51 protein-coding genes, 4 pseudogenes and 1 riboswitch (1 of these 56 cut by a window edge) are annotated in these 55,306 nt (G+C 71.3%); of the genes and pseudogenes, 20 read left to right on the top strand and 35 right to left on the bottom strand.

Annotated elements, in window-relative coordinates; genetic code table 11:
• Positions 1-149: 149 nt before the first annotated feature.
• From argG to ACFZBT_RS03335, 5 genes are all read right to left on the bottom strand, one after another.
• Positions 150-1,604: an argininosuccinate synthase gene (argG, locus tag ACFZBT_RS03315; RefSeq protein WP_391097884.1), complete on the bottom strand. Its 1,455-nt coding sequence runs from the start codon at positions 1,602-1,604 to the stop codon at positions 150-152.
• 117 nt (positions 1,605-1,721) lie between these two features.
• Positions 1,722-2,714, bottom strand: coding sequence for a methylmalonyl Co-A mutase-associated GTPase MeaB (gene meaB, locus ACFZBT_RS03320; protein WP_391097885.1), 993 nt, complete (start codon positions 2,712-2,714; stop codon positions 1,722-1,724).
• Complete coding sequence (scpA, locus tag ACFZBT_RS03325; RefSeq protein WP_391097886.1) at positions 2,711-4,885, bottom strand: methylmalonyl-CoA mutase; 2,175 nt, start codon at positions 4,883-4,885, stop codon at positions 2,711-2,713. The genes meaB and scpA overlap by 4 nt, the downstream gene beginning before the upstream one ends.
• Positions 4,885-6,693 carry a methylmalonyl-CoA mutase family protein gene (locus ACFZBT_RS03330; RefSeq protein WP_391097887.1) on the bottom strand — a complete coding sequence of 603 codons (1,809 nt, stop codon included), beginning with the start codon at positions 6,691-6,693 and terminating at the stop codon, positions 4,885-4,887. The genes scpA and ACFZBT_RS03330 overlap by 1 nt, the downstream gene beginning before the upstream one ends.
• A gap of 103 nt (positions 6,694-6,796) precedes the next feature.
• Entirely contained in the window at positions 6,797-7,906 is a 1,110-nt protein-coding gene (locus tag ACFZBT_RS03335) for an AI-2E family transporter (RefSeq protein WP_391097888.1), read from the bottom strand.
• Positions 7,907-8,051: 145 nt separating this feature from the next.
• Here ACFZBT_RS03335 and ACFZBT_RS03340 point away from each other — a divergent pair, with 145 nt between their 5' ends.
• On the top strand, positions 8,052-9,017 hold the full coding sequence (locus ACFZBT_RS03340) for a YhjD/YihY/BrkB family envelope integrity protein (RefSeq protein WP_391097889.1): 966 nt from the start codon (positions 8,052-8,054) through the stop codon (positions 9,015-9,017).
• A gap of 36 nt (positions 9,018-9,053) precedes the next feature.
• Here the strand turns inward: ACFZBT_RS03340 and ACFZBT_RS03345 are convergent, their stop codons facing one another.
• The gene (locus ACFZBT_RS03345) at positions 9,054-9,479 is read right to left on the bottom strand and encodes a DUF6003 family protein (protein WP_391097890.1); all 426 of its coding nucleotides are present in this window, start codon (positions 9,477-9,479) and stop codon (positions 9,054-9,056) included.
• A gap of 126 nt (positions 9,480-9,605) precedes the next feature.
• On the opposite strand from ACFZBT_RS03345, the gene ACFZBT_RS03350 reads away from it, so the two are divergent.
• Entirely contained in the window at positions 9,606-10,703 is a 1,098-nt protein-coding gene (locus ACFZBT_RS03350; protein WP_391097891.1) for a DNA glycosylase AlkZ-like family protein, read from the top strand.
• Positions 10,704-10,795: 92 nt separating this feature from the next.
• Here ACFZBT_RS03350 and ACFZBT_RS03355 read toward each other — a convergent pair whose 3' ends face one another.
• The 3 genes from ACFZBT_RS03355 to ACFZBT_RS03365 form a co-directional block, all read right to left on the bottom strand.
• Positions 10,796-11,587: a trypsin-like serine protease gene (locus ACFZBT_RS03355; RefSeq protein ID WP_391097892.1), complete on the bottom strand. Its 792-nt coding sequence runs from the start codon at positions 11,585-11,587 to the stop codon at positions 10,796-10,798.
• A 208-nt stretch (positions 11,588-11,795) separates the two neighbouring features.
• Positions 11,796-14,648 carry an AAA family ATPase gene (locus tag ACFZBT_RS03360; protein ID WP_391097893.1) on the bottom strand — a complete coding sequence of 951 codons (2,853 nt, stop codon included), beginning with the start codon at positions 14,646-14,648 and terminating at the stop codon, positions 11,796-11,798.
• Positions 14,649-14,852: 204 nt separating this feature from the next.
• On the bottom strand, positions 14,853-15,698 hold the full coding sequence (locus ACFZBT_RS03365) for a LuxR C-terminal-related transcriptional regulator (protein WP_391097894.1): 846 nt from the start codon (positions 15,696-15,698) through the stop codon (positions 14,853-14,855).
• A gap of 125 nt (positions 15,699-15,823) precedes the next feature.
• On the opposite strand from ACFZBT_RS03365, the gene ACFZBT_RS03370 reads away from it, so the two are divergent.
• On the top strand, positions 15,824-17,494 hold the full coding sequence (locus ACFZBT_RS03370) for an AMP-binding protein (protein ID WP_391097895.1): 1,671 nt from the start codon (positions 15,824-15,826) through the stop codon (positions 17,492-17,494).
• Entirely contained in the window at positions 17,491-19,089 is a 1,599-nt protein-coding gene (locus tag ACFZBT_RS03375; RefSeq protein WP_391097896.1) for an AMP-binding protein, read from the top strand. The genes ACFZBT_RS03370 and ACFZBT_RS03375 overlap by 4 nt, the downstream gene beginning before the upstream one ends.
• On the opposite strand, the gene ACFZBT_RS03380 is transcribed toward ACFZBT_RS03375, so the two are convergent.
• The 3 genes from ACFZBT_RS03380 to ACFZBT_RS03390 all read right to left on the bottom strand — a co-directional run bounded on the left by ACFZBT_RS03380 (position 19,002) and on the right by ACFZBT_RS03390 (position 20,526).
• The gene (locus ACFZBT_RS03380) at positions 19,002-19,514 is read right to left on the bottom strand and encodes a GNAT family N-acetyltransferase (protein WP_391097897.1); all 513 of its coding nucleotides are present in this window, start codon (positions 19,512-19,514) and stop codon (positions 19,002-19,004) included. The genes ACFZBT_RS03375 and ACFZBT_RS03380 overlap by 88 nt on opposite strands.
• A 61-nt stretch (positions 19,515-19,575) precedes the next feature.
• Positions 19,576-20,082, bottom strand: a complete 507-nt coding sequence (locus ACFZBT_RS03385; RefSeq protein ID WP_391098851.1) for a GNAT family N-acetyltransferase — start codon at positions 20,080-20,082, stop codon at positions 19,576-19,578.
• Positions 20,083-20,118: 36 nt separating this feature from the next.
• A complete protein-coding gene (locus tag ACFZBT_RS03390; RefSeq protein ID WP_391097898.1) occupies positions 20,119-20,526 on the bottom strand; it encodes a MerR family transcriptional regulator in 408 nt (135 codons plus the stop codon).
• Between the two features lie 49 nt (positions 20,527-20,575).
• On the opposite strand from ACFZBT_RS03390, the gene ACFZBT_RS03395 reads away from it, so the two are divergent.
• On the top strand, positions 20,576-21,457 hold the full coding sequence (locus tag ACFZBT_RS03395; protein WP_391097899.1) for an NAD(P)-binding domain-containing protein: 882 nt from the start codon (positions 20,576-20,578) through the stop codon (positions 21,455-21,457).
• A gap of 15 nt (positions 21,458-21,472) precedes the next feature.
• On the opposite strand, the gene ACFZBT_RS03400 is transcribed toward ACFZBT_RS03395, so the two are convergent.
• Complete coding sequence (locus ACFZBT_RS03400) at positions 21,473-22,240, bottom strand: hypothetical protein (RefSeq protein ID WP_391097900.1); 768 nt, start codon at positions 22,238-22,240, stop codon at positions 21,473-21,475.
• 209 nt (positions 22,241-22,449) lie between these two features.
• Here ACFZBT_RS03400 and gcl point away from each other — a divergent pair, with 209 nt between their 5' ends.
• Complete coding sequence (gene gcl, locus ACFZBT_RS03405) at positions 22,450-24,234, top strand: glyoxylate carboligase (protein ID WP_391097901.1); 1,785 nt, start codon at positions 22,450-22,452, stop codon at positions 24,232-24,234.
• An 81-nt stretch (positions 24,235-24,315) separates the two neighbouring features.
• Here gcl and ACFZBT_RS03410 read toward each other — a convergent pair whose 3' ends face one another.
• The 5 genes from ACFZBT_RS03410 to ACFZBT_RS03430 form a co-directional block, all read right to left on the bottom strand.
• On the bottom strand, positions 24,316-24,939 hold the full coding sequence (locus ACFZBT_RS03410) for a TIGR04222 domain-containing membrane protein (RefSeq protein ID WP_391097902.1): 624 nt from the start codon (positions 24,937-24,939) through the stop codon (positions 24,316-24,318).
• Positions 24,940-25,097: 158 nt separating this feature from the next.
• The gene (locus ACFZBT_RS03415; RefSeq protein ID WP_391097903.1) at positions 25,098-25,334 is read right to left on the bottom strand and encodes a hypothetical protein; all 237 of its coding nucleotides are present in this window, start codon (positions 25,332-25,334) and stop codon (positions 25,098-25,100) included.
• A gap of 309 nt (positions 25,335-25,643) precedes the next feature.
• Positions 25,644-27,101: a catalase gene (locus tag ACFZBT_RS03420; RefSeq protein WP_391097904.1), complete on the bottom strand. Its 1,458-nt coding sequence runs from the start codon at positions 27,099-27,101 to the stop codon at positions 25,644-25,646.
• 215 nt (positions 27,102-27,316) lie between these two features.
• Positions 27,317-28,234, bottom strand: a complete 918-nt coding sequence (locus ACFZBT_RS03425; RefSeq protein WP_391097905.1) for a 2-hydroxy-3-oxopropionate reductase — start codon at positions 28,232-28,234, stop codon at positions 27,317-27,319.
• 25 nt (positions 28,235-28,259) lie between these two features.
• Positions 28,260-29,081, bottom strand: coding sequence for a TIM barrel protein (locus ACFZBT_RS03430; RefSeq protein ID WP_391097906.1), 822 nt, complete (start codon positions 29,079-29,081; stop codon positions 28,260-28,262).
• A 156-nt stretch (positions 29,082-29,237) separates the two neighbouring features.
• Here ACFZBT_RS03430 and ACFZBT_RS03435 point away from each other — a divergent pair, with 156 nt between their 5' ends.
• The 9 genes from ACFZBT_RS03435 (at position 29,238) to ACFZBT_RS03475 (ending at position 36,396) form a co-directional block, all read left to right on the top strand.
• Positions 29,238-29,489 carry a hypothetical protein gene (locus ACFZBT_RS03435; protein WP_184588829.1) on the top strand — a complete coding sequence of 84 codons (252 nt, stop codon included), beginning with the start codon at positions 29,238-29,240 and terminating at the stop codon, positions 29,487-29,489.
• Positions 29,486-29,851 (top strand): helix-turn-helix domain-containing protein, encoded by a 366-nt coding sequence (locus ACFZBT_RS03440; protein WP_189721355.1) that lies wholly within the window; start codon positions 29,486-29,488, stop codon positions 29,849-29,851. Before ACFZBT_RS03435 ends, ACFZBT_RS03440 begins: the two co-directional genes overlap by 4 nt.
• A 128-nt stretch (positions 29,852-29,979) precedes the next feature.
• Positions 29,980-30,489 (top strand): 2-oxo-4-hydroxy-4-carboxy-5-ureidoimidazoline decarboxylase, encoded by a 510-nt coding sequence (uraD, locus tag ACFZBT_RS03445; RefSeq protein ID WP_391097907.1) that lies wholly within the window; start codon positions 29,980-29,982, stop codon positions 30,487-30,489.
• A 31-nt stretch (positions 30,490-30,520) separates the two neighbouring features.
• A complete protein-coding gene (uraH, locus tag ACFZBT_RS03450; RefSeq protein ID WP_391097908.1) occupies positions 30,521-30,925 on the top strand; it encodes a hydroxyisourate hydrolase in 405 nt (134 codons plus the stop codon).
• Positions 30,926-30,931: 6 nt separating this feature from the next.
• Positions 30,932-31,855, top strand: coding sequence for a factor-independent urate hydroxylase (pucL, locus tag ACFZBT_RS03455; RefSeq protein ID WP_391097909.1), 924 nt, complete (start codon positions 30,932-30,934; stop codon positions 31,853-31,855).
• Positions 31,856-31,963: 108 nt separating this feature from the next.
• On the top strand, positions 31,964-33,343 hold the full coding sequence (locus tag ACFZBT_RS03460; protein ID WP_391097910.1) for an 8-oxoguanine deaminase: 1,380 nt from the start codon (positions 31,964-31,966) through the stop codon (positions 33,341-33,343).
• A 216-nt stretch (positions 33,344-33,559) separates the two neighbouring features.
• Positions 33,560-34,942 carry a solute carrier family 23 protein gene (locus ACFZBT_RS03465; RefSeq protein WP_391097911.1) on the top strand — a complete coding sequence of 461 codons (1,383 nt, stop codon included), beginning with the start codon at positions 33,560-33,562 and terminating at the stop codon, positions 34,940-34,942.
• Positions 34,943-35,183: 241 nt separating this feature from the next.
• Positions 35,184-35,759 carry a hypothetical protein gene (locus tag ACFZBT_RS03470; protein WP_391097912.1) on the top strand — a complete coding sequence of 192 codons (576 nt, stop codon included), beginning with the start codon at positions 35,184-35,186 and terminating at the stop codon, positions 35,757-35,759.
• A gap of 223 nt (positions 35,760-35,982) precedes the next feature.
• A complete protein-coding gene (locus tag ACFZBT_RS03475) occupies positions 35,983-36,396 on the top strand; it encodes a hypothetical protein (RefSeq protein ID WP_391097913.1) in 414 nt (137 codons plus the stop codon).
• On the opposite strand, the gene ACFZBT_RS03480 is transcribed toward ACFZBT_RS03475, so the two are convergent.
• The 9 genes and pseudogenes from ACFZBT_RS03480 to ACFZBT_RS03520 form a co-directional block, all read right to left on the bottom strand.
• Positions 36,384-36,662: a hypothetical protein gene (locus ACFZBT_RS03480; protein WP_391097914.1), complete on the bottom strand. Its 279-nt coding sequence runs from the start codon at positions 36,660-36,662 to the stop codon at positions 36,384-36,386. The two genes, ACFZBT_RS03475 and ACFZBT_RS03480, sit on opposite strands and share 13 nt — an antisense overlap.
• Positions 36,663-36,670: 8 nt before the next feature.
• Complete coding sequence (locus ACFZBT_RS03485; RefSeq protein ID WP_391097915.1) at positions 36,671-36,850, bottom strand: hypothetical protein; 180 nt, start codon at positions 36,848-36,850, stop codon at positions 36,671-36,673.
• 88 nt (positions 36,851-36,938) lie between these two features.
• A complete protein-coding gene (locus tag ACFZBT_RS03490; RefSeq protein ID WP_391097916.1) occupies positions 36,939-37,124 on the bottom strand; it encodes a winged helix-turn-helix domain-containing protein in 186 nt (61 codons plus the stop codon).
• 88 nt (positions 37,125-37,212) lie between these two features.
• Positions 37,213-37,446, bottom strand: a pseudogene (locus ACFZBT_RS03495) (transposase); the annotation flags it as partial.
• Between the two features lie 158 nt (positions 37,447-37,604).
• On the bottom strand, positions 37,605-38,960 hold the full coding sequence (locus ACFZBT_RS03500; protein ID WP_391097917.1) for an MFS transporter: 1,356 nt from the start codon (positions 38,958-38,960) through the stop codon (positions 37,605-37,607).
• A gap of 411 nt (positions 38,961-39,371) precedes the next feature.
• Positions 39,372-40,172: an inositol monophosphatase family protein gene (locus ACFZBT_RS03505; RefSeq protein ID WP_391097918.1), complete on the bottom strand. Its 801-nt coding sequence runs from the start codon at positions 40,170-40,172 to the stop codon at positions 39,372-39,374.
• A 244-nt stretch (positions 40,173-40,416) separates the two neighbouring features.
• The gene (locus tag ACFZBT_RS03510; protein WP_189721349.1) at positions 40,417-40,839 is read right to left on the bottom strand and encodes a thioesterase family protein; all 423 of its coding nucleotides are present in this window, start codon (positions 40,837-40,839) and stop codon (positions 40,417-40,419) included.
• Positions 40,840-40,932: 93 nt separating this feature from the next.
• Entirely contained in the window at positions 40,933-41,571 is a 639-nt protein-coding gene (locus tag ACFZBT_RS03515; RefSeq protein WP_391097919.1) for a hypothetical protein, read from the bottom strand.
• A 156-nt stretch (positions 41,572-41,727) separates the two neighbouring features.
• Positions 41,728-42,984 (bottom strand): MFS transporter, encoded by a 1,257-nt coding sequence (locus ACFZBT_RS03520; protein ID WP_391097920.1) that lies wholly within the window; start codon positions 42,982-42,984, stop codon positions 41,728-41,730.
• Positions 42,985-43,113: 129 nt separating this feature from the next.
• Between ACFZBT_RS03520 and ACFZBT_RS03525 the strand changes: the two genes are divergently transcribed.
• Positions 43,114-43,998, top strand: coding sequence for a winged helix-turn-helix transcriptional regulator (locus tag ACFZBT_RS03525; RefSeq protein ID WP_391097921.1), 885 nt, complete (start codon positions 43,114-43,116; stop codon positions 43,996-43,998).
• An 84-nt stretch (positions 43,999-44,082) separates the two neighbouring features.
• Here ACFZBT_RS03525 and ACFZBT_RS03530 read toward each other — a convergent pair.
• Both ACFZBT_RS03530 and ACFZBT_RS03535 read right to left on the bottom strand, forming a co-directional pair.
• Positions 44,083-44,214, bottom strand: a pseudogene (locus ACFZBT_RS03530) (Scr1 family TA system antitoxin-like transcriptional regulator); the annotation flags it as partial.
• 10 nt (positions 44,215-44,224) lie between these two features.
• The gene (locus ACFZBT_RS03535) at positions 44,225-45,463 is read right to left on the bottom strand and encodes an RNA-guided endonuclease TnpB family protein (protein WP_391097922.1); all 1,239 of its coding nucleotides are present in this window, start codon (positions 45,461-45,463) and stop codon (positions 44,225-44,227) included.
• Positions 45,464-45,716: 253 nt separating this feature from the next.
• Here ACFZBT_RS03535 and ACFZBT_RS03540 point away from each other — a divergent pair, with 253 nt between their 5' ends.
• The gene (locus ACFZBT_RS03540; protein WP_376387104.1) at positions 45,717-45,998 is read left to right on the top strand and encodes an ATP-binding protein; all 282 of its coding nucleotides are present in this window, start codon (positions 45,717-45,719) and stop codon (positions 45,996-45,998) included.
• 32 nt (positions 45,999-46,030) lie between these two features.
• On the opposite strand, the gene ACFZBT_RS03545 is transcribed toward ACFZBT_RS03540, so the two are convergent.
• Positions 46,031-47,239 carry an aminotransferase class I/II-fold pyridoxal phosphate-dependent enzyme gene (locus ACFZBT_RS03545; RefSeq protein ID WP_391097923.1) on the bottom strand — a complete coding sequence of 403 codons (1,209 nt, stop codon included), beginning with the start codon at positions 47,237-47,239 and terminating at the stop codon, positions 46,031-46,033.
• Between the two features lie 89 nt (positions 47,240-47,328).
• On the opposite strand from ACFZBT_RS03545, the gene ACFZBT_RS03550 reads away from it, so the two are divergent.
• A complete protein-coding gene (locus tag ACFZBT_RS03550; protein ID WP_391097924.1) occupies positions 47,329-47,955 on the top strand; it encodes a winged helix-turn-helix transcriptional regulator in 627 nt (208 codons plus the stop codon).
• Between the two features lie 47 nt (positions 47,956-48,002).
• On the opposite strand, the pseudogene ACFZBT_RS03555 reads toward ACFZBT_RS03550, so the two are convergent.
• Positions 48,003-48,107: pseudogene (locus tag ACFZBT_RS03555) on the bottom strand (IS5/IS1182 family transposase); the annotation flags it as partial.
• Between the two features lie 468 nt (positions 48,108-48,575).
• On the opposite strand from ACFZBT_RS03555, the gene ACFZBT_RS03560 reads away from it, so the two are divergent.
• A complete protein-coding gene (locus ACFZBT_RS03560) occupies positions 48,576-48,980 on the top strand; it encodes a RidA family protein (RefSeq protein WP_318216609.1) in 405 nt (134 codons plus the stop codon).
• Positions 48,981-49,013: 33 nt separating this feature from the next.
• Here the strand turns inward: ACFZBT_RS03560 and ACFZBT_RS03565 are convergent.
• The 4 genes and pseudogenes from ACFZBT_RS03565 to ACFZBT_RS03580 form a co-directional block, all read right to left on the bottom strand.
• Positions 49,014-49,803 (bottom strand): annotated as a pseudogene (locus tag ACFZBT_RS03565) (transposase family protein).
• Positions 49,804-49,919: 116 nt separating this feature from the next.
• Positions 49,920-50,723 (bottom strand): hypothetical protein, encoded by an 804-nt coding sequence (locus ACFZBT_RS03570; protein ID WP_391097925.1) that lies wholly within the window; start codon positions 50,721-50,723, stop codon positions 49,920-49,922.
• Positions 50,723-52,003, bottom strand: coding sequence for a VWA domain-containing protein (locus ACFZBT_RS03575; RefSeq protein WP_391097926.1), 1,281 nt, complete (start codon positions 52,001-52,003; stop codon positions 50,723-50,725). Before ACFZBT_RS03575 ends, ACFZBT_RS03570 begins: the two co-directional genes overlap by 1 nt.
• 44 nt (positions 52,004-52,047) lie before the next feature.
• A complete protein-coding gene (locus ACFZBT_RS03580) occupies positions 52,048-53,544 on the bottom strand; it encodes an IucA/IucC family protein (protein WP_391097928.1) in 1,497 nt (498 codons plus the stop codon).
• 156 nt (positions 53,545-53,700) lie between these two features.
• Here ACFZBT_RS03580 and ACFZBT_RS03585 point away from each other — a divergent pair, with 156 nt between their 5' ends.
• A complete protein-coding gene (locus ACFZBT_RS03585; RefSeq protein WP_391098854.1) occupies positions 53,701-55,179 on the top strand; it encodes an IucA/IucC family protein in 1,479 nt (492 codons plus the stop codon).
• A 41-nt stretch (positions 55,180-55,220) separates the two neighbouring features.
• A riboswitch (cobalamin riboswitch) is annotated at positions 55,221-55,306 on the top strand (it continues 41 nt past the right edge of the window).

Raw genomic sequence — 55,306 nt, forward strand, 5'->3', positions numbered from 1 at the left:
CCCCAGCCGGCCGGGCCGGGTTGGGGGCGCCCCCCGGCGCTTGCCCCGGGGCCTCGGCCCCGGGGCCGGCCCCCGCGCCCGGGCCCCCCCCCCCGGCCCCCCCCCCCCCCCCCGGGGGGGGGCCCGGCCCTCTTCGTGCGGGGGAGCGGTCAGTCCGTGCCGGACTCCATCGCCGCGCGGTCCAGCCAGGCGTCCTCCTCGGAGACCTCGCCGCGGGAGGCGATGGCCTCGGCGCCGCCCTCGGGCAGCTCCGGCATGGTGCCGATGAGGCCGGTCGCGGCCGCCTGCGAGGCGCCGATGGTGGGGCTGCCGGTGCCGATCAGGCCGATGCCGGCGTACTGCTCCAGCTTGGCGCGCGAGTCGGCGATGTCGAGGTTGCGCATGGTGAGCTGGCCGATCCGGTCCACCGGGCCGAACGCCGAGTCCTCGGTGCGCTCCATGGACAGCTTGTCCGGGTGGTAGCTGAACGCCGGGCCGGTCGTGTCGAGGATCGAGTAGTCCTCGCCGCGCCGCAGCCGCAGTGTCACCTCGCCGGTGACGGCCGCGCCCACCCAGCGCTGCAGCGACTCGCGGATCATCAGCGCCTGCGGGTCCAGCCAGCGGCCCTCGTACATCAGCCGGCCGAGCCGCCGTCCCTCGGCGTGGTACTGGGCGAGGGTGTCCTCGTTGTGGATCGCGTTGACCAGCCGCTCGTAGGCCGTGTACAGCAGGGCCATGCCGGGCGCCTCGTAGATGCCGCGGCTCTTGGCCTCGATGATCCGGTTCTCGATCTGGTCCGACATGCCGAGGCCGTGCCGGCCGCCGATGGCGTTGGCCTCCATGACCAGGTCGACGGGGGAGGCGAACTCCTTGCCGTTGATCGTCACCGGGCGGCCCTGCTCGAAGCCGATCGTCACGTCCTCGGTGGCGATCTCGACCTCGGGGTCCCAGAACCGGACGCCCATGATGGGCTCGACGGTCTCGACGCCGGTGTCCAGGTGCTCCAGGGTCTTGGCCTCGTGGGTGGCGCCCCAGATGTTGGCGTCGGTGGAGTACGCCTTCTCCGTGCTGTCCCGGTAGGGCAGCCCGTGGGCGAGCAGCCACTCCGACATCTCCTTGCGGCCGCCGAGCTCGGTGACGAACGCCGCGTCCAGCCAGGGCTTGTAGATCCGCAGGTGCGGGTTGGCGAGCAGTCCGTAGCGGTAGAACCGCTCGATGTCGTTGCCCTTGAAGGTCGAGCCGTCGCCCCAGATCTGGACGTTGTCCTCGAGCATCGCCCGGACCAGGAGCGTGCCCGTGACCGCACGGCCGAGGGGCGTGGTGTTGAAGTACGCCCGCCCGCCCGAGCGGATGTGGAACGCGCCGCAGGTCAGCGCGGCGAGGCCCTCCTCGACCAGCGCCGCACGGCAGTCGACCAGGCGCGCGATCTCGGCACCGTAGGTCTTCGCGCGGCCGGGCACCGAGGCGATGTCGGGCTCGTCGTACTGGCCGATGTCGGCGGTGTAGGTGCACGGGACGGCACCCTTGTCGCGCATCCACGCGACCGCGACGGACGTGTCGAGACCGCCCGAGAAGGCGATGCCGACGCGCTCGCCGGCGGGCAGGGAGGTGAGGACCTTGGACATAGGAAGAGTATGTATCATCACGCATAATCATGCAAGTAGCGTGTATGGATTCCGGCCGGGGGGTCGGGGCAGGCCCCGATCCGGCCGGAATCAACTCAGAATCAGCTCAGAGTCAGTTCAGACGAGGTCCTGCTCGGAACCCCCGAGCGCCCCGAGAATCCGCTCGGCGGCCAGGGTCGGGGTCAGCTCCCCGTCCCTGACCCGCTGTTCGAGGGCCGGCGCCAGTGCCCGCACCGCCGGGTCCGCCTTCAGACGGCCGAGGAGTTCGTCGCGGACCATGGTCCAGGTCCAGTCGACCTGCTGGTCACGGCGCTTGGCGGCGAGGCGGCCGGTCGAGTCCAGCAGGGTGCGGTGCTGTTCGAGGCGCTCCCACACCGTGTCCAGGCCGGCCGACTCGCGGGCGCTGCAGCTCAGCACGGGCGGGGTCCAGGCCGCGTCCTTGCCGTGCATCAGGCGCAGGGCGCCCGCCAGCTCACGCGCGGCGGCCCGGGCGTCGCGCTCGTGCGGGCCGTCCGCCTTGTTGACGGCGATCACATCGGCCAGCTCGAGGACGCCCTTCTTGATGCCCTGGAGCTGATCGCCGGTGCGGGCGAGGGTGAGCAGCAGGAAGGAGTCGACCATGTTCGCGACCGCGGTCTCGGACTGGCCGACGCCGACCGTCTCCACCAGGATCACGTCGTAGCCGGCCGCCTCCATCACCACGATCGACTCACGGGTGGCCTTCGCCACTCCGCCCAGCGTGCCCGCCGTGGGGGAGGGGCGGACGAAGGCCGCCGGGTCCACGGCCAGACGCTCCATCCGCGTCTTGTCGCCCAGGATCGAGCCGCCCGTACGGCTGGACGACGGGTCGACGGCCAGGACCGCCACCCGGTGCCCGAGCGAGGTCAGCAGCGTCCCGAACGCGTCGATGAACGTCGACTTGCCCACGCCCGGCACCCCGCTGACGCCGATCCGCCGGGCCCGCCCGCTGTGCGGCAGCAGCTCGGTCAGCAACTCCTGGGCCAGCGCCCGGTGCTGGGGCCGGGTCGACTCGACGAGCGTGATGGCGCGGGCGACGATCGCCCGCTTCCCGTCGAGTACGCCCTTCGCGTACGCGTCGACATCGATCACAGCTCGTGCCCGAGGTCGGTCGCCAGCCCCTTCACCAGGTCGTACGCCGCGTCCGGGATCACCGTCCCGGGCGGGAAGACGGCCGCCGCGCCCATCTCCAGCAGTGTGGGCACGTCCTGCGGCGGGATCACCCCGCCCACCACGACCATGATGTCCTCGCGCCCCTCCTCGGCCAGCGCCTCGCGCAGCGCCGGTACGAGGGTGAGGTGACCGGCCGCCAGCGACGAGACCCCGACGATGTGCACATCCGCCTCGACGGCTTGCCGGGCCACCTCGGCGGGGGTCTGGAACAGCGGGCCGACGTCCACGTCGAAACCGAGGTCGGCGAAGGCGGTGGCGATCACCTTCTGGCCGCGGTCGTGGCCGTCCTGGCCCATCTTGGCGACCAGGATGCGCGGACGGCGCCCCTCGGCCTCCTCGAAGTCGGACACGAGGGTGCGGGTGCGGTCCACGGACGGCGACTCCCCGGCTTCGTTGCGGTACACGCCGGTGATGGTACGGATCTGGCTCGCGTGCCGCCCGTACACCTTCTCCAGGGCGTCGGAGATCTCCCCGACGGTGGCCTTGGCGCGGGCCGCGTTCACCGCCAGCTCCAGCAGGTTGCCCTCGCCTCCGGCGGCCCGGGTCAGCGCGTCCAGCGCGTCCCGGCAGGCGGTCTCGTCCCGCTCCTCGCGCAGCCGCCGCAGCTTCTCGATCTGCTGGGCCCGCACCGAGGAGTTGTCGACCTTGAGGACCTCGATCTGCTCGTCGCTGTCGACCCGGTACTTGTTGACGCCGATGACCGGCTGGCGACCGGAGTCGATCCGGGCCTGGGTGCGGGCCGCGGCCTCCTCGATGCGCAGCTTGGGAATGCCCGCGTCGATGGCCTTGGCCATGCCGCCCGCCGCCTCGACCTCCTGGATGTGCTGCCAGGCGCGCCGCGCGAGGTCGTACGTCAGCTTCTCCACGTACGCGCTGCCGCCCCACGGGTCGATCACGCGGGTCGTGCCGGACTCCTGCTGGAGCAGCAGCTGCGTGTTGCGGGCGATGCGCGCCGAGAAGTCCGTGGGCAGGGCCAGCGCCTCGTCGAGGGCGTTGGTGTGCAGCGACTGCGTGTGCCCCTGGGTCGCCGCCATCGCCTCGACGCAGGTGCGCGTCACGTTGTTGAACACGTCCTGCGCGGTCAGCGACCAGCCCGAGGTCTGCGAATGGGTGCGCAGGGAAAGGGACTTGGCGTTCTGCGGGTCGAACTGCTTCACGAGCTTCGCCCACAGCAGGCGCGCCGCGCGCAGCTTGGCGACCTCCATGAAGAAGTTCATGCCGATCGCCCAGAAGAACGACAGCCGGGGCGCGAACGCGTCCACGTCCAGGCCGGCCTCACGGCCCGCCCGGATGTACTCCACACCGTCCGCGAGCGTGTACGCCAGCTCCAGGTCGGCCGTCGCGCCCGCCTCCTGGATGTGGTAGCCGGAGATGGAGATGGAGTTGTAGCGGGGCATCCGCTGCGAGGTGTACGCGAAGATGTCGGAGATGATCCGCATCGACGGCGACGGCGGATAGATGTAGGTGTTGCGGACCATGAACTCCTTGAGGATGTCGTTCTGGATGGTCCCGGCCAGCTTCTCGGGTGGTACGCCCTGTTCCTCCGCCGCCACGATGTACAGCGCGAGCACCGGAAGCACGGCGCCGTTCATCGTCATCGACACGGTCATCCTGTCCAGCGGGATGCCGTCGAAGAGCTGCCGCATGTCGTAGATGGAGTCGATGGCCACGCCCGCCATGCCGACGTCGCCGGTCACGCGCGGGTGGTCGCTGTCGTAACCGCGGTGGGTGGGCAGGTCGAAGGCGATCGACAGGCCCTTCTGGCCCGCCGCGAGGTTGCGCCGGTAGAAGGCGTTCGACTCCTGGGCCGTGGAGAAACCGGCGTACTGGCGGATCGTCCAGGGCTGGTTGACGTACATGGTCGGGTAGGGGCCGCGCAGATACGGCGCCTGGCCCGGGCGGGTGTCCAGGAAGTCCAGGCCCTCCAGGTCACGGCCGGTGTACAGCGGCTTGACCGCGATGCCCTCCGGGGTCTCCCAGAGCAGGTCGTCCCCGCCCGAGGCGTTCTTGACCGCCGTACGCCACTCGTCGGGGCCGCCGTCGGGGGCCGGGGAGCCCAGCTCGATCCCGGAGAAGTCGGGGATTCCCATCAGGACACTCCCATGCGGTCGAGGGTGGCGGACAGCACGGCGACGGCGTCACAGCCCGCGAAGACGTAACGGTCGACACCGGGGTGGTTCCCCGGCCGCCCGGCGAGGAACACCTGCGCGGCGCCTGCGGCCTTGAGCTGCCCGGCCACCGTCTCCGCCTGCTCCTCGTACAGGGCGTCACTGGAGCACAGCACGGCCTCGCTCGCGCCGCTCTCCTCGAAGGTGCCCTCCGTGACGGGCTCGATGCCGCCCGCCTGGAAGAGGTTCGAGGCGAAGGTCAGGCGTGCGGTGTGGGCCGCGGCCGGGCCGATCGCGGCCAGGAAGATCCGGGGCCGGGACCCGGTCGCCGCGAGGTGGGCGTCGGAGCGGGCGCGCAGGGCCTCGTACGCCTCGTCGCGGCGCACCCGCGGCAGCCCGCCGGACCTCGGCTCGGGAGCTGGCTCGCGGACGACCGGCTTCTCGGCGAGGTGGGGGAACTCGCTGACGCCCGTGATGGGTTCGCGCCGCTTGGCGAGCTTGCCGCTGCGGGCCGCCCAGGTGTCGGCGAGGTCCTGGCCGAGGTCGCCCGACCGCAGGGCGGCCGCCTGGCCGCCGAGGCGTTCGATCCGCCGGAAGAACTCCCAGCCCGCCTGGGCGAGTTCGTCGGTGAGCCGCTCCACGTACCAGGAGCCGCCCGCCGGGTCGATCACCCGGGACAGGTGCGACTCCTCGATGAGGATCGTGGAGGTGTTGCGGGCGATGCGGCGGGCGAACGCGTCGGGCAGGCCGAGTGCGTGGTCGAAGGGCAGCACGGTGACCGAGTCGGCCCCGCCCGCCCCCGCGGCCAGCGTCGCGATCGTCGTGCGCAGCATGTTCACCCACGGGTCGCGGCGCGTCATCATCACCGGCGACGTCACGACGTGCTGGAGCTGGGCGCCCGCACGCGGGGCCCCACAGGCCTCGGCGACCCTCGCCCACAGCCGGCGCGCGGCCCGCAGCTTGGCGATCGTCAGGAACTGGTCGGCGGTCGCCGCGTACCGGAACTCCAGCTGCGCGCAGGCCTGTTCGACGCTCAGACCGGCCTCGGTCAGCTCCCGCAGATACGCCACCGCCGTGGCCAGCGAGCAGCCCAGCTCCTGGGCGGCCGAACCGCCGGCCTCGTGGTACGGCAGCGCGTCCACGGTCAGCGCCCGCAGCCCCGGGTACTCCCCGGCGCACCGCCGCGCGAGATCCGCCACCGGCGCGACGTCGTACCCCTGTCCGGTACGGGCCTCGTGGCCGAGCGGGTCCGCGCCCAGGTTGCCGCGCGCCACGTCCCGCGCGACGCCCCGCTCCTCGTACAGCCGCAGCAGCTCCCGCGCGGCGGGCTCGGTCTCGCGTCCCGCGTCGAGGACGACGGGTGCCAGGTCGAGATAGACGCCGGCGAGGACCGTGCCGAGGGACGGCACCGGGATGCCGTCCTCGCCCACGGTCAGCCAGAGGGAGGTGACGCCGTTCTCCAGGTCCGCGAGCACCGTGGCGCCATCGGCCACCGCGTGCCGCTGCCGTACGTCCCAGCCGCCGACCGTGTTCCCCTCGGCGCGGCCGCCTCGCACAAAGGGCGCGAACCCGGGGAAACCAGGCTCGGGGGCGTTGTCGCGCGCGGTGTAGAGGGGCCGGGTGCGCAACCCGTCCTCCAGGGCGGTGGACAGGGCTTCCTCGGCCTCGGCTCCCTCGACGTCCTTGCCCGACTTGCGCAGCACACCCGCCACAAGGCGCTGCCACTGCTCATGGGGCACATCAGGGAACTCGCCGGCCAGCTCAAGCCCGTCGTCAGGCAGGACCGTCATGCTCGGATGTTAGGCCACGTTAACGAAAGAGCAGGAGTGGGCGCGGCTGTGACCTTGCCCTCTCCCTGACTGTGGCCTCGGTCTCCCTGAGCCGGGGAGGCGTTCACGCCGGTGACGTGACCTGGTCCCCGGACCCGCGCAGCGCCTGGTACACGGACCACACCACGGCCACCAGCGGTACCGCCACCACGGCGCCGATCACCCCCGCCGCGACCGCTCCGCCGACGACCGCCAGGGCCACCACCACCGGGTGCAGCCGGACGGCCCAGCTCATCACGACGGGGTGCAGGACATGGCCCTCGATCTGACCGATGATCACGATCAGGGCCACCACCACCAGCGCGATGAGCGGCCCCTTCGTCGCCAGCGCGACGACGGCCGCGACCGCCAGGGCGATCGGCGAGCCGATCAGGGGGATGAAGGCGGCCAGGAACTCCAGCAGCGCCAGCGGCACGGCGAGCGGCACTCCGAGAGCGAACAGGGCGATGCCCACGAGGACCGCGTTGGTCGCCGCCACCAGCAGGATGCCGTGCGTGTAGCCGGTGAAGGTCCGCCAGGCGGCCCGGCCCGCGACCGTGACGCGCTGCCGCGCCCCGTCGGGGAGTTGCTCGCACATCCACCGCCACTGCCGCTCGCCCGAGTGCGTGAAGAAGACCGCGCAGAACAGCGCCAGCGCCAGCACGGTCAGCACCTCCAGCAGCCGGCTCGCGCCGCTGAGCGCCGTACTGATGAGGGTGGAGCGATGACTCGACAGCAGCTTGCCGATCCGGGTCTGGAGATCGGCGAAGGCGTCCGCCGGAAGCCGGAACGGCGGCTCCTCCAGCTGGCGCTCGATCCGGTCGATCCCCGCCACGAACTCCCGCTCCAGTCCGCTGCGCTGTTCCGCCACGGTCTCGCCCACCAGGGCCAGCGCCCCGAGGACGAGCACGATGCCGCCGACCATCGCGACGGCCACCGCGAGCGGTCTGGGCATGAACCGGGCCAGCAGACCGGCCGCGGGGCGCAGCACGGCGGCGATGACGAGACCGAGGAAGACGGCGACGGCGATCCGGTGGAACTGCCCGAGCACGGAGAAGGCGAAGCGGACGACGACACCGACGGCGATGACCCGCCAGGCGTACGCGCCCGCGGTGCGCAGCCAGTCCGGCACACGCGGCTCCCCACCGCCCGGACGTCCGGACGGCGAGACGGGCGGTTCGACAGACGCGGCCATCTCATGCCCGTACCACCCACCGCCCGCCGGACCGCGCCGCGGCCACGGAATTCCCCCGAAGGCCGGTACCGGCGGGCGCGGCGTCGGGGGAAGAGGACAGGGAATCCGGACAAGGACCAGCCGTCCGACAAGGAGCGTCCACGCCATGGGTACCGCCGTCCACGTCCCCCAGACCCGGGACATGATCGGAGACGAGCTCTCCGGAGACGAGGCGTTCACCGCCCTGCGCCACTACGGAGGGCTGCGGCTGCTGACCGACTCCTTCGCACGGTTCCGCTACGCGGACGGCTTCAGCAACGCGCGGGCCCTCGCCTTCCAGGTGGTGCTCGGACTGGTTCCGTGCACCGTGGCGCTCGTCGGGCTGGCCACGTCGGTGCACACCGAGGGCCTGGGCCGGATCATCGAGCTCACGCTCGGCCGGATCGTGCCGGGGGCCAGCGCCGAGATCGTCGAGGAGGCCTTCCAGGGGACGCGGCGCACCGCTCACGGCGACGTCTGGAGCACGCTCGCCCTGTGGCTCGGCCTGGGATTCGCGCTGCTGAACCTCGCCTCGGCCATGGGCCAGATCGAGCGCGGCGCCAACCGTATCTACGGAATCGAGCGCGACCGTCCCTTCCCGCGCAAGTACGCGCGGGGGATCGTGCTCGCGCTCGCCGCCGGTCTGCCCCTGGTGCTGGGGTTCGTCGTCCTCGTCGCCGGTGAGGCCGTGGGCGACGCGGTGGCGAAGTCCGCGGGCCGTCAGGGCAGCGGACCGCAGTGGTGGGGCGTCCTCGACATCCCCGTGGGGCTCGCGCTGGCCTGGGTGGCCTCCGCCGTGATCTTCCGTTGGTCGCCCCGTCGCGTCCAGCCCGGCTACACCTGGCTGGCCTTCGGCTCGGCGGTGCACCTCCTGCTGTGGGTGTCGGCCACCTGGCTGCTCGCGCTGTACGTCGAGGAGAGCGGTGCCTTCGGCGCCGTGTACGGGCCGCTCACCGCCTTCATCGCCCTGCTGCTGTGGGCCAACCTCACCGCCGTCGCGCTCTTCCTCGGCCTCGCGTTCGCCGCCCAGCTGGAAGCGGCCCGCGCCGGCATCACCTCGGCCGTCCGGCCGGATCCCGGACCGGGCGGGTGACGCTACCGGCACCGCGCCGGGGCGGCCGCCCCGGCGTCAGCCGCTCGTCGCCGCGGTCACCGTCGTGGGATCCACGCCGGTCAGTTCGACGATGCGGTGCGGTGCCACGCCGGCGGCCAGCGCGCGGGCGATCAGGCCGTCCCGGCCTTCCGCGCTGTCGCGGAAGGCGAGGAGTTCCTCCTCGACCCGGGCGAGCGCCTGCGGTGCGTTCAGGTGGCGGACCCGGCTCAGTTCCTCCTCGCCCAGCGGGACGGGCAGCCGCTCCGCTCCCTCGGGGATGGCCGCCGTCTCCTCCGGCGGCAGCAGGCGCAGCTGAGGGGAGGCCGGCGTGCTGCCCTGGGCGTCCAGCCACGCGCGTACCGCGGGAGTCTCCATGCAGGCGAGATCACCGACGGCGGCCGGGGCCACGCCGAGCGGCGAGGACGGGTCGTCAAGCAGGAACAGGTAGGCGTCGTCGGTCATCCTCGACTCCTTCTCGACGGGGGCTGATCGACTTCCTTTACCCCACCGCGCCCGGATTACCACCGGCTCCACGAGTCCCGGTCATCGCGGCCGGAACCTGTCCGCAAGTCCCGCTAACGTGCCCTCATGGCGAACACCCAGCGGAGCGTCCTCGGTCCCCGTGCCCTCAACCGGGCCACCCTCGAGAGGCAACTGCTGCTGCGCCCCGCCCGGATGTCCGCCGTCGCGGCCGTCGGGCATCTGGTCGGTCTCCAGGCGCAGAACGTCAAGCCTCCGTACTACGCGCTCGCCGCCCGCCTCGACGGATTCGAACCCGAGGCGCTGTCGAAGCCGATGGCCGACCGCGCGGTCGTCCGTATCGTCACGATGCGCTCCACCATCCACACCCACACCGCGGACGACTGCCTCACCCTGAGGCCGCTGGTGCAGCCCGCCCGGGACCGGGAGCTGGTCCAGTTCCGCAAGGGACTCGCCGGTGTCGACCTGGACCGGCTCGCGGCTCTCGCCCGGGACCTCGTCGAGGCCGAGCCCCGCACGATGAAGCAGTTGCGCGAGGCCCTGCTCCAGGAGTGGCCCGACGCCGATCCGCAGGCCCTGGCGGTCGCCGCCCGCTGCCGGCTGCCGCTCGTGCAGGTGACCCCGCGCGGCCTGTGGGGCCGCAGCGGGCAGGTCAGCCTCACCACCGCCGAGCACTGGCTGGGCCGCCCGGCCGAGCCCGCCCCCACCCCCGACGCGGTCGTCCTGCGCTACCTCGCCGCCTTCGGCCCGGCTTCCGTGAAGGACATGCAGACCTGGGCCGGACTGACCCGTCTGCGGGACGCCTTCGAACGGCTCCGCCCGCGACTCGTCACCTTCCAGGACGAGGGCGGCGTCGAGCTGTTCGATCTCCCGGACGCCCCCCGCCCCGACCCGGACACCCTGGCCCCGCCGCGCTTCCTGCCCGAGTTCGACAACCTGCTGCTCTCCCACGCGGACCGCACCCGCGTCGTCCCGCCGCAGTACCGGGGCCGCTCCTGGCAGGGCAACATCGCCTACCCCACGCTCCTCGTCGACGGCTTCCTCGCGGGCCTGTGGCGACTGGAGGACCACGCCCTCGTCATCGAGCCCTTCGACCGGCTCACGCGGGACCGGCGGGACGAGGTCACCGCCGAGGGTGAGCGGATGCTGCGCGTGATGCACCCGGGGAGGTCGTACGACATCCGTTTCGGTGTCGTACGGGGCTGACGGCATGGAGAGGGGGCGTTGCGGGCCGCTCGTGGAGGCCCGCAACGCCCCCTGGTCTTTCACCTGAGTGGTACTCAGGAGCTATCGGGGGGTCACGAGTTGACCTGGGTCGTGACCAGGTTGGAGAAGGTGGTCAGCCGGGTGTAGACACCCGGGTAACCGGCCTGGGCGCAGCCCTCGCCCCAGGAGGTGATGCCTGCCAGGACGCCCCCGATGAGCAGGGGACCGCCGCTGTCGCCCTGGCAGGTGTCCACGCCGCCGGAGGTCTTTCCGGCGCACACCATGTCGCTCTGCACGAAGTCCGAGCCGTAGGAGCTCGCGCAACTGGAGTCGGACACGGTCGGAACCGTCGCGGTGCGCAACTGGTTGGAGGAGCTGCCGCCCGCGGACGTGGTGCCCCAGCCCAGGATGCGGGCGGTGGCGCCGGCCGCGTACACCGAGGTCTGGGACGAGGTGACGTACTTCGCCGTGGTGTACGGCATCGACGTCGACAGCGTCAGCACGGCCACGTCGTCGCCGTTGGTGGCGTCCGTGTAGCTCGGGTGGATCCATATCTTGCTGACTCTGCTGACCGTGCCGTTGGTGCCGTTGAGGTAGGTACGGCCACCGACCACCCGCACGCTGCTGGTGGTCTCACCGACCATGCAGTGCGCGGCGGTGACGACCTTGGTGGGCGAGACCAGCGTGCCACCGCAGAACTGGTTCTGCGAGGCGTCCGTGATCTGCATGACGAACGGGTACGCGGTCGTCGTGGTCGTGCTGCCGCCGACGATCGGCTGGGGCGCGGCGACGGCGGCGGGAGCGGTGAGCAGCGCGGTCGCGGCGGCGGCAGCGGTCGCCGCGACGGCGGCGGCGGCCTTCTTGGCACGGTTGAACCCGAACATGGGTCTCCTTGGGGGAGTTGCCGGTGGGGGGTCGCGCGGGTGGTGGTGAAGCACGGGGACCCTGACGCCGTTGTTCGGATCTCCGTGTGCCCGGCGAGCGGCACGCCCCAAAGTTAGAGCCCGGACGAGGGGGCTCCCAATGAGGGAACCCCCTAAGGGAGTTGGGCAGGGAAAACCCTCGGTCGGGTCAAGTAAACCCAGATGGGGCTCAGTTGGTGCGGCGTCCCGCGGCCAGCCGGACGATGTCCACCCGCGAACGGATCCCCAGCTTCCGGTAGACCCGGGTCAGTGTCGCCTCGACGGTCTTGACACTGATGAACAGGCGCGCCGCGATCTCCCGGTTGGTCGCCCCCTCCATCACGAGCGAGGCGACCTGACGCTCCATCGAGGCCAGGCCCTCCAGCGCGTCCAGCGCCACGGGCGGACCCACGGAGTCAGGCTCCACCGCCGCGGACCCGCCCGCGACGGCCGCGTCGACCTGCCGCAGCCAGGGCAGCGCACGGCAGCGGCGGAACAGCCGGGCGGCCTCGTCGTACGACGCCGGCCCCGGCAGGGGAGCACCGCCGGTGCGGGGCAGGGCGGCGACCTGGGCGCGCAGCCGGGCCAGCGCGAAGGCCGCCCGCGCTTCCTCCAGGCCGTAGCCCAGCCTGCCGAGCCGGTCCCGCACGGACGCCAACCGGACGAGGGCGGCCTCGTGTTCGCCGCGTGCCGCCCGCACCAGCGCCTCGGCCCGGTCCAGCACGGCCAGTACGCTCTCCCGGCCCAGCCGCAGCGCGTGCGCGCGGGTCGTGTCGATGACGTCCTGGGCCTCGCCCGGTTCGCCGATGCGGACCAGTGCCTCGGCGAGGTCGCCGTGCCAGCGGCCGCGCGCCGGGTCGTTGATGCCGAGGCCCTGCTCCAGCTCCCGCACCCGGCGCAGCGAACGGACCGCGGCCGCCGGGTCCCCGGCCACCAACTGGGCATAGCCCAGGGCCGCCAGGGCCCGGGACAGATACATCTGGTCGCCGTCGACCTCGGCGTGGTCGGCCGCCTCACGTGCGAGCGCCAGCGCCCGGTCCACGTCCCCGGCGGAGGCCTCCGCGAGGGAGGCGAGCATCGCCGAGGCGCCCTCGCCGATCCCGGCGTCCCGGGCGAGGCGCAGGCTCTCGCGGGCCAGGTCCAGGGCCCGGCCGCAGTGCCCGGTGCGCAGCTCCGTGTCGGCGAGGAAGCGCAGGAAGTGCACCTCGCTCTCGACCATGCCGCGTCGCCGCACCTCACGCAGCAGCGCGGTGATCACCGCCCGCGCCTCGGGCAGCCGGTCACTCATGATCAGCCAGCGGAACCGGGCCGAGCCGGCACCGTTGTGATGACAGGCCACATACGGGTCCTGGGGTTCCCGCAGCGCCCGCTTCACGGTCGCGGGCGCGCCCGGATGGCCCATCAGCGTCTCGGTGGAGGCCTGGAAGGACAGCGCCATCAGCTCGGTGCGCCGGTCCCCGCCCCGGGCGGCCAGCTCCGCCGCGTGCTCGGCCTCCTGCCGGGCCTCGGCGAAGTCGCCCTCCACGACCAGGCCGCGCCAGGCCAGCTGGTAGTGGACCAGGGCGAGCAGCCCGGGGTCGTCGCCCGCGTCGGCCAGGACCTGCGGGAAGACCGCGTCGACCTCGCCGAGCGCCTGCCCGGCCGCCTCGATGACCACCATCCAGGCCCGCACCCGCTCGGCGGGCACGGTGGCACGCGTCAGTACGTCGCGGGCGATGTCCCGGGCGAGATCGGCCTCGCCCGCGGTGATCGCGTCCTCCGCGGCCTGAAGGCGCCGCTCGTCCGGGCCCGGGACGCTGTCCGCCGGGGTGTGCCGGGCCGCGAGCAGCCCGAGCGAGGCGGCCACCGACGGCGCCCCGCGGTCCAGGGCCAGCGCGGCGGCCTCGGCGAGCCGGGCCGCCACCTCCGGGTCGGTGCCGGTGGTCGCCAGGGCCAGGTGCCGGGCCCGCTCGATCGGGTCGGAGGCCGCCGTGGACAGCGCGGCGTGCACGGCCCGCCGCTCCTGCGCCGGGGCCTCCGCGTACAGCGCGGCCGAGATCAGCGGATGCGCGAACCGTACGGCGGGACCCTCCGCCTCGGTCGCCAGCAGCCCGAGCGCCGCCGCCTGGGCCGTCTCGGCCTCGGCGTGCTCCCGGCCCGCCGCGTGCAGCAGCGCCAGCGTGGGCCGCGCACCGGCACTGGCCACCAGGAGGGTGCGGCGCGCCTCGTCCGACAGCATCTCAAGACGGCTCAGCACCAGGGCCCGCAGCGAGGTCGGCACGGGCAGCGGCTCACCGGGCCGGGGCCGGGTGGGGCTCTCGGCCAGGGCGCGGCCCAGTTCCAGCGCGAAGAGCGGGTTGCCGGCGCTGGTGCGGTGGATGTCGCGGACCGTGGAGCGGGACAGCGGGGCGTAGCCGCGGTGGTCGAGCAGCGTCGAGACCTGCGTACGGGACAGCGGGCCCAGCCGGACGGCGAGCGTGTCGGGCGGAGACGCGCGTAGATGGCGGTCGTACTCCTGGCCCTCGGTCCGCACGGCGCACAGCATCTGCACGGGCGTGTCGCCCAGCCGGCGGGCGGCGAAACCGAGCAGCTCGGCACTGGCGGCGTCCAGCCACTGCAGATCGTCGGCGACGACCAGCACCGGGCCCTTCGCGGCGAGGGCACGCAACGCCGACAGCACGGCGAGGCGCAGCGCCAGCCCGTCGCGCTGGAGGGTGGACTCGCCGCGGCCGGTGAGCGCCGACTCCAGGGCGGTGCGCTGGGCGGCGGGCAGCTGTCCCGAGACCTCGTCCAGGACCAGGCCGAACAGGTCGGCCAGCGCCAGGAACGGCAGGTGGGATTCGGACTCGGTGGCCGAGCAGCGCAACACGGTCCGGGCCGAGCCGCCGTAATCCGCGGCCAGCGCCCGCAGGATCGTCGACTTTCCTATTCCGGCCGGGCCGTGGAGCAGCACACTGCCGCCGCGGTTGAGCTGTTCACGCGCCGACGCGAACAGATCCTCCCTGCCGATGACCAGGTCGGGGCGGCTCCTGGGAGGCTCCTGGAAGTCCCGTGGCACGGTCACCGCTCCCCTCCCTGTGTCGTGTCCTGGCCAATATTAGGCAACAGCTCTTTCCATTTCGGACGGACGGCGTGGTGAGCCAAATAACAACCGACACCGCCGGGCGAATTCACCGGACCCTCGAATGCGGCGGCGGACGCCGTGGGCGCCCGGTCGGGAACTCTTCGGCATATCGAACAAACCGGCCTATCCGAAAGCATCACAAACCTACGGCAACCATCCCGCCCGGCGCGCGGCGACCACGGCCTCACCCCGCGTCCGGGCCCGTAGCTTCCGCATGGCCGACCGCAGATACCCCTTGACGGTCTCGGGCGTCAGTCCCAGCCGCCCGGCGGCGACCGCGTTGGTGGCCCCGGCGGCCACACACGCCAGCACGTCCACCTCACGCGGCGTTAGCCGCACCCGGGCCGGCGAGGCCGCCCCGGCCGTCAGCAGCGCACACGCCTCCAGCAGCTCGTCCCGCAGCTGCGGGTCCGCGATCTTCGGGGCCATGGCCCGCAGCGCCGCGTGCGCCTCCCGTACCTGCTCCCACCCGGCGCCCGCCCCGCCCCCGGCGCCCGCCCCGCCCCCGGCGCCCGGCCCGCCCCCGGCAGCGAGCGTCCGCGCCTCGTCCCGTACGACCAGGGCCCGCTCCACGTCCCGCGCCGCCTCGACGGCCGCGTCCAGCATCCGCCCGCCCATCGGCAGGGCTGTCCGCAGCGCCCCGTACAGCACCCCGCGCACCCCGTGCCGTACGACCACCGGCACGGCCAGCACCGAGCGCAGTCCCTCCACGGCCACCGGGGCGTCGTACTCGTGGCTGATCTGCCGCGACACCGAGTAGTCCGTCACCACGCACGGCCGGGCGAGGACCACCGTCTTGCCGCCCAGCCCGTTCCCGGACGTCACCGCGAGGGAGCGCAGGGCGTCCGTCGCCGTGCCGCTCAGCTCGCTGATGCGCATCCGCTGCCCGGCCTCCAGCAGGCCGCCGAAGGCGACCGGGAGGCCGGTGGCGCGCCGCAGACGCAGCAGCGCGTTCCGTATCTCGACCGTGTCGGACGCGTCTGCTGTCACCTGTTCGCCCCTTCACTACGGCTCCTGTGCGGGCGCACCCCCCGTTCGGGGGTAGTGAGACCTGCATCACGGATTACACGATGGTTCGGAGCCGCCCGGCAATGGTCCGGTACTCAGGAGGACAGATGACATCGGCGACGGAGTTGTTCCGCGAGGCGCGGGACTTCCTGCTGGAACACCGCGAGGACTACCCCACGGCCTACGACGGCTTCCGCTGGCCCCGTCCCGAGTACTTCAACTGGGCGCTCGACTGGTTCGACGAGATCGCTCACGGCAACGCCCGCACCGCCCTGCACATCGTCGAGGAGGACGGCCGCGAGACCCGGCTGTCCTTCGAAGAGATGTCCGTGCGCTCGGCGCGGTTCGCCAACTGGCTGCGCGCCCGGGGCGTGCGCGCCGAGGACCGGATCCTCGTCATGCTCGGCAACCAGGCCGAACTGTGGATCACCGCGCTCGCCGCGATGAAGCTGCGGGCGGTGGTCATCCCGGCCACCCCGCTGCTCGGCCCCGCCGACCTGCGCGACCGGGTCGACCGCGGCCGGGTCCGGCATGTCATCGCGCGCCCGGAGGACACCGGAAAGTTCGCCGAGGTCCCCGGCGACTACACGCGCGTCGCGGCCGGTGCAGCCCCCGAGGGCTGGCTGCCGCTGGACGACGCGTACGGCGCCCCCGCCGACTTCACCCCCGACGCCCCGACCCGGTCCGACGACCCGCTGATGCTCTACTTCACCTCGGGCACCACCGCCCGGCCCAAGCTCGTCGAGCACACCCACACGTCGTACCCGATCGGGCACCTGTCGACGATGTACTGGATCGGCCTCAAGCCCGGCGACGTGCATCTGAACATCTCCTCCCCGGGCTGGGCCAAGCACGCCTGGTCCAACCTCTTCGCCCCCTGGAACGCCGAGGCGACCGTCTTCCTCTACAACTACACGCGCTTCGACGCGGCCCGTCTCATGGCGGAGATGGACCGGGCCGGCGTCACCACCTTCTGCGCCCCGCCGACCGTCTGGCGCATGCTCATCCAGGCCGACCTGACGCAGCTGCGCACCCGCCCGCGCGAGGTCGTCGCCGCCGGGGAGCCGCTCAACCCGGAGGTCATCGAGCAGGTCCGCCGGTCCTGGGGCGTCACCATCCGGGACGGCTTCGGCCAGACCGAGACGGCCGTACAGGTCGCCAACAGCCCCGGCCAGCGCCTCCAGACCGGCTCGATGGGCCGGCCGAGCCCCGGTTACCGCGTCGAATTGCTGGACCCCGTCTCGGGCGCGCCGGGCGCGAGCGAGGGGGAGATCGCCCTCGACCTCTCCGACCGCCCCGTCGGCCTGATGACCGGCTACCACGGCGACGCGGACCGGACGGCGGAGTCGATGGCCGGCGGCTACTACCGCACCGGCGACATCGGCGCCCGCGACGAGGACGGCTACATCACCTACGTCGGCCGCGCGGACGACGTGTTCAAGGCGAGTGACTACAAGATCTCGCCCTTCGAGCTGGAGAGCGCGCTGCTGGAGCACGAGGCGGTGGCGGAGGCGGCGGTCGTACCCGCCCCGGACGACCTGCGGCTCGCCGTGCCGAAGGCGTACGTCGTCCTCGCGGACGGCTGGGAGCCCGGCCCCGACACCGCGAAGGTGCTGTTCGAGCACTCCCGGGAGGTCCTGGCCCCCTACAAGCGCATCCGCCGCCTGGAGTTCGGCGCCCTGCCCAAGACCGTCTCCGGCAAGATTCGCCGCATCGAGCTGCGCGAGGCCACGGCGGCCGGGTCGGACGCCGAATACCGTGAGGAGGACTTCCGGTGACGTCATACAGCCATGGAACAGGTGGGACGGCCCTGCTCGGCGACACCATCGGGGCCAACCTGGACCGGGCGGTGGCCGCCTGGCCGGAGCGCGAGGCGCTGGTCGACGTCCCGTCCGGGAGGCGCTGGACATACGCGCAGTTCGGGGCCGCCGTGGACGAGCTGGCGTCCGCGCTGCATGCCTCCGGTGTCGCCAAGGGCGATCGTGTGGGCATCTGGGCGGTCAACTGCCCGGAGTGGGTGCTCGTCCAGTACGCCACGGCCCGCATCGGCGCGATCATGGTGAACATCAACCCGGCCTACCGCACCCACGAGGTGGAGTACGTCCTCAACCAGGCCGGTGTGTCACTGCTGTTCGCCTCCGTCAGCCACAAGGCGAGCGACTACCGGGCGATGGTCGGGCAAGTACGGGACAGGTGCGCCGAGTTGCGCGAGGTCGTGTACATCGGCGACCCGAGCTGGGATGAACTGCTGGGCCGGGCAGCGCCGGACGCCCGGTCCCGGTACCCGGAGCTGTCCTGCGACGACCCGATCAACATCCAGTACACGTCGGGTACGACGGGCTTCCCCAAGGGCGCGACCCTCTCGCACCACAACATCCTCAACAACGGGTACTTCGTGGGCGAGTCGATCGCCTACACCGAGCAGGACCGGGTGTGTGTCCCCGTTCCCTTCTACCACTGCTTCGGCATGGTGATGGGCAATCTGGCCGCCACCTCGCACGGCGCGTGCATCGTCATCCCCGCGCCTTCCTTCGACCCGAAGGCCACGCTGGACGCGGTCCAGCAGGAGCGCTGCACCTCGCTCTACGGCGTCCCGACCATGTTCATCGCGGAGCTCAACCTCCCCGGCTTCGCGGCGTACGACCTCTCCTCCCTGCGCACCGGCATCATGGCGGGCTCGCCCTGCCCGGTGGAGGTGATGAAGCGGGTGGTCGCCGAGATGCACATGGCGGAGGTCTCCATCTGCTACGGCATGACCGAGACCTCCCCGGTGTCCCTCCAGACCCGCAGGGACGACGACCTCGAGCACCGCACGGGCACCGTCGGCCGGGTGCTGCCGCACATCGAGGTCAAGGTCGTCGATCCCGCGACGGGCGTGACACAACCCCGGGGCACGGCGGGCGAGTTGTGCACCCGGGGCTACAGCGTGATGCTCGGCTACTGGAACGAGCCGGAGAAGACCGCCGATGCCATCGACGCCGGCCGCTGGATGCACACCGGCGACCTGGCCGTGATGCGGGAGGACGGCTACGTCGAGATCGTCGGCCGCATCAAGGACATGATCATCCGGGGCGGGGAGAACATCTACCCCCGAGAGATCGAGGAGTTCCTCTACGCCCACCCCGGCATCCAGGACGTCCAGGTCGTGGGCGTCCCGCACGACCACTACGGCGAGGAGGTCCTGGCCTGCGTCATCCCCCGCGACCCGGCCGCGCCACCGACACTGGAGGACGTACGGGCCTTCTGCGAGGGGCAGCTGGCCCACTACAAGATCCCGAGCAGGCTTCAGGTCCTCGACTCCTTCCCGATGACGGTGTCGGGGAAGGTACGCAAGGTGGAGCTGCGGGAGAGGTTCTCGGAGGGGCAGAGGTAGAAGAGCTCGGGGTCGCCCTCGTCCAGGCCGTGGACCAGCCCGGCGGGTTGCCAGCCGGCCTTCAGCAGCAGGTGCCGCATGGGCCGGTTGGAGACGTTGGTCGAAGTGAACAGTTTGGGAGTGGTGCACGCGGCTTCGACTGCGGTGAGGAGCCGCGCGGCCACTCCCTGCCTGCGCGCGCCGGGCGCGACCGTCAGCAGGGTGAGGAAGCCCTGCTCGAAGAAGGTGTACTCCAGCACGCCGTAGCCCACGGGCCCGTGCGTGTGCTCGGCGAGCAGGGCCCGGCCCTGCTCGCACCAGCGCCGGATGCTCGCGCGGCGCGCCGGATCACCCGCTGCCGCGATCGGGTCCGCCTCGGCCAGTGCGGTCCAGTCGGCGCGCTCGGCACGGCGCAGCGCGAGCGAGCCGGGTTCGATGTCGCCCATGGGACGCATCGTGGCAGGGCATCCACCGGCCCGCACCCGGACTGTGCGCGGGCCGGTCGGCTCACAACGGCGCGCGCATGCACACCCGCGGCCAGCGGTCCAGGCCGTGTTCGGCCTCCGTCGCGCGGATGGTGCGCAGGCCGGGGGTGAGGTCCGGCTCGGGCAGGGTATGGAAGCCGAGGCGGGAGTAGTAGGGGGCGTTCCATGGGACGTCGGCGAAGGTGGTCAGGGTCAGGGCGGTCAGGCCCTGCTCTCGGGCGTGGCCGGCGGCGTGGGCCAGGAGGTCCCGGCCCACGCCACGGCGCGCCGCACGCGGGTGGACCGAGACCTGCTCGATGTGCAGCGCGCCGTCCACGGGCTCGGCGAGCAGATACGCCACCGGCTGGTCCCGTTCGTCCACCGCGACCCAGCAGCGGCCGGCCCGGCGGTAGCACTCCAGTACGTCGAGCCCCGGCGGCTCGTCGTCGGCGATCTCCGGCATGCCGAGGTCGCGGAAGGGGACGCCGGCGGCGCGTTCGATGTCCTGGAGGGCGGGGAGTTCGGCGGCGGTCGCGGGGCGGACGCGGATGCCGGCAGACCTCGAAGCCATGGGTTCACCAACTCCTCAGGCGGGCACGGGCTCCGGATCGGCATCGTCGAAGGGCGGGTAGACCTCGTCTCCCGTGCGCTCCGCCGCGTCGATGTAGTCGGCGAGAGCGTCCCGGGAGCGGGCGAGCGTGGCCATCTGGTCGTCCAGTCGCCGTAGGCGTGACCGCATCGCGGCCAGCAGTTCGGGACATCCGAGCAGCTCCGGAGCTTCTCCGACCGCACAGGGCAGCAGGTACGCGATGTCCTCCGACGACAATCCGGCGCCGAGTAAATGGCGTATCTGCTTCACCCGCAGCAGGGCGTTCTCACCGTACTCGCGATATCCGTTGGCGCCGCGGTCCGCCTCCAGCAGGCCCTGGGCCTCGTAGTAGCGCAACTGATGGGCGTTCACGCCCGTCCGGCGACTCAGTTCCCCGATACGCATCGAAACCTCGCTTGACCTTCACACCGGTATCAACGTTGACGATGCTGCCATGAACACAACGGACACACCCGTGACAATCATCGGACTCGGGCTGATGGGCCAGGCCCTTGCCGGCGCGTTTCTGAAAGCCGGTCATCCCACAACCGTGTGGAACCGTACGGCGTCCAAGTCCGACCACCTCGTGGGCGAAGGCGCACGGCTCGCGCCGACAGTCGGTGACGCGCTCCGCGCGGGCTCCCTGACGATCATCTGCGTCACCGACTACCAGGCCGTACGGGAGCTGTTGGGCGCGGGCGACGCCGACCTCGACGGCAGGACGTTGATCAACCTGACCTCGGGCGACTCGGCCCAGGCCCGGGAGACAGCTCGCTGGGCCGAGCAGCGTGGCGCCCGCTACCTGGACGGCGCCATCATGGCCGTCCCGCCGGCGATCGGCACGGCCGAGGCGATCATTCTGCACAGCGGGCCGCATGCGGACTTCGACGCACACAAGTCGACACTCGGCGCGCTCGGCACCGTCACCCACGTCGGTGCCGACCACGGCCTGGCGTCGCTGTACGACGTGGCCGGCCTGGCCATGATGTGGAGCGTCCTGAACGCCTGGCTCCAGGGCACCGCCCTGCTCAGGACCGCGGGTGTCGACGCCGCGCGGTACGCGCCGTTCGCGCAGCGAATCGCCGCCGTCGTGGCCGAATGGCTGCCGGGATACGCCCAGCAGATCGACAGCGGCTCCTTCCCGGCCGAGATCTCCGCGCTGGAGACGGACGCGCGGGCCATGGCGCACCTGATCGAGGAGAGCGAGGCGGTGGGTGTCAACGCCGAACTGCCCAAGCTGATCAAGGCGATGGCCGACCGCTCGATCGCCGCCGGACACGGTGGGGAGCAGTATCCCGTGCTGATCGAGGAGTTCGCCAAGCCGCGCGGCGACTGACCGGCCCCGGAGTGGTCAGGGTGCCCGGTCCCCGGTGCCGCCGGTGGCCAGCGCATCGGCCGGGGCGTTCACCGGGCGCGGTGTGCCCGTGAGGTCGAGGACGAACAGGGGGACGGCCAGGGCGTCGGCGCGGGCCCGGGCGTCGTCCGCGTAGCCGGTGAGGGAGAAGTAGAGGCAGTCGGCGGACTCCGCCATGGCCGTCAGCCACAGGCACTCCACGTCCCGCAGCGTCGCGGGGCGCACGGCCGGGTCGACCTGCGCGAGGACGCCGCGGGCCGCGAGGCCGATGCCCGACGGGGGGCGCTGGTCCGCCCGGCGTACGTCCCGGTATCCGAGCCAGCGCAGATACAGCGCGGCGGCCGTGACGGCGTCGCGCGCGGTACGGATGGTGACGGACCGGAAGGGCGGCCTGGCGGCAGCGGCGCCCGCGATGGCGGTGGCGGCCGCGGCGTCGCGTGAGTCCGGCGCGGACCGCGGCCGGGCGGCCCGGTCCGTCCCGTCGTCCGGGTCGGCCGGCCCCCGCCCCTCCGCGACCGGCACCCGCAGCACCGTCCCGCACGCACACCCCAGCTCCGGGCGCGGCCACTCCCCGCTCCGCCCGCAGGAGGCGCAGCGCACCGTCACCCAGTCGTCCTGCCAGGCGCGATGCGAGACGGGTGCCGCCGCCCGGTGCCGGTCCAGGGGCGGGCCGACCGGCGCGCCGCACACGCAGGGGTACGCCGGAGCCGTGTAGCGGTGCTCGCGGTGGCAGGCCGGGCAGCGCACCGGGACGGTCTCGGCCATGTCACTCCAGAACCGGCTCGCGTCGGGACAGCGGACCCATCGTGCTCCTTCGGGCCCCCGCCTGTCCGCCCCTTGCCATCTCTTGACGGCCTTCGGCGACCCCACTTACATTAATTCCAGATCGTAGAAGAAGTTTTCCACAATACGGAAGAGCTCACCGCGGGGCGCGACGGGGAGTGCGAATCCGACAGCCGAAGCAGGAGTACTCGATGGCTCGAATGACCGCTGCCCGCGCGGCAGTTGAGATCCTCAAGCGCGAGGGCGTGACCGACGCGTTCGGTGTCCCGGGCGCGGCGATCAACCCCTTCTACGCGGCCCTCAAGGCCTCCGGCGGCATCGCCCACACCCTCGCCCGGCACGTCGAGGGCGCCTCGCACATGGCCGAGGGCTACACCCGCACCCACCCGGGCAACATCGGCGTCTGCATCGGCACCTCGGGCCCGGCCGGCACCGACATGATCACGGGCCTGTACTCCGCGACCGGCGACTCCATCCCGATCCTGTGCATCACCGGCCAGGCCCCGACCGCCGTGATCCACAAGGAGGACTTCCAGGCTGTCGACATCGCCTCGATCGCCAAGCCGGTCACGAAGATGGCCGTGACCGTCCTGGAGGCCGCGCAGGTCCCCGGCGTCTTCCAGCAGGCCTTCCACCTGATGCGCTCCGCCCGGCCCGGGCCGGTCCTCATCGACCTGCCGATCGACGTCCAGCTCGCGGAGATCGAGTTCGACCCGGAGACGTACGAGCCGCTCCCGGTCTACAAGCCGGCCGCCACCCGCGCCCAGATCGAGAAGGCGATCACGCTCCTCAACGAGTCCGAGCGGCCGCTGATCGTCGCCGGCGGCGGTGTCATCAACGCCGACGCTGCGGAACTGCTCGTCGAGTTCGCCGAGTTGACCGGCACCCCGGTCGTCCCGACTCTCATGGGCTGGGGTGTCCTCCCCGACGACCACGAGCTGAACGCCGGCATGGTCGGCCTCCAGACCTCGCACCGCTACGGCAACGCGACCTTCCTGGAGTCCGACTTCGTCCTCGGCATCGGCAACCGCTGGGCCAACCGCCACACCGGCAAGCTCGACGTCTACACGGCGGGGCGGAAGTTCGTCCACGTCGACATCGAGCCCACCCAGATCGGCAAGATCTTCGCCCCGGACTACGGCATCGCCTCCGACGCGAAGGCCGCGCTGGAGCTGTTCGTCGAGGTGACGAGGGAGCTGAAGGCGGACGGCAAGCTGCCCGACCGCACCGACTGGGCCGCCTCCGCCCAGGAGAGGAAGGCCACGCTCCAGCGGCGTACGCACTTCGACGACATCCCGATCAAGCCGCAGCGCGTCTACGAGGAGATGAACAAGGCCTTCGGCCCGGAGACCCGCTATGTCTCCACCATCGGCCTCTCGCAGATCGCCGGCGCCCAGATGCTGCACGTCTACCGGCCCCGCCACTGGATCAACTGCGGCCAGGCCGGCCCGCTCGGCTGGACCGTCCCGGCCGCGCTCGGCGTCGCCAAGGCCGACCCGGAGGCGTCCGTCGTCGCGCTCTCCGGTGACTACGACTTCCAGTTCATGCTGGAGGAACTGGCCGTCGGCGCGCAGCACAAGATCCCGTACGTCCATGTCCTCGTCAACAACTCCTACCTGGGGCTGATCCGGCAGGCGCAGCGGGCGTTCGACATCGACTTCCAGGTCAACCTGGAATTCGAGAACATCAACGCCCCGGAGCTCGGCGTCTACGGCGTCGACCATGTCAGGGTCGCCGAGGGCCTCGGCTGCAAGGCGATCCGCGTCACCGACCCCGCCGAGCTGGGCGCGGCCTTCGAGCAGGCCAAGAAGCTCGCCGCGGAGTACCGGCTCCCGGTCGTCGTCGAGGCGATCCTGGAGCGGGTCACCAACATCTCCATGTCGACGACCAACGACATCGGCAACGTCGTGGAGTTCGAGGAGATCGCGACCGAGCCCGGGCACGCGCCGACCTCGATCAAGACGCTGAAGGTCTGACGCGCGGGGGAACGTAGGAGCAGAGGGGCGGTCCGTCCGTGGGGACGGGCCGCCCCTTACGCATGTCACTCACGCACGAGGTCAGCTCCCGCCGCCTCCGCATCCGCCCCCGCCGCCACCCCCACCGCAGTAGTGGTAGCCCCCGCCACCGCCGCCCCTGCCTCGCGGTGAGTTCTTGAGGAGGCTCTTGCCGCCCACCTCGGCACGGCGCACCAGCCCCGCCCGCAGGGCGAAGCGCGGCACCAGCAGGTGCAGGGCGGGCTCGCCGTGCAGTGCGACGGCCAGCAGCCTCTCGCCGTCGGTCAGGCCGTGCCGGCTCGCGGGCAGCGGATGACTCCGCCGCAGCTCCCGCACCTTTCGGCGGGCGGCGCGCGTCGGTCCGAGCAACGGGTAGCGCAGCAGACCCGCCCCCGCGAGAGGGATCCGCATCAGCGCCAGCGCGATGCGGATGTCCGGGTCCTTCACCAGCGTCCGCAGGCCGGCGGGCTCGCGCAGGGACGTGTGCACCGCCTGCGCCAAGGGGGACGGCGGCCGCTCCGCGGACACGACGTCCGCGATGCCCTTCCGCACCGTCCCCGGCCGGTCCGCCTCCACCAGCCCCCGCAGATACAGCTCCACCACGGCGACGGTGACGGCGGCCCGTGGGCCCTCCCCCAGCAGTGCGATCTCGTGCGGCTCCAGCCGGACCGCCGTACCGTCGCGCATGGCTTCACCCCCGTGACGGGGTCCGCCGCCCCCGTGCCGGCGGGCCCCGCGTGACGAGAATGTGCCCGGCCCCGGGGGCGGTTGAAGCCCCCGGGGCCGGGTTCAGAGGTTCATTTGAGGATGCCGTACGGGGCCTACGACCACTGCCGTAGGCGTGTTCACGCCTCGTGATGCTCCGAGAGCCCCGGCCAGTCGTCCGGGCCGCCGCCCTGCCATTCGACGAGGTCGCTCTCGGCGACATCGGTGACGTACAGGTCGGCCAGCCGCAGGATCTCGGCGACGTCGTCGGCGTGGGTGGCGACGCCCAGGGGTTCCTCGCCCAGGGTGACCCGGCGGGATCCGTCCAGGGCGGGGGAGTGGACCACGACATGCGGATGCTCGGTGGGAGGTGCCATGCCTTCAGGCTCCTGCGGACGCACCTGTTCCGCACCCCGAAGGGGCTGCCCGCCCGACGGCGCGAGGCTGGGCGCGACAGGACATTCGCGCCGCCGGACGGGGTCTGGAGGGGTGATGCGGGTGCCTGCTGGGACCGCGGCGGTGCGACGGAGCCCGGAACGGTCTTCCCTCGGGTCGAGAAGCCGCTCCCGGTCCTTCACCACCGCACTGGCTCGCAGCCGCCGCGGTCCACACCCTGCCCGCGTCCGTGCCCGGGGCGACCACCCCTCATCCGGGTCGCTCCGCGCGGTCGGACGCGGTCAGGGAGTTCAGTCCTCGCGCAGGGCGCGGACGGCCTCCTCCACGCGCCGCCCGTACTCGGGGTCGGCGGCGTGGAAGTGCGCGAGGTTCTTCTCGATCACGTCGTCGCGGGAGACCTGGGACAGGCCCCCGGCGATGTTCGCGATCAGCCGGGACTTCTCCTCGGCGGACAGCAGCCGGTACAGCTCGCCGGCCTGGAAGAAGTCGTCGTCCTTGGTGTGCTGCGGCGCCGGGTGGGTGCCCGTGTGGCCGTTCACCGCGAGCGGGGCCGACAGCGGGCGGCCGGTCTCGGCCGGGCCGTCGTAGGAGTTCGGCTCGTAGTTCTTCGCTCCGCGGCCCTGGGAGTTGGTCGCCATGAGGCCGTCGCGGCCGTAGTTCCGCGCGGTCGTCGCCTTCGGGGCGTTCACGGCCAGCTGGGTGTGATTGACGCCCAGACGGTAGCGGTGGGCGTCCGCGTAGGCGAACAGGCGGCCCTGGAGCATCTTGTCGGGGGAGGGGCCGATGCCCGGCACGAAGTTGTTCGGGGAGAACGCGGCCTGCTCGACCTCGGCGAAGACGTTGTCCGGGTTGCGGTCCAGCACCAGCCGGCCCACGCGCCGCAGCGGGTAGTCCTGGTGCGGCCAGACCTTGGTCACGTCGAACGGGTTGAAGCGGTAGCCGTCCGCCTCGGCCGCCGGCATGAGCTGGACGTAGAGGGTCCAGGACGGGCGCACGCCCCGCTCGATGGCCTGGAGCAGGTCGGTCTGGTGGGAGTTCGCGTCCCTGCCGACGGTCTCGGCGGCCTGCTCGGCGCTGAGGGAGCGGACGCCCTGGTTGGTCTTGAAGTGGTACTTGACGAAGAAGGCCTCGCCCGCGCTGTTCGTCCACTGGTAGGTGTGCGAGCCGTAGCCGTTCATGTGCCGGTACGAGGCAGGGATGCCGCGGTCGCCCATCAGCCAGGTCACCTGGTGCGTCGCCTCGGGGGAGTGCGCCCAGAAGTCCCAGACGTTGTCGGGCTCCTGACGGCCCGTGAAGGGGTCGCGCTTCTGCGAGTGGATGAAGTCGGGGAACTTGATCGGGTCCTTGATGAAGAACACCGGGGTGTTGTTCCCGACGAGGTCGTAATTGCCCTCCTCCGTATAGAACTTGACCGCGAAGCCGCGCGGGTCGCGCACCGCGTCCGCGCCGCCGAGCGAGTCGGCCACGGTGGAGAAGCGCACGAACACCTCGGTGCGCCGGCCGACGGTGCTCAGGAAGTCGGCGTACGTGAACTCCGTGACGTCGTCGGTCACTTCGAAGTGGCCGTAGGCACCCGAGCCACGGGCGTGCACCACCCGCTCCGGGATGCGCTCGCGGTTGAAGCGCGCCAGCTTCTCCAGCAGATGCTGGTCCTGGAGCAGGAGAGGGCCGCCGGCGCCGGCGGTGGCGGAGTTCTGGTTGTCGGCGACGGGGGCGCCGGACTCGGCGGTGAGCACGCGCTGCGACATCGTGACCTTCCGATACGAGAGAGCAGCGGAAAAATGTTTCCGCTTCGTGGAGCCTAGGGTCGGGGTGAGCCGAGCGTCAACAGTTTGTTGAAGTGGTGGGTACGGCTGGACCGGGCGGCGCCGCCGCTTTGGGCGCGACAGGACTGGTGTCAGCGGCGGCGCCGCCCGGGGCAGGGGGGACCCCAAGGGGTCACGGGGTTACAGGGTTACGGGGATCAGACCTGGGCGCCGGACAGCCGCTCCACGGCCCGCAGCAGCGCCGAGTGGTCCAGGCCGCCGTCGCCCTGTGCGCGCAGGCTCGCGACCAGCTGGGCGACCACGGCGCCGACGGGCAGGGCCGCGCCGACGGTGCGGGCGGCGTCCGTGACGATGCCCATGTCCTTGTGGTGCAGGTCGATACGGAAGCCCGGCTTGAAGTCCCGGCCGAGGAAGTTGTCCTTCTTGCGGGTCAGCACGGTCGAGCCGGCGAGTCCGCCGTTCAGGACGTCCAGGGCCGCCTTCAGGTCCACGCCGGACTTCTCCAGGAAGACCACGGCCTCGGCGCACGCCTGGATGTTCACGGCGACGATCAGCTGGTTCGCGGCCTTCACGGTCTGGCCGGAGCCGTGCGGGCCGCACAGCACGATGGTCTTGCCGAGCGCGTCGAGGATCGGCTTCGCGGTGTCGAAGTCGCTCTGCTCGCCGCCGACCATGATGGACAGCACGGCCTCGATGGCGCCGGCCTCACCGCCGGAGACGGGGGCGTCCAGGACCCGGATGCCCTTGTCCTTCGCGGCCTTCGCCAGGTCGATCGAGGTCTGCGGCGTGATCGAGGACATGTCGATCAGCAGGGCGCCGGACTTCGCGTTCTCCAGGATGCCGTCCGGGCCGTAGGCGATGGCCTCGACCTGGGGGGAGGCCGGGACCATCGTGATGACGACGTCGGCGTCCTTGACGGCCTCGGCGATGGAGGGTGCGGCGGTGCCGCCCGCCGCCGCGAGACGGTCGAGCTTGTCCTGCTCCAGAGTGAAGCCGGTGACCTGGTAACCCGCCTTGATCAGGTTCTCGGACATGGGGGAGCCCATGATGCCGAGGCCGATCCAGGCGATCGCCGGGTGGGTCGGGCGGGAGGAAGCTGCGAGTGTGTTGCTCATTTCGGGATGCCTTTCGGTGCGGGGGTCAGCGGGGCAGCCAGTCGAAGGCCTCGGCGCTCGGGCGGTCGCCCGGCTTGTACTCAAGCCCGACCCAGCCGTCGTAGCCCGCCTTCCGCAGCTGGTCGAGGAGGTCTTCGAGGGGCAGCGAGCCCGTCCCGGGGACGCCGCGGCCGGGGTTGTCGGCGACCTGGACGTGACCGGTCTTCGCGGCGAACCGCTCGATCACCGACGGGAGGTCCTCGCCGTTCATGGACAGGTGGTAGAGGTCCATCAGGAACCGCGCGTTGCCGAGGCCGGTCGCCTCGTTGACCTTGTCGACGACGTCCACGGCCGCCGGGGCGGAGACCAGCGGGTACAGCGGTGACTCGGGCCGGTTCAGCGCCTCGATCAGCAGCACCGCGCCGATCCGCTCGGCGGCCCGGGCCGCCAGGGCCAGGTTCTCCAGCGCCAGCGCGTCCTGCTCGGCCGGGTCCACACCCTCGACGCGGTTTCCGTACAGGGCGTTGAGTGCCGTGCAGCCCAGGGAGGCGGCGAAGTCGGCGGTCACGTCGATGTTGGCGCGGAACCGCTCCGACTCCTCGCCGGGAACCGACAGGGCGCCGCGGTCCGGGCCCGGGAGCCGCCCGGCGTAGAAGTTCAGGCCGGTGAGCCGGACGCCCGCGTCCTCGATCGCCCGCTTCAGGGCGTCGAGCTCGGATCGCTCCGGGACGGGCGAGTCGACCCAGGGCCACCACAGCTCGACCGCGGTGAAGCCGGCCGCGGCGGCGGCAGCGGGGCGCTCCAGGAGGGGGAGCTCCGTGAAGAGGATCGACAGGTTGACGTTGAAGCGCTGGTCTGCGAATCCCATCGGGTCGGCGCTCCCTTCCTTGTCTTCCGACGTATCTTCCAGAAGGTATTCCGTATTGCGGAATCATGTTTCTGCTTAATGGAAGATTGCCTGTGGCGTGCGAGGGCTGTCAAGAGGGGCTGCCGGAAAGTCCGTCCCGCGCGTTAGGTTGAGCGCGTGCGACTGAGAGTGGAGTTCACGACCGAGCCCTTCGACCTGGACGAGGCACCCGCGCACGCGCTGGTGGCCCGCGAGGTCGTGGAGGCCGCCGAGCTGGACGCCGTGGACGTCGGCCCGTTCGGCAACACCGCGGAGGGCGGTGCCGACGCGGTGCTCACCGCCGTGGACGCCCTGCTCCGCAAGGCCCTGGAGGCCGGCGCCACCCGGATCTCGCTCCAGGTCAACGTGGCCGAGGAGGGCGAGGCATGAGCGGCGCGGGGGACGAGCCGTTCATCGCCGCCGTCAAGCCCCTGGTCGACGCCATGGGCGGCGAGATGATCCCGCCCGACGAGGCCGGCCCCGACGACGTCGTCCTGGCCTGGGAGGGCAGCGACGCCGTAGCCGTACGGCTGCCGCAGCTCGCCGACTCCCTCGATCACATCCTCGCCGCGATGGAGCGCCGCAAGGGCCCGCTGGCCGATCTGGACCGCAAGGCGAAGCAGGAGGTCGTGCGGATACTCGAGGCGCGCGGCGCCTTCTCCGTACGGCACGGGGTGGAGACCGTGGCGAGCGCCCTCGGCGTCAGCCGGTTCACCGTCTACAACTACCTGAACCGAGAGAAGGGGGCCTGACCGGCCTCGGTCCCCTCGTCATCCTCGGCGCGAATTTTCAACAAACTGTTGACGTGTCGTCGCGGGAGGGCGTTAGCTATCGGCACGCCCGTTCAGCACGAAGGCCGTATCCGGCCACGGAGGCTCCCGTGACTTCCCCTTCCACGCCGCCGGGCCTGGCCCGGTTCAACACCGTCGAGGAGCACGCGGCCCGCACCGCGCTCCACGAGGCGTGCGCCTGCACGGCGTGGGCGAAGCGACTGCTCGCCGCCCGCCCCTACGCCACCCCCGAGGACCTGTACGCCGCGAGCGACGCCGCCATGGCGGAGCTGACGGCCACGGACCTGGAGGAGGCGATGGCCGGCCACCCGCCCATCGGCCGCCCCAAGCCCGGCGACCCCACCTCGGCCCGGGAGCAGCGCGGCATGTCCGGCGCCTCCGACGCGCTCAAGGCGGAGATGCTGGAGCTGAACCTCGCCTACCAGGAGAAGTTCGGCCATGTCTTCCTGATCTGCGCCACCGGCCGGACCGGCGAGCAGATGCGCGACGCGGTCAGGGAACGGATCGGCAACCCGCCGGAGGCGGAGCGCGAGATCGTCCGCACCGAGCTGGGCAAGATCAACCGTATCCGGCTCGCCCGCCTCGTCGAAGAAGACTGAAGTCGGGGAAGACTGAAGAGGACGCCTGACCATGAGCACCAGCACCACCGCCTCCGTGTCCACGCACATCCTGGACACCAGCGTCGGCCGCCCCGCCGAGGCCGTCGCCGTCCAGCTCTCCGCCCGGAGCGGCCGGGACGCTGGGTGGCAGGCGCTCGGCGGCTCCGCGACCGACGCGGACGGCCGGTGCAAGGACCTCCCGGCCCTGCCGGAGGGCACCACCCACGTACGGCTCGACTTCGCCGTCGAGCCCTACTTCGAGAAATCTGCGAACACGCAAGCCGATGCGCAGCAGGACGCCCCCGCGAATCGGGACAGCGGCGCCGGTGTGTTCTTCCCGGAAGTGGCGATCACGTTCGCCGTCGTACCGGGCGAGCACTACCACGTACCGCTGCTGCTCAACCCGTTCGGCTACTCCGTATACCGAGGGAGCTAGCTAAAGATGCCCACGATCCTGGGACAGAACCAGTACGGCAAGGCCGAGAACCGAGTCGTCAAGATCACGCGGGACGGCGCCACCCACCACATCAAGGACCTGAACGTGTCCGTGTCGCTCAGCGGCGACATGGAGGAGGTCCACTACTCCGGCTCCAACGCCAACGTCCTGCCGACCGACACCACCAAGAACACGGTGTACGCCTTCGCCAAGGAGCACGGCATAGAGTCCGCCGAGCAGTTCGGCATCCACCTCGCCCGCCACTTCGTCACCTCGCAGGAGCCGATCAGGACGGCCCGGATCCGCATCGAGGAGTACGCCTGGGAGCGGATCGAGGCCGCCGACGCCAACTCCCGGTTCATCGGCGCCGACGAGGTCAAGCACTCCTTCGTCCGCAAGGGGCAGGAGACACGGCTCACCCAGATCACCTACGACGGTGAGCGGTGGGAGGTGATCTCCGGTCTGAAGGACCTCGTCGTGATGAACTCGACCAACTCCGAGTTCTGGGGCTACGTCAAGGACAAGTACACGACGCTGAAGGAGGCCCACGACCGCATCCTGGCCACCCAGGTCTCCGGCCGCTGGCGCTTCAACTGGACCGACGACGACCAGCGCATGCCCCACTGGGAGAAGTCCTACGAGCAGACCAAGAAGCACATGCTCCAGGCCTTCGCCGAGACGTACTCGCTGTCGCTCCAGCAGACCCTGTACCAGATGGGTTCGCGGATCATCGAGAACCGCGGCGAGATCGACGAGGTCCGCTTCTCCCTGCCGAACAAGCACCACTTCCTGGTCGACCTGGAGCCGTTCGGCCTGAAGAACGACAACGAGGTGTACTTCGCCGCCGACCGCCCCTACGGCCTGATCGAGGCGACGATCCTGCGGGACGGCTGCGAGCCGCGCATCCCCGTGGACCTCACCAACCTCTGACGCTTCCTCTTTCGGCACCCGTGGCCGGGGAACCCGTCTCTCCGGCCACGGCACTCAAACTTCCGGGGTCCTGCCGTGCCCACTCCACCACAGCGCAAAGGACGAACCATGGCAGCAGACCGGCGCATCGTCATCGAGAACTGCGCGATCGCGACCGTCGACGCGAACGACACCGAGTACGCCTCCGGGTACGTCGTCCTCGCCGGCAACCGCATCGAGTCGCTCGGCGCGGGCACGGCCCCCGAGGGCCTGGAGAACGTCGTACGCCGTATCGACGCCTCCGGTCACCTCGTGACCCCGGGCCTGATCAACACCCATCACCACTTCTACCAGTGGATCACCCGGGGCCTGGCGACGGACCACAACCTCTTCGACTGGCTGGTCGCGCTGTACCCGGTCTGGGCGCGCGTCGACGAGCGGATGGTGCGCGCGGCGGCCCAGGGCTCGCTCGCCGTGATGGCGCGCGGCGGCGTCACCACCGCCATGGACCACCACTACGTCTTCCCGCACGGCTCCGGCGACCTGTCCGGCGCGATCATCGGCGCCGCCCGCGACATGGGCGTCCGCTTCACCCTCGCCCGCGGCTCCATGGACCGCAGCGAGAAGGACGGCGGCCTGCCCCCGGACTTCGCCGTCGAGACCCTGGACGGCGCGCTCGCCGCCACCGAGGAGACCGTGCGGCAGCACCACGACTCCTCCTTCGGCGCCATGACGCAGGTCGCCGTCGCGCCCTGCTCGCCCTTCTCCGTCTCCACCGAACTGCTGCGGGACGGCGCCCAGCTCGCCCGCCGCCTCGGTGTACGGCTCCACACCCACGGTTCGGAGACCGTGGAGGAGGAGAAGTTCTGCCACGAACTGTTCGGCATGGGCCCCACCGACTACTTCGAGTCCACCGGCTGGCTCGGCGAGGACGTGTGGATGGCGCACTGCGTCCACATGAACGACTCCGACATCGCCGCCTTCGCCCGGACCAGGACCGGCGTCGCGCACTGCCCCTCCTCCAACGCCCGCCTCGCGGCCGGGATCGCCCGCGTCCCCGACATGCTCGCCGCCGGCGTCCCGGTCGGCCTCGGCGTCGACGGCACCGCCTCGAACGAGTCCGGCGAACTCCACACCGAGCTGCGCAACGCCCTGCTCATCAACCGCCTCGGCCCACACCGGGAAGCCGCCCTGAACGCCCGCCAGGCCCTGCGCCTCGGCACCTACGGCGGCGCCCAGGTCCTGGGCCGGGCGGCGGAGACCGGCTCCCTGGAGCCGGGCAAGCTCGCCGACCTGGTCCTGTGGAAGCTCGACACGGTCGCCCACGCCTCCATCGCCGACCCCGTGACCGCCCTGGTCTTCGGCGCGGCGGCCCCGGTCACCGCCTCCTTCGTCGACGGCCGGCAGATCGTCGAGGACGGGCGGCTGCTCACGGCCGACGAGGACGCCATCGCGCGCTCGACGCGGGACGAGGCCCAGCGGCTGGCGAGGATCGCCGCGCAGGGCTGAACACCCCGATGACTCCGGCCGGGAGGGACGGCTCCCGGCCGGTGGCCGTGGACCCGAGCGGGGACCACGGCGCCGTCTCCGGGGCGCGCGGATGCGTGCGCCCCGGAACGGTCCCCGTCACCCGCATGTCCGGTCCCGCACGACCACCCGCACCACCTCCCTGACACCCACGGACGCCATCGGCGCGGCCGTGTAACCGACCGGAGGGAAGCCGCCGTGGCCGACCACCCCGTTGACGAGAAACTCCCCGCGCTCAAGATGGCGACGACCGGCCTCCAGCACGTGGCCGCCATGTACGCCGGAGTCGTCGCCCCGCCCCTGATCGTCGGCGCGGCCATCGGCCTGAGCGCCACCGACCTGACCTTCCTCACCGGCGCCTGCCTGTTCACAGCGGGCCTCGCCACGTTCCTGCAGACCCTGGGCATCTGGAAGATCGGCGCCCGGCTGCCCTTCGTCAACGGCGTCACCTTCGCCGGTGTCGCCCCCATGACCGCGATCGTCGCCTCCACCGAGGACAAGTCCGACGCCCTGCCGATCATCTTCGGCGCGGTCATCGTCGCCGGACTCCTGGGCTTCATCGCCGCCCCCTTCTTCAGCAAGGCGGTGCGCTTCTTCCCGCCGGTGGTGACGGGGACGGTGATCACCCTGATCGGCATCTCCCTGCTCCCGGTCGCCTTCGGCTGGGCGCAGGGACCCGACCCTGCGGCACACGACTACGGCTCGGCGACGAATCTCGGACTGGCCGCCCTCACCCTGCTGATCGTGCTGCTCCTGCGCCGCTTCACCACCGGCTTCGTCAAGCAGATCGCGGTGCTGCTCGGCCTGGTCGCCGGCACGCTGACAGCGATCCCGTTCGGCGCCACGGACTTCGGCCCGGTCGCGGACGCGGCCGTCATCGGCTTCCCGACCCCGTTCCACTTCGGCGCCCCGCAGTTCCAGCCGGCCGCGATCATCTCCCTCTGTGTGGTGATGGTGGTCTCGATGACCGAATCGACCGCCGACATGCTGGCGCTGGGCGAGATAGTCGACCGCCCGGCCGACGAGAAGACCATCGCGGCCGGTCTGCGCGCCGACACCCTCGGCTCGGCGATCAGCCCGCTCTTCAACGGCTTCATGTGCAGCGCCTTCGCGCAGAACATCGGCCTGGTCGCCATGACGAGGATCCGCAGCCGGTACGTCGTCGCCACCGGCGGCGGCTTCCTGGTGCTGATGGGCCTCTGCCCCATGGCCGCGTCCCTGATCGCCGTCGTACCGCGCCCGGTGCTCGGCGGGGCGGGCGTGGTGCTGTTCGGATCGGTCGCGGCCAGCGGCATCCAGACCCTGGTCAGGGCCGGCCTGGACAAGGACAACAACGTCCTGATCGTGGCCGTCTCCCTGGCCGTCGGCATCATCCCCATCACGGCGCCGGAGTTCTACCACGCCTTCCCGGAGACGGTCCGGATCGTCCTGGACTCGGGCATCTCCACGGGATGCGTGGCGGCCGTCCTGCTCAACCTGGTCTTCAACCACCTGGGCAACAAGGACGCGCGGGACGTCACCCACCCCATGGAGGCGGGCGAGGAGATCACCGACGCGAGCCGGGCCCCGGCCACGTCATGAGAGCGCCTGGTGCTGTGACCGCATAGGGGTGGGAATCAGCAGCACGTGCCACGGTGGAGCGGTCAGCCACCAGACCGTGCTCCCGCTGGCTGGAGCCGCCCGCTCCCGGTGTCGCTCCGCGCAGCCCGTATTCTCCGGTGGTGATCAATCGGCTGTAAGGGGGGGCGTGGGCAGGCAGGAGATGCGTCGGAAGGTCTTCGAGCCACTGAGGCGGGCGGGCTTGGAGGTGCTTGAGGGAGGCGTGCCGGAGGCTCCCCTGCCGGTGTTCGCCGTGGTCGCGACGGTCGGCTGCGGTCGGGAGACGGGTCGGCGGGACGCTTACGTCGGCTTCGGGGAACCGGACCTCATTGGCCAGGCCAACCGGGGCTGGTACGAGCTGGCGACCTCCTTCGGCCTGTTCGACGCCGACCGCGAGTTCCTGCTTGCCCTGCCCGCCCACCGCTACAACCCAAGGGTGGACCTGCGCCAGCCCTACGTCTGGCGTCGGGTGCGTCTGCTCGACGACTGGGACGTCATGGGCGCGGCGTGCGGGATCCGCCGGGGAAGGTCCGTGCTCGGATTCGACCACTGTCTGCTCGGCTCGCGAGCCGGACGTCCCGAGTTCTCGATGCTCTCGCTCGACAGCACGGTCTCCGTGGTCGGGACGACCTGGCAGGGCGGCATCAGCTCTCTGGCGGTGCCCAACCCGGGTGACACCGAGCCCGTGCGCAGGCTGATCGACTACGAGGCGAGCCAGGCCGAGGACATGCCGGAGCAACGCCTGGATGCCATAGCGTGGCTGCGGCGCGACGCACCGGCCGCGGCGGACGGGGCGTGAATGATCGGGGCCGGCTCGCGCCCCGCTCATCCACAGGCACAGCCGCGACCTTGATGCAAGCACCCGAGCGCTCTCGGAACTCGGCAGCATCGTTCCTCGACCGAATAGCGCGTCTCCCCACCGAGCAACAGACGTTCTTGAAACTCACCTACAAAGCCAGACCGAACGGCGATGGGCGGGGCCGACAGGCCACGGGCCGGGCCGGCTATCAAGGAGACCAGCGATGGATGCCGAGGAAAGCTGGCGCCGCTACGGGCTTCGCCCCGTCGGCGCGGATCTCGACGAGGTCCGCGCACTCCTCAGAGAGCACACGGCGCGTGAACGACGCGCCCAGGGCGAGGGCGACACCGAGCTGATGAGGCTCTGCTGCTTCCAGCTGTTCAACAGCGGCGACCTCGACGACGTGCTCCTGATCTGGAGTGCGAAGCAAGCCAGCTTCGACGCAGCGTGCTCGATCGACATCGAATTCCTGCTTGGGCACGGGCTCGACGCGACGAAGGCCCACCTCTCGGCCAACCGTGCACCTGCTGCGGCGGGGGCGCTGGATCGACTGCGCGAGCTCGAGGCGAACGGTGAATTCGAGGGCTTCTCAGTGGAGGAGCGCTCTGCCTCCTACGACCGGTACTACGGCGACTGACGATTCTGCAGCGCAGCGCCGGTCAGTCGTCCGTGATGAGGCCGGTGCCCGCAAGGCAGCTGTCGACGAAGTCCGGGCGGTACTGGATCCGCTTGAGCCTGCGCTTCACGGCCCTGGTGATCTGGCCCAGGTCGGCTGCCGCAAGGTTGCCGAGGTCGTGCTTGACCAGCGATCCAGATGCCCTCCTGCGGGTTCAGGTCCGGCGCGTAGGTGGGCAGCTGGAACACGGTGAGCCACGCGGTATTCGCGGCGATGAACTCCCGCATCCCAGCGGTCAGGTGGAGGCGGACGTTGTCCAGACCAGCACGATCGGCCCACAGAGCTGGATGCGGGCACGCGCCAAGGGGTCGCGGAAGTCCCGCCAGCCGAAGCCCTTCGGCTCGCCCTCGCGCCCTCGGTACTCGCGGATGGCGTAGATCAGCCGGGACCGCTCGCCCGGCTTGTAGCAGGTCATACCCGCCGTCGACACCCGTCCGGAGCCCTGGCCTCGGCCCCGGACGACCGGGGGCCGGCGGATCCGCCCCCACGAGAGCGCGGCGGGGTCATCGACTGGCCGGCCTCATCCTCGAAGACGATCCAGCCGTTGCAGGCCGCCGCACAGCTCTTACCTGCGGCCAGACCTCCTTCTTCCACAGCTCAACCGCCGCATCGTCGCGCTCGATCGCCCGACGGGTGGGCTGCTGCCACGACCAGCCGTGCCGCTTCAGCAGCCGCCACGTGCCCTCCACCGGGTACGAAACGTGGATCAGTCGACCGATCAGTATCTTGACCCGCGCCAGCGTCCACTTCCAGCAACGCTTTGTTGGGCTGCGGCCCGTAGCCGGCGTCCAGGTGCACCGTGGTTGACGGGGACAAACGGAACCCGAACAGACGCAGGGTCTCCAGGGTGGGGCGCGACAGCGGCGAGTCGTTGCGGTTCGCGCCAGTCAGAACCCACCCCAGCGGTAAGCCTCCGCCGTCGACCAGTACCGAACGCTTCAGACCGCTCTCGCCTCGGTCCACCGGGCCGCGCCCAGTGTTCTGGCCACCACCCGGGCTTTCACGATGCAACCGGCCACTACCAGGTTCTCAAGGTCGAGGCCGATGGCCTCGACGTATGCCTCCAGCGCCAGGCGGTGCAGCCGGTCGAAGAGGGCATCGGCGATCCGCTCATCCCCGCCGGGTGCGCCGCCTCGGCAATCAGGGCGGCACACCCCAGCGGGCGAAGGTCACCCGGCCTGTTCCTCCTGCAGGTCTGCTGCGGATGCGGGTGCGGGCATGCGCCAGGCCACGACCGCACCGGTCACGAGCCCCACGGCGGCCAGCGAGGTGGCGACCAGGAACGGGTCGAGGGAGTGCAGGGAGGGGGCGAACCCGATCCCCACGCAGACTGCCACCCCGGTCGCACCGCCCAACTGGTCAGCCGCACGCTGGACGCCCGAGGCGACCCCGGCGTCGTCCTCGGTGACGCCGCTGACCGCGAGGTACTGGAGCCCCACGAGGCCGAACCCCATCCCGGCCGCGATCAGGAGCATGGCCGGGATCATCGCCATCCCGCCTGCCTGCTGGGCCGAAATGAGCGCGATCGCGGCCATCGCGGCCGCGGTGAACCCGATGCCGGCAAGCACGCACGCGCGTGCTCCCCAGCGGCCCAGCAGCCGAGGCACGAGCATGGAGAACACGATCAGCGAGAGCGCCAAAGGCAGCATCGTCAGGCCCGCGCCCAGCGGGCCGATGCCCAACCGGTCCTGCAGGTAGAAGGTGAACAGCAGGAACGAGGTCGACAACGCCCCGCTCAGCAGCATTGTGACCAGGTTGGCCGCCACACGCGTGCGGTTGGTGAAGAAGCGCAGCGGCAACAGCGGGTTGCGTGAGCGTGCCTCGACCCGCACGAACCGGACTCCGGCGGCCACCGCTCCGGCCAGTGCCCCCAGGACCACCCATACCGGGGTTCCGGGTTCGCCGGCCTCGACCACACCGAAGGTGAACAGCAGCGGGCAGGCGGTCAGCAGCAGCGCGCCGTGAAGGTCCAGCGGCGGGGCGTCCTTGGCTACGGGCCGGTCAGCCTCGACCAGGAAGACGGCTGCCAGCAGCACGATCAGGACGAACGGGACCGAGATCAGGAAGATCCACCGCCATCCCAGGTGGGCAGTGATGATTCCGGACAGGACGAATCCGAGCACGAGACCGCAGCTGGCCACCGCCGCCCACACGCTCAGGGCCCGTGACCGACGGCGGCCTTCGGGGGACATCAGGACGATCGTGGCCATTGCAGCGGGCAACGCGACGGCTTCACCGGCGCCCTGCAGCAGGCGCGCGATCACCATCAGGGCAAACGTCGGGGCCAGGCCGGCCAGCAAGGACGCGGTGCCGAACAGGGTGGTGCCGAGCAGCAGTACCCGCCGCCGCCCGAGCAAGTCGCTCAGTCGGCCACCGAGCATCAGCATCCCGCCACCGGTGACCGCGTACCCGACCACGACCCAGGTCAGAGCGTGACCGTCGACGCCGAAGTCCGCGCCGATCGAGGGCAGGGCGATGTTGACCACGGTCACGTCGACCGCGATGAAGAACTGCAGCATGGACATCGCGCACAGCACCAGCCACGCGCGTACTGGGGACGGGCTGCGCCCGCTGGAAGAAAGGATGCCTGGGAACATCAGGTACTCCGTCGCTCAGAGAAAGTTCTGAGCAGCACGAACGTGCCGCTCCGGTCTGATCACGAAGCGGTTGGACGTCCAGGAAGAATATGAGCCGAACGTCCCGCCGCTAGCGGGACGTCCTGGTCACTGCGGCGCAAGCGGCCGCGCACGAAGCAGCAGACATACCGCGGACGTTACCAGGGAGGGAGACACCGGGTCAGGCCCTTGCCTACCGTCTCATGTCCTCACTCGTAGGCCCGTTCGCCAAAACTTCCTGGGCACGGGGAGCTCGTCGCCGCGGAGCACCTGTCCGCGCGACCTCTAAACGCCCATGACGAGGTGCACGCGGTCGCACCACTAGCTTCGGCTGCGCATCATCGACATCAGCAGCTCGTGGGTCTCCTCGTCGGCGGCGACCACAAGCCCACGACCCGCCTCGCCCACCGGGGCACCGTTGATCCCGGTGACAACACAGCCAGCAGCCCGGCACAACGCGATACCGGCCGCGAAATGCACGCTCCCGGAGAGGTCGCCGCCATCGGTGACATACGCGGCGCGCTTGCCGGCAGCCACCCAGGCCAGCGCCAGCGTCGTGGACACGACGCGCGGCCGGAAACGCTCGACGAACTCAGGGCGGGCCAGCAGATCCACGGCCCGGAATCCCGGCGCACTCGGGAACGGCGGATCCAGGTTGACGTCCACCAATCGGGTGGCCGGCGTGGGCGTCAGCAGTGCGTCGTCGGCCCCGTCATGCCGCACCCAGGCGATCTCCCCGTCGGTGAAAAACACCTCGCCGCTGAACGGGTCGGCCACCGCCGCCGCCCCATCGCCCAGCGCCACATTGACGGCCACCAGCATGTTGCCGACGGCGTAGTTGAGCGTGCCGCACAGGGGATCCACCAACCACTGGCGGACAGTGTCGGCGGCACCCTGCTGCCCGCCCTCCTCGCCGAGCACCGCATCATCTGGCCGTGCGGCACGGATGACGCCGAGGATCGCCTCCTCTGCCGCCACATCGGCGGCAGTGGCAAAGTCCCCGGCACCCTTGTCAATGCGGCTGAGTCGCTGGCTGTACATGTTGCGGACCACGTCCGCGCCAGCCCGCGCCCCGGCTATCGCGACTGCAGCGTCATCGGAACCCGCGTATGAGTCGATCACGCAGTGCAGATTATCGAGGTGAAGCCATCGCCCCGGCGAACCTTCCCGGCCAGAGCACTAGGGCCTGTCGTTTGGATCACGCCGCAGACGCGGGGCCTGGCACGCACATCTGCCGCGTTCTCGTCGGTCGCCGACGCTCCGCGTCGACTCCCTCCTCCGCCTTGCAGCTGCACGCACCAGGCCCCGCTCACCGGCGTCGAAGAAGTGCTGCCGATTCCCTGCGCCGTGATCCAAACGACAGGCCCTAGAGGCCGAACAAGCCCGGGTCCGTGGCCAGTTCCTTGAAGACCTTCGCGGGGTCGGCGACCAGCCTGCGCTCCTTGAGATCCAGGATGCCGCCGACCGCCGTGATCTCGGCGGCCACCGTGCCGTCGGTCTTGCGGACGGTCTGCTCGATACGGAACGTCTTGCCGCTGCCCCAGTCGAAGGCGCAGGTCACCTCGACCTCGTCGCCCGCGAGCAGCTCCCGTTTGTAGCGGATGGTCGTCTCCAGGGCCACCGGGCCCACGCCGGTTCCCGTGAGCGCGGACTGGCTGATCCCCGCGGCGTGCAGCAGCGACCAGCGGGCGTGTTCCGCGTAGTTCAGGTACACGCTCTGGTTGAGGTGACCCTGTACGTCGGTCTCGTACCCGCGGACGGTCACAGGGACGGAAAACGGCTCGCTCACGGCATTCCCCTCTCGCACCGGACTTCTCGCACCGGACTTTCTCGCACCGGACTCTCGTGCAGCGCACAACGATCCCCGATCTTGGCATGCTCATCACGCTCGGCGCGGCGAAGCCAGGAGATACCGGGTTCCGGTGCGCGGTTCCCGGTGCTCGCTCACCTGCCAGCCTGCCCCCTCCAACGTGGCCGCGCAGGCGCGCAGCGCCTCGCCGTCCGGCTCGTACACGGCCACGGCCTCCGGCTGCGGGGTCGTCCGCACGCGATACCCGGAGGCGCCGGGCCCTGGCCCGGCCGGGTGCTGCCCGGCCGCCTCCAGGGCGAGCGCGGCGGCCTCCATCAGATGCGTACGCTCCCAGCCGCACGGCCGGTCCGTGGCCCCGTCCGTATTGGTCATCCGGCGCAGCTCCAGCAGACCCTGCCAGGCGCTGTGCACCTCACGGCGCCGGGCCGGACGCCCGGTTTCCGCCGCCGTCTCCTCGCCCCCGACGCGCGCCGCGAAGACGCCCGCCGAAGCGGGGGCCTCACCGGCCGGCTCGGGCGCCCCCGTCACGCCCTGCCGTACCCGATGCCCCTCCGGCGTCAGAAAGTGATCGTGCGGCGGCCGGGGATGCCGGAAGGCAAGACCGCGCTTCACCAGCGCCGCGAGCTGCGCCTCCGTGCCTCTGAGCCGCCCGGTGACCGGGTCGGCGGCGTCGATGACACGCCGCTGCGCGGCGGTCGGCGGTCGGGTCACGGCGAGCTCCTCTCCGCCTCGGACCGGCCCGGGGCACTCGCCCCACCTGCTCGAAGGCTACGACCCGCCACTGACAATCCCCGCCGGGACCACTCCTCACCCCTCCTCACCCCCGGAGGCACGGTCCGCTGCGAGCCGGGGCTCGGGACGTCCGTGTCAGACAAGGTCCCGGCGGCGGCCCACGGGTGCCGTGAGCAGGTACAGCGGCGGCAGGAGGGCGGCTGAGCACACCATCCACAGAGTCGCGTGCGTCCCCGCGTACGTGGCGAGCAGGCCGGCGGTGAGGGCCCCGAGGGGCTGGGCGCCCCAGGAGACGAAGCGGACGGTGGCCATGACCCGGGAGAGAAGCGCGGGCGGAGACTCGGTCTGGCGGTGGGTGCGGGTGGTGATCGACCCGATGGCGACGCCGAAGGCGAAGCCGGCATTGCCCAGGGCGAACCAGTACGCGTCGGCGGCGGATGTGGTCAGCGGGGCCAGCAGGGCGGCAGCGCCGCCCGCCAACGCCGTACCGACGAGGCCCCGGGCCGTGCCGAACCGCCGGGTGAGCCGGACCGCCACCGCGGATCCCGCGAGCGCGCCCACTCCGTCCATGGCGAGCACCAGGCCGAGTTGTGCGGGCGTCAGTCCGGCCTCCCGGACCAGGTACAGGGGAGTGAGGGCGACCAGGGCGGCGCAGACGAAGTTCGTGACGGTGGCCCAGAGCATGCAGGGCAGCATCACCGGATGCCTCGTCACATACGTCCAGCCCTCGCGGATCAGCCGGAGGGTGCCGTCGCCGGAGGGCGGAGCGGGACGGCGCTCAGGGAGGGTATGCAGCAGCACGGCGGAGAGCAGGTAGCTGGCCGAGTCCACGAGCAGTGCGCCGACCGGGCCCGCGGCGTGCACGAGGAGGCCGCCCCCGGAAGGCCCTCCGGTCTCGGTGACGGCGTGGGTGCCGGACATCAGGCTGTTGCGGGCGGCGAGCTGCTTGTCCGGGACGATGGCGGGCAGGAAGGTCGAGTTGCCGATGTCGAAGAGCACGGTCGCGGCGCCGGTGACCAGAGCGGCGAGCAACAGGTGCTGGTAGGTGAGCCGGTCGAGCCACCACGCGAGCGGGATCGATCCGACGGCGCTGAACCGTACGAGATCGAGGGTGACTTGGAGGTGCCGGAGCGGGACACGCTGGGCGATCACTCCGGCCGGGAGGCTGAGCAGCAGCCAGGAGATCTGTCCGGCGGCGGCGAGCAGGGCGGCCTGGAACGCGGTGACGTCCAGGACGGTGAGGGCGACCAGGGGCAGGGCGAGGGCGGTGACGGCCGTGCCCGCGCTGCTGACGGTGGCGGCGGCCCAGTAACGCCAGAAGACGGCCGGAGGCGGAGTCGCGTTGTGAGTGCTGTGGAGATCGCGCTCCGGGACCGTCGGCGTCTCGCTCATTCGATGCCCACCCTTCAGTGAGTCTCTTTCGGGAACTTACTCGACCGCAAGCCAGTTCCTATCCGGAACTGACCCCATGGCGCAAGATGGTTCCAAGCCCGGAAGTCGGATCCGCGAGACAGGAGACCCATGGTCAGGTCGGTGCCCGAGCGGGACGCCGCCTGTGCGATCGCGCAGGCGGCGGCGGTGGTCGGCGACTGGTGGAGCCTGCTCCTGGTTCGGGAGGCCGCACGCGGGCACCACCGGTTCGACGTGCTTCAGGAGGAGTTGGGGATCTCCCGGAAGGTGCTGACCGAGCGCCTCGCGCACCTGGTGGAGGCGGAGATCCTGGAGAAGGTGCCGTATCAGCGTGGCCCGGTGCGGTACGAGTACCGGCTGACGGAGAGCGGGCGGGGGCTGCTGCCCGTGCTGGTCTCGATGCAGGACTGGGCGGACCGCTGGCTGCTCGGTGACGGTTCGCTGAGCGGCACGGCCGACGAGGAGAGCGCGGAGGCGCTGCGGGTGGCGGGCCTGGTGGGTGAGCGGCTGCCGACTCTCGAACTGCCGGGGCACCGGGACGGTGACTCGCTGGACCCGGTGGCCGAGGCCGCGGCCACCGTGCTGTTCTGCTACCCGGCGACCGGTCGCCCGGGTCCGTTGCCGGACGGGTGGGCCGACATCCCGGGCGCCATCGGCTGCACGCTGGAGAACCGGTTGTTCCGGGACGCGTACGACGACTTCCGCGCGGCGGGTGCCGAGGTGCGTGGCGTGAGTACGCAACGCCCGGACGAGCAGCGGGTGTTCGCGGTCGAGGAGGGCATCCCCTTCACTCTGCTCTCAGACGTCGACCTGCGCCTCGCCGCCGCTCTGCGCCTCCCGGTTTTCCGTGCCGGGCAGACACTGCGGCTGAAGCGGGCGGTGCTGGTGGTGGACCGCGAACGCGTCGTGCGTCAGGCCCGCTTCCCGGTGACGGACATCCCGGGCGCGGTGCGCGAGGCGCTGGCGGTGGTCCGGCGGGTGGCGGCGGGGAGCTGACGGGCCCCGGGCCCGGTACGGAACCGGGCGCGGGGCGTCAGTGGGTCGTACGTCAGTGATCGGCGGCGGACGAGATGAAAGAGGTTCCGTGGGCATCACCTGGATCTCCACGTTCCGCCGCTGTCCGATCCCCAACAGGTGTTCGAGCTGCTTCCGCATCACCATTCTGCCCCCGAGCGGACGGCGCAGCGTCACCTCTTCCAGGACGAAAGTCAACTACTCGTCGCTAAAGCGACGGGCTTGCACAACGGGCATCACTGGCGGTGATGCTTCGTTTGCGTCCAGCCCCGTCCCGCTGGCGCGGTGGTGGGGCAGGGGCCGTTGACTGGGCCCCGCGTCGCCACAACTCCCACGCACGGGCGCGGATGTTGCGGGAGCTGTTCCGGTCCGCGTGATCAACGAATCCGCATGACCGGCACGCGAACCAGGCCTGGGAGACCCGGTTCGCCCTGTCGATGTGCCCGCACTCGGCGCAAGTGCGCGAGGTGTACGCCGGATCGACGTGCACCACCGGGACCCCCGCCCGGCGGGCCTTGTACGCGATGAACTGCCCCAGCTGGTGAAAGGACCAGCTGGAGTGGGTGGCCCGTTGGGGCTTTCGAAGCCGTACCCTCTCACGAATGCCCGTCAGGTCTTCCAGGGCGATTCCGCGCGAGGTGCGTTCTGCCTCGGCCACCACATGTTTCGCGATCTTGTGGTTGATGTCCTTTGCCCGCCGTGCTTCCTTGCGCCGCCGCTTCTTCAGGCGGCGTTTGGCCGACGGGGTGTTCTTTTTCTGCAGTTTGGTCCGGAGCGTGCGTTCGCGCAGCCGTGTGCGGTTGAGGTCGCGTCCGGCCATGATCTCGCCGTCGCTGGTGGTGGCGATGTTGACGATGCCCAGGTCGATGCCGAGGAAGTCCACCGGATCGGTGTTCGGCGGTGCCTCGGGGATCTCGCAGGTGGCCAGCAGGAACCACATGCCGTCGCGGCACACGAGATCGGACTCGCCCTTGCGGTACAGGGCCAGTGTGGTCAGTTGTTCCGGCGAGGCGGTGAGGGCCACGTCCTTGACCCGGCCCGCCACCGTCCAGATCGAGACCCGCCGCTCGGGAATCTGCCAGGACAGCATCCGGTCGTCGTAGGGCTGCGCGCCCTCGGGCCGGAAGGCGATCGGCTTCTCGGTGGCCCAGCGGTGGCGTTTGGAGCCGGGCCTGCCCAGGATCTGGGCTCTCAGGTTCGCCTTCAGCGTCGCGTATGCGTCGCACACCTTTTTGATTACGTGCTGGGCGGCCTGTGCCCCCAGGTTCCACCGGGCCTTGATCTCGCCGTAGGTGTGCTCCCGCAAGGCGAAGTTGCGCTTCACGTCCTTGTTGAAGGCGACCCGGCTGCACCAGGTGGCAGCCTCGTTGCACGCCTGCAGGGTCGCCTCGAGTGCCGCCGCCTGCACGGGCGTCGGCAGCAGCTTCACCTGCACGATCAACTTCACGATCATCAAAGTTACGCACGTGTACGACTGCCCGCCGTGCGTTCATCACGGTTCACCCGGCCGAGTGAACGCGCCACCGCGTGGACGCAGCGCCGGCTCCCCCGAACACGGAATCGCCCGCTTCGCGGCCGAGCACGCACGAGCGATATCACGGCGCTCCCCGGGCGATCACGAGGATGCGATTCCTCCCAGGGCTGAAGCCCTGGGGTACTGGCCGTATGGCACAGACGCCAACGACACGGCGACGTCGCTCGTGGCCGAACTCGCCGCCAACGCGGTCCGCCACGGCCAGGTCAGGGGACGTGACTTCCGGCTGCGCCTCACCCTCCACGCGGACGATCCCGCACTCCGCATCGAAGCCACCGACGCACGGCCCGACCGCCGTCCTCCCGCCCCCGGCACACTCCGCCCGCCCTCCCCGGACCAGGACTCCGGCCGAGGCCTCCTCCTCGTCGAAGCCCTGTCCACGCACTGGGGAACGGCTGGCGGAGACCCGTACACCAAGACCGTCTGGTGCGAAGTCCCCCTGAGATGACTGTCGGTGGGCCCGGCGGCGGGACGGCTTCCCTACTGCCTGTATCCGCCGAGGAACCGCCCGATCCGCCCGATCGCCGCCTCCAGGTCGTCCGCGTGCGGCAGGGTCAGGATCCGGAAGTGGTCCGGGGTCGGCCAGTTGAAGCCCGTGCCCTGGACGACCTGGATCTTCTCCCGCAGGAGCAGGTCGAGGACGAACTTCTCGTCGTCGTGGATGTCGTGCACCTTGGGGTCGATGCGGGGGAAGGCGTACAGCGCGCCCTTGGGCTTCACGCAGGTCACGCCCGGGATCTCGTTGAGCTTCTCCCAGGCCACGTCCCGTTGCTCCAGCAGCCGCCCGCCCGGCCCGGTGAGGTCGCCGATGGACTGCCGGCCGCCGAGCGCGGCCTGGATGGCGTACTGGGCGGGCGCGTTGGCGCACAGCCGCATGGAGGCCAGCATGGTGAGGCCCTCCAGGTAGTCCTTGGCGTGCTGCCTCGGGCCCGTGACCACCAGCCAGCCGGAGCGGAAGCCCGCCACGCGGTAGGTCTTCGAGAGGCCGCAGAAGGTCAGGACCACCAGGTCGGGGGCGAGCGCGGCGGCCGAGTGGTGCACGGCGTCGTCGTAGAGGATCTGGTCGTAGATCTCGTCGGCGAAGACCATCAGGCCGTGGCGGCGGGCGAGGTCGAGGATGCCCTCGATGATCTCCTTGGGGTAGACCGCGCCCGTGGGGTTGTTCGGGTTGATGATGACCACGGCCTTCGTGCGGTCCGTGATCTTCGACGCCATGTCGTCCAGGTCCGGGTACCAGTCGGCCTGCTCGTCGCAGAGATAGTGGACCGCCTTGCCGCCCGCGAGGGTCGTCACCGCCGTCCAGAGGGGGAAGTCCGGGGCTGGGATGAGGACCTCGTCGCCGTCCTCCAGCAGGGCCTGAACCGCCATCGACACCAGTTCCGACACGCCGTTGCCGAGGAAGACGTCGTCGACGCCGACCTCCAGGCCCAGCGTCTGGTAGCGCTGTGCCACCGCCCGGCGGGCGGACAGGACGCCGCGTGAGTCGGTGTAGCCGTGCGCCTGCGGCAGCATCCGGATCATGTCCTGGACGATCTCCTCCGGCGCCTCGAAGCCGAAGAGCGCGGGATTGCCGGTGTTCAGGCGCAGCACACTGTGACCCGCCTCCTCCAGCGCGTTGGCGTGCTCGATGACCGGGCCGCGGATCTCGTAACAGACCTCGCTGAGCTTGCTCGACTGCCGGAACTCCATGCGCGCGCTTCCCCTCGGGCCGATTGGTGTTGCTTGGTTTTACCAAGTAGCTGCTTGGAAAGTCCAACAACTTGTCTAGACTGCGTCGCATGCCACCTCGCCGAAGCTACGACCAGTACTGTTCCGCCGCCCGCGCGCTCGACCTGGTCGGCGACCGCTGGACCCTGCTGATCGTCCGGGAGCTCCTCGCCGGTCCCCGCCGCTACACCGACCTGCACGCGGACCTGCCCGGCGTCAGCACGGACGTACTCGCCTCGCGGCTGAAGGACATGGAGCGCGACGGCCTCGCCACCCGGCGCCGGCTGCCTCCGCCCGGCGCGGCGAGCGTGTACGAAGTCACGCCTCGTGGGCGGGAGTTGCTGCCAGTGCTGCAGGCGCTGGGGGAGTGGGGGCAGGCGGAACTGGGGGAGCGGCGGCCGACGGACGCGGTCCGGGCACACTGGTTCGCCCTGCCTCTGCTGCGGCAGTTGGACGGGGACGGGCTCGTCGAAGTCCGGCTGGAGGAAGGGTACTTCCATCTCTATGCCGGTGCCGGGGAAGGGCCCGTGTACGGAGACGGACCCGCACCCGGGGAGCCCGACGCCCGGCTGGTCCTGGATACCGCCACGTGTACGGCCATCGGCCGGGGCGAACTGAGCCTGGTCCAGGCAGTCAGGGAGGGCCGGGTCGAGGTGAGCGGCGACGACACGCTCGCCAAGGCGCTGCGCGACACATGACAGAAGGCCCGCACGAAGCGGGCCTTCCGAGTCCGAATGAGGCATATTCATCCTGAATAGCTGCAGGTCAGTAAGGTGTGGACGGCCTGGACGGCGGTGCCGATGCGGCGGGTGGAGCATCTGGCTCGCCGTAGCAACCGGGTCGTCTCCACGGAGAGTTCAGTTCACGCCTTCAAGCGTGGATGAGCCAGGAGGCATGCTCATACGGGACGTCGAGCATCGAAGGATACGGAACCAACGGAGCCCCTCGGCCGCCGGTGTGATGAGTGAGATCACCACGCCAACGACCAGGGGCCCTGCCCTGTCACACTCCCGCCCACCAGGCCGTTTCACCCTTCCGGCACAGGACGAAAGAGGTCCACTGAGCCTCTTTCGTCCTGTGCCGGAGGGTGAAACGGCCTGGCTGATGGGTGCGGTGAGGAGGCAGGGCCTCGTCGTCGGCGTGGTGGTTCCCCTCATCGCACCGGCGCCTGGAGGAGCCACTGCAGTCAATTTTGTGCGCGCAGAGAACACTCGGGCGGCGCTACCAGACAAGCGTCGCCTGTACGGACCCGTAACTTCTACACGTAAGGGGCCTGCCTGCAACTACGGCCCCGCGCGCCGTATCAGAGGAGTGAGTGATGAGTTCTCAGGTGAAGGCATTCGGGTTTGGCATGCCGTGGGAGTCGTTGTACGGGTATAGCCAGGCCACCCAGGTCGGTGACACGGTTTACGTGTCGGGGCAGCTGTCTCATGACCGTCACGGCAACTTCGTGGGTGCCGGCGACTTCGAACTGCAGGTCCGTACCACGCTGGAGAATCTGGACTTGGTGCTGAGGCAGTTCGGAGCCGAGCGCAGCCAGATAGTGGAGACGACGGTTCTGGTGAGGAACCTGCGGGAGAACTTCGACACGACAGCACGCCTTCACGCCGAGTACTTCGGGGAGCACCGGCCCACCAGCACGGTCATGGGAGTCTCCGACTTGGCCCTGCCGGACCAACTCGTGGAGATCGGCGCGCTCGTGCGTCTCGACGTGAAGCCATAGGTGAGAAGGCCGGCCTGATTCCTTCGGCCTCTTTCATCCTGGATAGTTGCAGGTCAGCAGCGTGTGGACAGCTTGGACGATGGTGCTGACGCGGCGGGTGGAGCATCTGGCTCGCCGTAGCAGTCGCCAGGTCTTCAACTGTGCGAAGGCGCGTTCTCCCGGATCTCTCAGCCGGGCGTGGTCGCGGTTGAACTGCTGGTAGTGCTCGGGCTGTTCGCGGTGGTGGTGGTACGGGGTGCCGAATGTGGCGCCAGCACTCTGATACGCGCGGTCCGCGAGGACGAGAATCTCTCTGGTGAGGCAGGCCTGGACGGTGCCGTGAGCCCGGGCCGCGGTCAGGTCGTGGGTGTGGCCCGGCGTGGCCCGGGAGAACCACAGCGGTGTGCCGTCGGGACGGGCGATGACCTGCACGTTCATGCCGTGCCCGCGGTCTTTCATGGAGTAGTGCGGTTCGTCCGAGGCGATGCGGTCGGTGGGGATCAGGGTGCCGTCGACGATGACGAAGTCGCCCTCGCCCAGCCCGGTCAGGGCCTCGTGCAGGCCCGGTGCCCACGTTGCGAAGACCTCCAGGGTCTCGTCGACGTAGCGCCAGGCGGTTGTCTCCGAGACGCCGAACCCGGCCGCGAGCTGGGCGAACGTTTCGTTCTTCCGGAGGTGGGCCGGGACGAGCAGGTCGTGCTTGAAGCAACCGAACCCTCCCCACGGCGAGTTCAGTTCACGCCTTCCAGCGTGGATGAGTCAGGAGACATGCTCGACCAGCTCATACGGGACGTCGAGCATCGAAGGCTACGGAACCAACAGAGCCATCGACCGCCGGTGTGATGAGTCAGATCACCACGCCAACGACCAAGGGCTCCGTCGCGTCACCACCACCGCTGACCAGCCCGTTTCACCCATGCACGGCAGGATGGAAGAGGTTCAGTCCGGTTCGGCTTCAGGTCAGGCGGCGGGCGGCACACCCGGCGGCCGCCCCGAGCCCCGCGTCAGCCGGTACCCGGCGACACCCGCCAGCGCGGCCAGCGCCCCGCCCAGCGCGGTCCACACCCACCGGTCCGACCACCAGCCCGACGCCCAGCCGTCCTCGGGTTCGAGCCCTGCCAGGACCGCCGAGGACTCCTCCTCGTCCCCGGCCCCGGACCTCGTCGCGATCCCCGGCACCAGCGGCTCGGCCAGCGAGCCGTCCACCGCCGCGGATCCGCCGATGTCCTTGGAGTCCACCCGTACTTCGGAGTCGACCGGCAGTCCCAGGTCGGAGGCGGCGACGCCGGTCGCCGTCACGCGGATGTAGTACGTACCCGGCAGCGGGTCGTTCGCCCAGGGCTCCGACCAGGCGCGGACCGTGCGCAGCACGCAGGCCAGTTCCACGGAGGCGGCGTCCGAGGCGGCGGTGCGGGTCTGCGCGCCGTACTGGCATGCCTGGCGGCGGCGCAGACCGTCGTAGACGTCGATCTGCCAGGTCTGCGGGGCGTGGGTCTCCGGCAGCTTCACCTTCGCCGTGACGGTGGGGCGCTGCCCGGTGTCGGCCGGGAACGACCAGTACAGGTAGTCGCCGGTGGAGCCGCTCGCGGTGGCCCGCTGCCCCTGTTCGATCTCCGTCGCGGTACGGAAGGATGTGCCCGCCCGGGTGGGTGCCGACTTCTCCGACGCGTCCTGCGACGGGCTCGGCGAGGAGTCCGCCGCGGCGGGAGCGGCCGCAAGCCCGAGCGTCAGCAGCGCGGCGCTCAACGCACGTATCACTCGCATCAGTTGGTCCTCCAGACCGCGATCCGCCAGCGCGAGAGCCAGCCCCAGACGAGACCGGCCAGGAAGCCGGTGAGGATCAGCGCACCGAGCAGCCACCAGCCGCGGCCGAGGCCGAAGGAGGCCACGTCGCCCGCCTGGCTGGGACCGTCCACGACGTCGACGGTCAGCTCCAGCGGCAGCCCGGGCGTGGTCTTCACACCGGAGGCCGCCGAGAAGGAGTGGGTGACCGCCAGGCACACGGTCTCCGCGGCCGGCTTGTCGCTGTCACTGTCGGTGTCGTCGCGCTCGGGCTCGGGGTATCTGAGGCCCGTCGAGATCACGTCCGTACGGCCGTTGCCCGCCGCCTCGCCGCGCACGATCTCCCGGCCCTTGCCCGTCACGGCCCGCAGCAGCACGCCGTAGGCGGGATTCACGGCCCGGTCCGCCGCCACGCTCACCGAGGCCCGCAGCTCCTGCCCCGGCAGGACCTCCACCCGGTACCAGCGCTGCTGCCCGAACTCCTCCCGGTCGGTGTACAGCCCGGACTTCAGCGTCGGAGCCTCGGAGCACTGGGACGCGCCCTCCATGGCGACCGGCGTCACCACCGGATCGGCCGCCCGGTCCACCAACTGGTTCACCTTGTCGGTGAGTTCGTCCTGGTGCTCCACCGAGGTGTAGGTGCCGCCGGTGGCCTCGGCGATGCAGCTCAGCTGCCTGCTCAGTTTGGCGGTCGGCACCAGGCCCAGCGTGTCGATGGTCAGGCCGATGCCCTTCGCCGCGATCTCGCGGGCCACCTCGCACGGGTCGAGCGGAGCGCAGGTGTCCTCGCCGTCGCTGATCAGCACGATGCGCTTGGAGCCGTCGCCGCCGTCGAGGTCGTCGGCCGCCTTCAGCAGGGCGGGGCCGATCGGCGTCCAGCCCGTCGGGGTGAGTGTGGCGACGGCCGTCTTGGCCTCGGTGCGGTCCAGCGGGCCGACCGGGTAGAGCTGCGCGGTGTCCTTGCAGCCCGTCTTGCGGTCGTCGCCCGGGTAGTCGGCGCCCAGGGTGCGGATGCCGAGTTCGACCTCCTCGGGCGTCGCGTCGAGCACCTCGTTGAACGCCTGCTTCGCTGCGGCCATCCGCGACTGTCCGTCGATGTCCCGCGCCCGCATCGAGCCGCTCACATCGAGGACGAGGTCGACTTTGGGGGCGGCCTGGCCCGTGGGTTCACCGGCGGCCGCTCCGGCCGGGAAGGCTGTCCCGGCCGTCAGCGCGGCGAGCAGGGCACAGACGCCCGCCGCCAGTCGTTTACTTGTGATCATCGGCGGATCTTATGGAGCCGCCGGGCCGTGCTCCAAAACGAGTTTCAGATAAGAGGATTGGGCAGTTCCGCCCAATGGTCCCCGGGCGTCTGCGGCGACAGCCGCATCAGCGTCAGCGCCTTGGTGGGCAGGGGATCCGTACGCAGTGCGGTGAGGTCCGGGGTGGGCGGCAGCTCCCGTACGGCCGTCTCCAGCGCCGCCGCGAGCGCGGGGCCCGACCCCGCCGTCCCGGCCAGCGCGCCCGCCACCAGCGAGCCGAACAGCTTGCGGCGGAGCGTGCGTTCGTCGTCCGTGACCATCCGGGCGGGCAGGTCGGGCACCGCGATGCCGTGCCGGGCCAGACGTGCCGGGCTGACGCGGATGTCGGCCAGGTCGCGGTAGACGAGCCGCAGCGGGTCGCCCTCCGGCGAGAGCACCACGAGGAGGTTCTGGCCGTGTGCCTCCAGGGCCACGCCCAGTTCCAGCAGCCGCAGCCCGACGGTGAGGGCGAGGCGCGCGAAGCCGGCCAGCCAGCCGGGGGAGCGGGGGAGCGCGCTGGTCGCGAGCGCCGCCACCGGCAGGACCCGTTCACCGCTCCCGGCGTAGGTCTGCGGCGACTCCCGCAGCACGGCCGCGAAGTCGGGGGAACCGGCCGCCGCCGCGCCCAGGGTGCGGGTGACGTGCAGCAGGCCGTCGGTGCGCGCCGCCGGGATCTCGGCGAAGTCCGACAGCAGCGCGGACGCGGCCACCGAGGGCAGTGAGATGTCCCGCACCGACGAGGTCAGCCGGGCGCTGAGCGAGGTCTTGACGTGCGGCCCGCCGGGCAGGGCGAGCGTCCGCAGGGACATCAGCGGGTGCCCGGCGCGCAGCTCCTCGCACGTCCGCTTCAGCACATGCGCCGCCTGCCAGGGGTGCACCGGCAGCACCACCCGCGGCCCGTCCCGCAGATCGCCCGGCCAGGTGCCCGTCACCAGGCACTCCTCCGCCCGCACCGGCACCAGACCCAGCTCCACGACCGGCCGGTGCTCGGGCCCGTAGGCGAGCTGCTCGGCCACCGAGAAACCCGGCCGGGACCGGCAGGTGGGGTGGAAGGGATGCCCGTCGACGATCCGCTGCTCCCACTCCCAGTCGTTCTCCGGCCACTCGTCCGTCGCCTGCCCCTCCTGCCCCGCTCGCGACAGCGCCAACGAGGCGACGCTGTGCCCGAGTTCGGCGGCGAAGGAGGCGGAGTGCGGGACGGCGAGGTCCGTCACCAGCCGCGCCGGATCGTCGTACTCGGCCCCGTCCAGCCCCACGACGGTGACATAGCCGCCGGTCGCGTACGGATCCGGCAGCGGGCCGTGCAGCCGGCGGCCGTCGGACAGGGACAGCGTCAGCCCGTCCCGGCCCTGCTCCCTGCGGGCCGCCCAGGGCAGCGGATCATGGGCCAGACCGCGCCACAGACGGGACAGCACGGCAGCCCGGGCGCCGGGCAGCTCTGCCTCGTACCGTGGCAGCAGGCCGGGCCGTGCGGCGGCCAGTTCGTCGGCGACCTCGGCCTCGGCGGTGGGGGAACGGTGCACGGGCGGGCTCCTCGGGTACGAATAGGGCGTCACGGCGCGATGACGACGACCGACATAATGATCATCTCCGCCAGGAAGTCCGGAAGTCCCGGATGGGCTGTGGGGAACGTACAGAACACAGGGAACGCAGAGAAACGAGTGGATCGCGTGGACCTCATGCCCCCGTCCGCCGACGCGTACGCCGCCGTGCCGCTGCTGAACTGCCTGCTGCGGGAGGTGGCCCGGCCTCAGCGGCGGGAGGGCGAGCACCGGGTCTACCGCCTGCCCGGCGGGGACCGTCTGCTGCGGGTGCGCGGGACGCGCCGGCCCGCCGAACCCGAGGTCGAGGGGCCGGACGGCTGGCAGCGTGTCGGCCACACCGAGCTGGTCAAGCTCGTCGCCGAGGAACTGCGCCGGCACACCGGCCTGTCCAACCACGAACTGCCCGCCGAGATGATCGACAGCAGGGAGGCCGTGGCCGCCCTGCTGGAGGCCCGCGACCGCGCGACCCCGCCCGACGACCCCTACCTGCGCTCCGAGCAGTGCCTCCTCACCGGCCACACCCACCACCCGGCCCCCAAGGCGCGCGGCGGCGGCCCGGCCGCGGGCTGGCTGCCGTACGCGCCCGAGGCGTACGCCCGTTTCCCGCTGGTTCTGCTCGGGCTGCGCGAGGACTGCGTCGTCGAGGAGGGCGACACCTCGGCCCTCGACGCCCTCGGCACCGCCCCGCCCGGCTACCGGCTGCTCCCGGCCCACCCCTGGCAGCTCGACCTGGCGAGCGCGGAGCTCGCCGCCGCCTTCGCAGACGGGAGGCTGGTCCGGCTGGGCACGACCGCCTTCGACACCTGGCCGACGGCCGCGATCCGCACGCTCTACGCACCCGAGCGGGACCTCTTCCTGAAGTTCAGCCTGGACGTGCGCATCACCAACGACATCCGCCGGCTGTGGCGCCACGACCTGCTCGCCCTGCGCCGCACCGACGCGGCCGTGTGCGCCGCCTTCGACGACTCCGGCACGCTCGACGGCCCCCCGGCCTGGCTCGGCGACCGCGGCTACCGCACCGCCGGCTTCGCCTTCGAGGCCTTGGCCGTCCTCGTCCGCGACGGCTTCGCCGGCCACCTGGTGCCCGGCGCGACCCCGCTGCTCGCCGCCGGACTCGTCGAGGGCTTCGACGGCAGCCCGCTCGACCGCGCCGCCGACCCCGGGGCGTGGTGGACGGCGTATCTGGCGCGGGTGGTGCCCCCGGCCCTGGAGGCCTTCGCCCGGCACGGCGTCGTCATCGAGGCTCATCTGCAGAACACCGTGATCGCCGTGGACGCCGACGGCATGCCCGTGCAGGCGCTGTACCGGGACGCCGAGGGCGTGAAACTGCTCCCGGACGTCTCCCGCGAGGCCGGCTGGGAGCGGCTGGTGTACTGCCTGGTCGTCAACCACCTCACCGAGATCGCCGGTGCCCTCGTCGAACGCCACCCCGGCTTCGACCCCTGGCCCGCCGCCCGCCGCGAACTCGCCCGCCACGACCTGCCCGAGATCCCCGCCCTGCTCACCTCGCCCACCCTCCCCGCCAAGACGAACCTCCTGCTGCGCTGGACGGGCGCGGACGGCGCCGACGCCCGCTATCTGCCGCTGCCCAACCCGCTCAGGGAAGGAACGTGACCTGGGGGAGCGCCCGTCCGTGCTGTGCGGTGACCGCACCGGCCGCATGGAATGATGGCCGGCGACATGGCGACGGCGGAACGAGGAAGCCGGTGTGAATCCGGCGCGGTCCCGCCACTGTGACCGG

The sequence above is a fragment of the Streptomyces sp. NPDC008137 genome (assembly GCF_042957035.1).
Classification (GTDB): domain Bacteria; phylum Actinomycetota; class Actinomycetes; order Streptomycetales; family Streptomycetaceae; genus Streptomyces.

What these genes read in the sequence shown, in the direction of transcription:
- argG (WP_391097884.1), bottom strand. Translation starts at nt 1,604, where the DNA reads ATGTCCAAGGTCCTCACCTCCCTGCCCGCCGGCGAGCGCGTCGGCATC.
- scpA (WP_391097886.1), bottom strand. Translation starts at nt 4,885, where the DNA reads ATGGGAATCCCCGACTTCTCCGGGATCGAGCTGGGCTCCCCGGCCCCC.
- ACFZBT_RS03330 (WP_391097887.1), bottom strand. Translation starts at nt 6,693, where the DNA reads ATGACGGTCCTGCCTGACGACGGGCTTGAGCTGGCCGGCGAGTTCCCT.
- ACFZBT_RS03335 (WP_391097888.1), bottom strand. Translation starts at nt 7,906, where the DNA reads ATGGCCGCGTCTGTCGAACCGCCCGTCTCGCCGTCCGGACGTCCGGGC.
- ACFZBT_RS03340 (WP_391097889.1), top strand. Translation starts at nt 8,052, where the DNA reads ATGGGTACCGCCGTCCACGTCCCCCAGACCCGGGACATGATCGGAGAC.
- ACFZBT_RS03345 (WP_391097890.1), bottom strand. Translation starts at nt 9,479, where the DNA reads ATGACCGACGACGCCTACCTGTTCCTGCTTGACGACCCGTCCTCGCCG.
- ACFZBT_RS03350 (WP_391097891.1), top strand. Translation starts at nt 9,606, where the DNA reads ATGGCGAACACCCAGCGGAGCGTCCTCGGTCCCCGTGCCCTCAACCGG.
- ACFZBT_RS03355 (WP_391097892.1), bottom strand. Translation starts at nt 11,587, where the DNA reads ATGTTCGGGTTCAACCGTGCCAAGAAGGCCGCCGCCGCCGTCGCGGCG.
- ACFZBT_RS03370 (WP_391097895.1), top strand. Translation starts at nt 15,824, where the DNA reads ATGACATCGGCGACGGAGTTGTTCCGCGAGGCGCGGGACTTCCTGCTG.
- ACFZBT_RS03380 (WP_391097897.1), bottom strand. Translation starts at nt 19,514, where the DNA reads ATGGGCGACATCGAACCCGGCTCGCTCGCGCTGCGCCGTGCCGAGCGC.
- ACFZBT_RS03390 (WP_391097898.1), bottom strand. Translation starts at nt 20,526, where the DNA reads ATGCGTATCGGGGAACTGAGTCGCCGGACGGGCGTGAACGCCCATCAG.
- ACFZBT_RS03395 (WP_391097899.1), top strand. Translation starts at nt 20,576, where the DNA reads ATGAACACAACGGACACACCCGTGACAATCATCGGACTCGGGCTGATG.
- ACFZBT_RS03400 (WP_391097900.1), bottom strand. Translation starts at nt 22,240, where the DNA reads ATGGCCGAGACCGTCCCGGTGCGCTGCCCGGCCTGCCACCGCGAGCAC.
- gcl (WP_391097901.1), top strand. Translation starts at nt 22,450, where the DNA reads ATGGCTCGAATGACCGCTGCCCGCGCGGCAGTTGAGATCCTCAAGCGC.
- ACFZBT_RS03410 (WP_391097902.1), bottom strand. Translation starts at nt 24,939, where the DNA reads ATGCGCGACGGTACGGCGGTCCGGCTGGAGCCGCACGAGATCGCACTG.
- ACFZBT_RS03415 (WP_391097903.1), bottom strand. Translation starts at nt 25,334, where the DNA reads ATGGCACCTCCCACCGAGCATCCGCATGTCGTGGTCCACTCCCCCGCC.
- ACFZBT_RS03420 (WP_391097904.1), bottom strand. Translation starts at nt 27,101, where the DNA reads ATGTCGCAGCGCGTGCTCACCGCCGAGTCCGGCGCCCCCGTCGCCGAC.
- ACFZBT_RS03425 (WP_391097905.1), bottom strand. Translation starts at nt 28,234, where the DNA reads ATGAGCAACACACTCGCAGCTTCCTCCCGCCCGACCCACCCGGCGATC.
- ACFZBT_RS03430 (WP_391097906.1), bottom strand. Translation starts at nt 29,081, where the DNA reads ATGGGATTCGCAGACCAGCGCTTCAACGTCAACCTGTCGATCCTCTTC.
- ACFZBT_RS03440 (WP_189721355.1), top strand. Translation starts at nt 29,486, where the DNA reads ATGAGCGGCGCGGGGGACGAGCCGTTCATCGCCGCCGTCAAGCCCCTG.
- uraH (WP_391097908.1), top strand. Translation starts at nt 30,521, where the DNA reads ATGAGCACCAGCACCACCGCCTCCGTGTCCACGCACATCCTGGACACC.
- pucL (WP_391097909.1), top strand. Translation starts at nt 30,932, where the DNA reads ATGCCCACGATCCTGGGACAGAACCAGTACGGCAAGGCCGAGAACCGA.
- ACFZBT_RS03460 (WP_391097910.1), top strand. Translation starts at nt 31,964, where the DNA reads ATGGCAGCAGACCGGCGCATCGTCATCGAGAACTGCGCGATCGCGACC.
- ACFZBT_RS03475 (WP_391097913.1), top strand. Translation starts at nt 35,983, where the DNA reads ATGGATGCCGAGGAAAGCTGGCGCCGCTACGGGCTTCGCCCCGTCGGC.
- ACFZBT_RS03480 (WP_391097914.1), bottom strand. Translation starts at nt 36,662, where the DNA reads ATGCGGGAGTTCATCGCCGCGAATACCGCGTGGCTCACCGTGTTCCAG.
- ACFZBT_RS03485 (WP_391097915.1), bottom strand. Translation starts at nt 36,850, where the DNA reads ATGACCTGCTACAAGCCGGGCGAGCGGTCCCGGCTGATCTACGCCATC.
- ACFZBT_RS03500 (WP_391097917.1), bottom strand. Translation starts at nt 38,960, where the DNA reads ATGTCCATGCTGCAGTTCTTCATCGCGGTCGACGTGACCGTGGTCAAC.
- ACFZBT_RS03520 (WP_391097920.1), bottom strand. Translation starts at nt 42,984, where the DNA reads ATGAGCGAGACGCCGACGGTCCCGGAGCGCGATCTCCACAGCACTCAC.
- ACFZBT_RS03525 (WP_391097921.1), top strand. Translation starts at nt 43,114, where the DNA reads ATGGTCAGGTCGGTGCCCGAGCGGGACGCCGCCTGTGCGATCGCGCAG.
- ACFZBT_RS03545 (WP_391097923.1), bottom strand. Translation starts at nt 47,239, where the DNA reads ATGGAGTTCCGGCAGTCGAGCAAGCTCAGCGAGGTCTGTTACGAGATC.
- ACFZBT_RS03550 (WP_391097924.1), top strand. Translation starts at nt 47,329, where the DNA reads ATGCCACCTCGCCGAAGCTACGACCAGTACTGTTCCGCCGCCCGCGCG.
- ACFZBT_RS03560 (WP_318216609.1), top strand. Translation starts at nt 48,576, where the DNA reads ATGAGTTCTCAGGTGAAGGCATTCGGGTTTGGCATGCCGTGGGAGTCG.
- ACFZBT_RS03570 (WP_391097925.1), bottom strand. Translation starts at nt 50,723, where the DNA reads ATGCGAGTGATACGTGCGTTGAGCGCCGCGCTGCTGACGCTCGGGCTT.
- ACFZBT_RS03575 (WP_391097926.1), bottom strand. Translation starts at nt 52,003, where the DNA reads ATGATCACAAGTAAACGACTGGCGGCGGGCGTCTGTGCCCTGCTCGCC.
- ACFZBT_RS03585 (WP_391098854.1), top strand. Translation starts at nt 53,701, where the DNA reads ATGCCCCCGTCCGCCGACGCGTACGCCGCCGTGCCGCTGCTGAACTGC.